The sequence below is a fragment of the Streptomyces sp. NPDC058619 genome (genome assembly GCF_042717785.1).
GTDB lineage: Bacteria > Actinomycetota > Actinomycetes > Streptomycetales > Streptomycetaceae > Streptomyces.
In genome coordinates, this window is the sequence record NZ_JBHXQN010000015.1 from 1 (window position 1) to 57,426 (window position 57,426).

Sequence of the window (57,426 nt, forward strand, 5' to 3'; positions counted from 1 at the left end):
AAGGAACGGACGCTTCCTTTGTACTCACCCTCTCGGGCTTTCCTCCGGGCTTTCGTTCTGTTCTTGCTGTTCTTACGTTTCCGACTCTATCAGACCCTTTCGGGCCTGACTCCCAGTCAACGGGCTTTGCCTTCCGGGCTGTTGGGCCCTTCCGACTCCTGAACTCTAGTGGATTTCCCCGGCGATTCATAATCGGCCTTCGGAAATGAATTCGGACATGCCGAATACGTTCCCCGTGGGAGATCTTGCTGAGTTGAGGTGCCGCAACGAGGCGGCGGGATTCGTTGACGTCAGAACCTGTTGGCTCTGGGACAACTCGAAGAACCTTACGGACCTGTGTCGGGCGTGTCAAACCTGGAGGTCAGCTCGGGGACTGGAGGTCTTCCACGCGGTCCAGGAGGCGGGTGAGCATGTCGCCCAGCACCCCTCGCTCCGCCGTGGAGAGGTCCTGGAGGAGGTCCTCCTCGAAGACCGTGGCCGCGCGCATCGCGTCCAGCCACTTGCTGCGGCCCTCGTCCGTCAGCTCCACGATCACGCGGACCCGGTTGGACTCGTCCCGTTCGCGGGTGACCAGGCCTTCCGAGGTCATGCGGTCGATCCGGTGCGTCATCGCCGCCGGCGTCAGGCCCAGCTGCTTCGCGAGCTCGCTCGGGCCCATCCGGTACGGGGAGCCGGAGATGACGAGGGCCTTCAGGACCTCCCACTCCGCGTTGCTGATGCCCAGCGCGGCCGTCTGGCGGCCGTACGCGACGTTCATCCGCCGGTTCAGGCGGCTCAGGGCCGAGACGACCTTCTCGACCTGGGGGTCGAGGTCCTGGAATTCGCGCTGGTAGACGGCGATCTGCTCATCGAGGCTCGGCTCGTGGACGGGCGTAGTGCCGTCGGGGGTGTCACCCATAGGTCGAAGTATGGCACGGGCTCGTTGGCATCTAACTCCTTCGGTGTGTAGAGTTAAGGCTTGAAATTTAGGTATCAAGTCTTCAGTCTTCAGCTCTCAAAGGCAGGTGAGAAGTGACCAAGGTGATGGGCGCTGCGATGCGGCGGATCCAGGCCGGGAACGCGCTGACCGCGTTCGGCATCGGCTTCACGGTTCCGTTCCTCTACATCTATGTGGCGCAGGTGCGAGGTCTGGGTTCCATGGCCGCCACGAGCGCGTTCGTGGCGTTCGCGCTGGGGGCTCTCGTCGCGCTGCCCCTCACCGGGCGGGTCATCGACCGCCGCGGCCCGGTTCCCGTGGTCATCGGGGCGGCCGTCGTCGCCTCGGCGGGTGCGCTGGCGCTCGGGCTCTCCACGGCGGTCGTCCCGATCCTGCTGTCCGCCCTGGCGCTCGGCGCCGGGCAGGCCGTCATGCAGCCGGCGCTCGCCACGATGATCGTGTGGTGCTCGACGCCGTCCACCCGTACGCGGGCCTTCGCGCTGCAGTTCTTCATGCAGAACCTCGGCCTGGGCATCGGAGGGCTCATCGGCGGTCAGATCGTCGACGAGAGCCGGCCCGGCAGCTTCACACTGCTGTTCAGCATCGAAGCCGTGATGTTCCTGGTGCTGGCGGGGGTCATCCTCACCGTGCGCATGCCGCAGGTGCCGAGCATCAAGGACGCCGTGCCGAGGGACCCGTCCCAGGCGGGCGGGGGTGCGTGGAAGCGGCTGCTCGGGCACAAGGCCATGGTCAAGCTGCTGGTGCTGGGCTTCGTGATCTTCTTCGCCTGCTACGGGCAGTTCGAGTCGGGCCTCGCCGCGTTCGGCACCGAGGCCGCCGGGATCTCCCCCTCGACGCTCGGCTTCGCGCTCGCGGCCAACACCGGCGCCATCGTCGTCGCGCAGTTCGTCGTGCTCCGGCTCGTCGAGAAGCGCCGCCGGTCCCGGGTCATCGCGCTGGTCGGGCTGATCTGGACCGTGGCGTGGGTCATCGCCGGGTTCTCCGGGCTGGGTCACGGGAGCGCCGTGATGGCCGCCGCCGCGTTCATCACCACGTACGCGCTCTTCGGCATCGGCGAGGCCATGCTGTCGCCGACCCTGGCGCCGTTGGTGGCCGACCTGGCGCCGGAGGGTTCCGTGGGCCAGTACAACTCCGCCTTCGCTCTGGTCAAGCAGATGGCGCTGGCGCTCGGGCCGCTGGGGGTGCCGCTGGGCGCCGGGATCCCGATGCTCTACATCGGGATCTTCGTGGCCGTCTCGCTGGGGATCGCCTGGCTGGCGCTGCGGCTCGGCAAGCAGCTGAGCCCGGTACAGGACAACCCGTCACTGACGAGCAGGATCGTGGCGCAGGGGAACACCGCGCCCGCCGCGGCGCAGGCCGCCGAGCCGGCGCACGCGTAGCCGTACGGAGAGAAGTGGGAAGGCCCCGGTCCGCTGGACCGGGGCCTTCGTCGTGTCTACGGCTGCTTGTCCGGCAGGGCGAACTCGCACCAGACGGCCTTGCCGCCGCCCGGGGTGCGGCGGCAGCCCCACGACGAGGCGATCGTCGCCACGATGGAGATGCCGCGGCCGGTCTCGTCGGCCGGTTCGGCGCGGCGGCGGCGCGGGAGGTGGTCGTCGCCGTCGGTGACCTCGATGATCAGGCGGCGGTCGGTGCGGCGCAGCCTCAGGCGCATCGGCGGGGTGCCGTGCTGGAGGGAGTTCGCGACGAGCTCGCTCGCGGCGAGGACGCCGAGGTCGCACAGCTCGACCGGGAAGCGCCAGGAGGCGAGGACGCCCTGGGCGAAGGCGCGGGCGCGCGGGGCCGCTTCGATGCCGCCGAGGAGTTCCAGGGCGGCGTTGCGGAAGAGCTCGGCGTCGGCTCCGGTGCGGGCGGGCTGCTGGAGGACCATGACGGCGACGTCGTCGTCATGGTCGGCGTCGACCCCCAGGGCGCGCATCAGGCGGTCGCAGATGACGGCCGGGCTGCCCTGGGCGCCGGACAGGGCGCGTTCCAGGGCGGCGACGCCCTCGTCGATGTCCTCGCCGCGGCGCTCGACGAGTCCGTCGGTGTAGAGGACGGCGGTGGAGCCGGGGCCCAGGGCGATGGTGCCGGAGGTGTGGAGCCAGCCGCCGGTGCCCAGCGGCGGGCCGGTGGGGTCGGCGGCGCGGCGGACGGTGCCGTCCTCGTCGCGGACCAGGATCGGCAGGTGGCCGGCGGAGGCGTACGCGAGCAGGCCCTCGCTCGGGTCGTGGACGGCGTAGACGCAGGTGGCGATCTGGCTGGCGTCGATCTCGGCGGCGAGGCCGTCGAGGAGCTGCAGCACCTCGTGCGGGGGCAGGTCGAGGCGGGCGTAGGCGCGGACGGCGGTACGGAGCTGGCCCATGACGGCGGCGGCGCGGACCCCGCGGCCCATGACGTCGCCGATGACGAGGGCGGTGCGGCCGGCGCCGAGGGTGATGACGTCGTACCAGTCGCCGCCGACGGCCGCCTCGGTGCCGCCGGGCTGGTAGGTGGCGGCGACGCGGAGGTCGTCGGGCTGTTCCAGCTCCTGGGGGAGGAGGGAGCGCTGGAGGGTGACGGCGGCCTCGCGCTGGCGGCGTTCGCTGGCGCGGAGGCGTTCGACGGCTTCGGCGTGGTCGGTGACGTCGGCGAGGTGGACGAGGACGCCGGCGTGGGGGGCGTCCTGGTCGTCGGCGGGGCCGGCCTGGGGAAACTCGACGGGGGTGCAGGTGACGGTGTACGAGCTGGTGCCGCCGGGGGCGGTGCGGTTCTTGGCGGTACGGGGCCTGCCGCTGCGCTGGACCTGGTCGAGGAGCGGGAGGAGGCCGAGCGCGCCCAGTTCGGGGAGGGCCTCGTGCGCGGGGGCGCCGGTGGGGCGGGCGCCGAAGCCGGCGGTGTAGGCGTCGTTGACGTAGGCGACGCGGTGCTCGGGGCCGTGGACGAGGGCGATCAGGGCCGGGAGGCGGCCGAGGACCTCGCGTACGGACAGCTCGTCGAGGGAGGGCACGGCGACGGGGGCGCCCGTACGGGAGGCGGTGGCCGGGGCGGTGGCCGTACCCGTACCTCCCGCACTCGGACCTCCAGTGCCCGCACCCGTACCCGTGCCGGAGGCGGTGGGGTCCGCGGCGCAGCCGTCGGCGGCGGGCGCGGGCCGCCCGGTTCCGGGGTCGGCGCGGCCGCCGCGGGCTGCCGGGACGGCGCCTTCACCCCGCTTGGCCTGGGCTGCGGCGTGTTCGGTCCGGGCGGCGGCGCGGCGCTGCGTTCCGGGAAACCGGGCGCTCCAGCGCGTGAAGTTCACTGCGTTCAAGCCTCGTGGTGTCGCAAGTGGTCGCTGTGTCGCTCGTGGTCGGTCGCTGACTGGACGATGTCACTCTGTGCAGGTGTGAGCCCACCTATGGTCACACGTCCAGTGTGGGCGACCGCACTGACAACGTCAGCCCTGGCTGTCCTGTGGGGGGTTGGGGGCGGGGTCGGGGGGCGGGGCCTTGGGGCCGCCTCCCGCGGCGAGTTCGAACTCTGCCCTGGGGTGTTCGAGGGAGCCGAGGGAGACGATCTCACGCTTGAAGAGGCCGGAGAGAGTCCATTCGGCGAGTACGCGCATTTTGCGGTTGAAGGTGGGGACCCGGCTGAGGTGGTAGGCGCGGTGCATGAACCAGGCGGGGTAGCCCTTGATCTTGCGGCCGTAGATGTGCGCGACGCCCTTGTGCAGGCCGAGGGACGCGACGGAACCGGCGTACTTGTGGGCGTACTCGGTGAGGACCTCGCCGTGCAGCGCGGCGACGAGGTTGTCGGCCAGAGCCTTGGCCTGGCGGACGGCGTGCTGCGCGTTGGGGGCGCACTCGCGGCCCTTCTCCGCGGCGGTGATGTCGGGGACGGCGGCGGCGTCGCCGGCGGCCCAGGCGTGCTCGACCCCCTCGACGGTGAGGAAGGCGGTGCAGGCGAGGCGGCCGCGCTCGTTCCTGGGCAGGTCGGACGCGGCGAGGACCGGGTGCGGTTTGACGCCGGCGGTCCACACGACGGTGCGGGTGGGGAAGCGGGCGCCGTCGCTGAGGACGGCGACGCGGTTCTCGCAGGATTCGAGCCGGGTCTCCAGGCGCAGGTCGACGTTGCGGCGGCGCAGTTCGCGGACGGTGTAGACGCCCATCTCGGGGCCCACCTCGGGGAGGATCCGGTCGCTGGCCTCGACCAGGACCCACTTCATGTCCCCGGCCTTGATGTTGTGGTAGTACCGCGTCGCGTAGCGGGCCATGTCCTCCAGTTCGCCGAGGGCTTCGACGCCGGCGTAGCCGCCGCCGACGAAGACGAAGGTGAGGGCGGCGTCGCGGAGGGCGGGATCGCGGGTGGAGGAGGCGATGTCCATCTGTTCGATGACGTGGTTGCGCAGGCCGATGGCCTCTTCGACGGTCTTGAACCCGATGCCGTACTCGGCGAGTCCCGGGACGGGCAGGGTGCGGGAGACGGAGCCGGGGGCGAGGACGAGTTCGTCGTACTCGATCTCGACGGCGCCGGTCCCCTCCTCGTCGGTCGCCAGGGTGGTGACGGTCGCGGTGCGCTTGGCGTGGTCGATGCTCCGGGCCTCGCCGATGACGATGCGGCACTTGCCGAGGACGCGGCGCAGGGGGACCACGACGTGGCGGGGGGAGATGGAGCCCGCGGCCGCTTCGGGGAGGAAGGGCTGGTAGGTCATGTACGGCTCGGGGGTGACCACCGTGATCTCGGCTTCGCCCGCTCTCAGCCTTCGCTGGAGCCGGAGCGCCGTGTACATGCCGACGTAGCCGCCGCCGACGATCAGGATGCGCGTACGGGGCGGAGTACCGGGGGCCGTGCCCCGTGAGTTAGCAGCCTTCACCACCCCATGACGCATCGTGGCCGGGAGTTTGTCCACAGCCCCGACAGATTGTGTGACCGGAGTGAGTACCGGGACGGGGTGGTCGAGGGCGGCAGGTGGGGGTACAGGTGCGCAGGTCAGAGGGTGCGGAATGGCCGATTCCGGGGGTACAGAACGGAAAAGTGGGGGTGAATGCTCCGATCGGGCGGTGGTCCGTCCGGGGCTGCCCCTTCTGAATTGACTCTGGCTCAACTATGTTCGTATCTCGTCGAGGAGTACGACCGGGCCCAGCTGACCGTGGCCCCCTCGACGCGAAGGCGGGGAGTGTCTCCGGGGGGAGACAAATGATTACCGGGGGATACATATGAACATTTCCGATTTCCATGGCTCTGCGACCGCGCTCTCGGTCGAGAGCAGCGGTCGTGCTGTCGCGAACGGCGCCACCACGCACGGCGTGGGCCGCTCCACGCCGCTGCGCGTCGATGCGCAGCGCAACCTGGAGCACGTCCTGCGCGCGGCCCGCGAGGTGTTCGGCGAGCTGGGTTACGGCGCTCCGATGGAGGACGTGGCGCGGCGCGCGCGGGTCGGTGTCGGCACGGTGTACCGGCGCTTCCCGAGCAAGGACGTCCTGGTCCGCCGGATAGCCGAGGAGGAGACCGCCCGGCTGACCGAGCAGGCCAGGACCGCGCTGGGCCAGGAGGAGGAGCCGTGGCAGGCGCTGTCGCGCTTCCTGCGCACCTCCGTGGCCTCGGGCGCCGGGCGGCTGCTGCCGCCGCAGGTGCTGCGGGTCGGCTCGGCGAGCGAGGACGGCGTCGAGGAGGCGGAGACCGCGCGGGTTCCGCACCAGCGACAGGCCGGGGCGACTGCGGCCGCGCCGGACCTGCGCGTCGTGGGTGCGCGCACGGCCGCCGAGGACGAGCCGTCGGACGACGCGGGCGCGGGCGCGCTGCTGGAGGTCGTCGGCCGGCTGGTGGACCGGGCCAGGGCGGCCGGTGAGCTGCGGGGAGACGTCACGGTGGCCGACGTGCTGCTGGTGATAGCGACGGCGGCGCCCGCGCTGCCCGACCCGGCGCAGCAGGCGGCGGCGTCCACGCGACTGCTCGACATCCTGCTCGAAGGACTGCGGTCCCGGACGGTGTGAGTGCCAGGCGGTGTGAGTGCCAGGCGGTCCGCGTGGCTGGCGGTCCGCGTGGCTGGCGGTCCGCGTGGCTGGCGGTGCGAACACCGGGTGGTGTGCGTGGCCGGGCGGGTGACTGCCGGGCTGCGCGGGTGTCTCGTCCGGGTGAGTGGTGTCCGCTCGGTCGTCCGGAGGGTTTGATCTCTCGGCCCTCGGCCCTCGGCCCTCGGGCGGCCGTGCGGGAGGCCGGTCGCTCGAACGGGCCGGGAACGGTACGGCGGTTCGCCGAAGTGTGCCCGGACGAGTGGATGGTACGGAGAGCGCCTCGGCGTGCGTCCGCCGTGTGCCACGCTGGATCGGTGTACCGGTTGAGTGTGTCGTGCGGGGGCTTCCTCGATGGGCGTTGACGGGCGGGAAGAGCCACTCGGTGGCGCCGGCGGAGCCGGTGGCGAGGCCGAGGCGGGCAGCCTGCCCGAGCGGCAGGTCCCGGCCCAGCGCGAACCGGGCGCGCGGCACGCCGCCTCCCCCGGCTCCGGCGCAGCCGGTGCTGCCGGGGGCGCCGGGGCGCCCGTCGGTGACCTGCCCCCGTCCGACGCCGACCTGATCGCCCGGATGCGCGGGGGCGACGACGGCGCCTACGAGGAACTCTTCCGCCGTCACGCCGACTCCGTACGGCGCTACGCGCGCAGCTGCTGCCGGGACGCGCACACCGCCGACGACCTCACGGCCGAGGTGTTCGCGCGGACCCTCCAGGCGGTACGGGGCGGGGCCGGGCCGGACCAGTCGGTGCGGGCGTACCTGCTGACCACCGTCCGCAGGGTCGCGGCGGCCTGGGCGAAGACCGCCAGGCGCGAGCATCTCGTCGAGGACTTCGCCGTCTTCGCGGAGCAGGCGGCCGCGGGGTCGGAGGGCGGCGGCGCTCTCGCCGGGCTGGCCGGGGACGACACGCTCGAACTGGGCGCGGACGTACGGGCGATGCGCGAGGCCGAGCAGTCGCTGGCCATACAGGCGTTCCGGAGCCTGCCCGAGCGGTGGCAGGCCGTGCTGTGGCACACCACCGTGGAGGAGGCGTCGCCGAGCGCGGTCGCGCCGTTGTTCGGGCTGAGCGCCAACGCGACCGCGGTGCTGGCCAGTCGGGCCCGCGAGGGGCTCAAGCAGGCGTACCTCCAGGCCCACGTGAGTGCGGCGTTGAGCGAGGGCGGCGACTGCGCGCGGTACGCGGACCGGCTGGGCGCCTACGCGCGCGGCGGGCTGCGGATGCGGGCGGAGCGGGGGCTGCGCAAGCACCTGGAGGAGTGCGCGAAGTGCCGGGTGGCGGCCGGGGAGCTCCAGGACGTCAACGCGGGCATTCCGGCGCTGCTTCCGGTCGCGGTCATCGGCTGGTTCGCCGCCGGGTACGCGGCCAAGGCCGCCGGGGTCGTGGCCGGGGGCGCCGTCGCCGCCGGCGGGGCCGGGGCCGCAGCGGCCGCTGCCGGTGGCGCAGGTGCCGTCGGGTCGGGCGCCGTCGGCGGGTCGGCCGCGGGGGCGGGAGCCGCGGGCGGCACAGCCGGCGGGGCCGCGGGGGCGGGTGGTGCTGCCGGGGGTGCGGGGGCGGCCGGGGGCGCCGGGTCGGGGGCCGGGGCCGGGGGTGCCGCGGTGTCCGAAGGGCTCGGGCTGCCCGCCAAGGCCGCCATCGCCGCCGGGATCGCGGTCGCGGCGGCCGCCGGGGTGGTGTTCGCGCTGACCGGGGACGATGCCGAGCCCCGGGCCCGGGCGCAGCCCTCGCCCGGCGCCGCGGCGCCGGTCGTGCCGGACTCCCCCGCGCCCGCCCCGTCGGAGCCGGAGCCTGAGCCGCCCGTGGCGCAGCCGACGGCCGCGCGGGTCTCCGTACTGGCGGCGCGGAAGTCGCCGCCGCCGTCGAAGCCGGCCGCACCCGTATCCCCGGCGCCGTCGCCCGCGGTGTCGCGGCCCGCGCCTGCTCCGGCTCCGGCTCCGTTGCCGTCGCCGTCACCGAGCCGGGTGCGGCCCTCGCCGTCCCCGGCCAGGCCGTCGCCGCCCGCGCCGAAGCCCGCGCAGGGCTTCCGGCTGGCCGCGCTGGGGCAGTCCGCGTACGGGGACCACAGCGGTCCGGAGGTGCAGACCTGGCGCAGCAGCTGGGTGTGGCAGCGCTGGGGGCTGGAGGTGGGCGACCGGCGGTTCGGGCAGGGCATCACCGTGAACTCCCGCTCGTCGGTGGAGATCACCCTGAACCGGCAGTGCAGCGCGTTCTCGGCGCGGGCCGGGGTGGACGGCCTGTCGGTGTCCACCGACGGCACGGTGCGGTTCTCCGTGTACGCGGACGGGCAACGGCTGTGGCAGTCCGGCGCCCTGGGGTACCGGGACCCGGCCGTGGCGGTGCAGGTCCCGCTGACCGGCCGCGCGTCCCTGCGGCTGGTGGTGGAACGGGCCGGCGGGGGCAGCCTGCCGGCCCTGACGAGCTGGGCCGACGCCGTGATCAGCTGCCGCTGAGCGCCGCGGCGAGGGCGGTGGTCATCGCGTACGGGGGTCCGGAACGGCGGAGGGTCGGGAGGACGTCCACCTAGCCCGCCTCCAGGTCGCGTTCGGCCGCGAAGGCCTTGAGCTGCCGCTCGGCGATCCGGCTGATCCGGCTGATCCGGTTGATCCGGTTGATCCGGTTGATCCGGTTGATCCGCTGGATGCGGGCCAGGGCCTCGACCGGTCAGATGTCGTCCTTCAGGTCGGGCCGCTCCGCCGCCCACTGGCCGACGATCGCGTCCACCGCGTCGCCCATCCCCCCCGCCCCTTCCGTACCCGCGCCCCGTGCCGGTGCTCCCCGCCCTCTGTGACCGTCCGGCGTGCAGCCCCTCAGGACAGGGCCGGGCGGTGTACGGCCACCCCCTCCGGTACCGCGCGGCGCCGGGCCGCCGTGGTGCCCGTCCAGCAGGTGCCGCGGCGGGCGAGGAGGCGGCCGAGCCACAGTTCCATCGAGACGAGTTCCGCGAGACCGTCGAGCGGGACCGGCCGGCCGTCCGCCGCGTCGAGCAGGGCCTGCTGGACGACCCGGGCGTCGATCAGCCCGGCGTCGGCGAGCAGCGGCGCGGCGAACAGGGCCAGCAGTTCCTCCAGGGCGGCCCGCAGCCCCAGCCGGGTCGCCGTCTCGTTCGGGGTGTGCGCGGTGGCGCCCCAGCCCGGCGGGAGTTCGCGGACGCCGGTGGAGGACAGGACGGTGCGCAGGATCGCGGCCCGGGCCCCGGGCTGGACCCGCAGGGATTCCGGGAGGGCGCGGGAGGCCCGTACGACCTGGTTGTCGAGGAACGGGGCGTGCAGGCGCTGGCTGCGGACCTCCACGGCCTGCTCGAACACCCGGTGGTCGGCGGCGTGCCGGGCGAGCACCGAGCGGGCGCGGGCCTCCCCGGGGCGCAGGGACAGGGGCGGGCGCCCGGCCGCGGCGGTGAGACGGATCGATACCTCCGCGAGCGCCTCCCCCGTCAGCCAGCCCGCCGCCGGACCGGGCCGGGACCAGGTCAGGGCGGCCAGCGAGGCGTCCACCGGGCCGGAGGGGCGTACGGCGACCCCGCCCTCGCGGAGCCGGGCGGCCGCGGCCTCCATGCCCGCGCGGTAGGTCGTACGGGCGAGGCGGCGGGCGGCGGAGTACACGGTGAGCGGGACCAGCAGGGACTCGCCCGACGCGGAGGCCGAGCGGGCCAGGGCGGCCACCGGGCGCAGCAGGTGCCGGCGCCGGCGGTCCATCAGGAGGTCGGCGAGGCGGGCCGGGTGCGCGTCGAGGACCTGGCGGGCGCCGTGGCCGGTGAAGTGGTCGGCGGAGCCGGCGGCCAGCCGGCGCCGCTCGCGGGCGGCGAACACCAGCGAGGGGCCGGGTTCGTCGGTCAGCGGCCCGTCGAGGTCGGCGTACGGGAGGGCCTCCTCGGCGGCGGCCACCACGACGTGGTGCAGGCGCGGGTCCGCGGCGATCGCGTGGGCCCGCTCCATCTCGGCCTCGCGGCCCTGCGGGGTGGCCAGGTCGTTGAAGGTGACCGCGAGCAGGCGCGCCCCGGCGGGGCTCAGCAGAGTGCCCGGGGCTCCGGGCAGGCCGGCCGCGAGCAGGGCGAGGGTGGCGGAGGCGCTGCCGCCGGAGAGGTCGGCGCCGACGCCGGGGGCCGGGGCGCCGCGGGCCGCGCGCCGGTCGGCGGGGCCCATTCCGGGTACGGGGCCGGGATCGTACGGCGGCATCGCGTCGGGGGCATGGCGCGGCGCCGTGAGCCGGGCGCGCACGGCGTCCACCAGAGCTTCCCGTACGCCCTCCACGGCGCGCTCGGGGTCGGCCTCGGGCGCGGCCACCGCGAGGGAGGCGACCGGCTCGTAGCCGGTGATCTCGCGGGAGCCCTCGCGGAGGATCAGCGCGTGCCCGGGCGGGATGCGCCGGACTCCGGCGTACGGTGTGCCGTCGCCCAGTGCCTCGGGGCTTTCGGGGCAGGCCAGCAGGGCGGCGAGGTGGCCGATGTCGAGCTGCGCCTCGATGAGGTCGGCGAGGGGGAGGGCGGCGGTGGCGTACGCCGTTCCGCTCGCCCAGGGCGTGTAGAACACGGGCCGGGCGCCCGCGAGGTCGCCGACGACGGTGATCCGGCGGCCGGCCTGCACGACGGCGGTGTAGCTGCCGGACCACTGGGTGAGGTGGCGCAGGGCGCCGCCGCGGGCGGCGTACAGGGCGCGGCGCAGTTCGGCGTCGGTGGCGCCGCAGACGCCGAGGACGGCGAGGCGGGTGAAGGGGTCGGCCGGGTCGGCGGTGAGCATGCGGATCTCGTCCGCGCGCCAGTCGCCGACGGCCCACAGGGGGTCGGGGTCGCCCCACAGGAGCTGGGCGCCGACGGGGTGGACGGTCCGCTCGGCGTCCGCGCCGGGGTCGTCGGGGTGCGCGGCGTCCGCGATGCCGCCGCGGAGGGGGGCGCCGTCGGGGTGGCCGGCGTCGGAGTAGCCGTGGGAGCCGTAGCCGTTGGAGTCGTATCCGTCCTGGCCGGAGCCGTTCCGGGACCCGTGGCCGGGGGCTCGGGCGGACCCGTGCCCAAAGACGCGGCCGGCCGTGCCGAAGCTCGCGGCGATACTGCTCCAACCCACCAACCAGCGCACCGCCGCCTCCCCAGCCCGTGGGCACATGACCGGGGCACAGGCAGCACGGACGGCGCTGAGGGCGCGGCCGACGGGGCCCCGGGTGGCTCGGGTCCATGCTGCCACGGGACAGGCGTGCGAGAGTGGTTAAAGGGGGCGCACATGCAAACGAACACGCCCCGACCATGCGGTATTTGGCGTTCCGTTCCCACCGCCCCATAGGTCGCTTTCGGCCATTCTTCGGCCGTCCTGAGAGCCGAGGTGTGGCCTCGGCAGCCGCCGTGCGGGCGCGGTGCGGGAGGCGGAAACCGCCCCCCGGACCGTTCCGCCACCCGCGGGGATTGAGGTGACGGCATCCCCCGGCCCGCCCGATCCGCGCAATGGGCCGACCCACGCACCGCACATCGAATCGCCGCTCCCCGGGACCGGCCAGAGCGCACGGGCGGGCGCACGGCCACACGACCGGAGCACGCCGGGACGCGTGCGCCCCGGGTGCGGCTCGGGGCCCGACTGTGCAAACGGACAACAATCCCGCCATACGGACGGAGGGGCCTTAACGCTTGGGAGGCGGGGAACTACGCTGGGTTTACGAAATGCCGGGCGCCTATGCCCCGGCGGCGTCTGCGTTCCGCGTGTGACGAGGGGTGGCGCATGTCCAGGGAGCTCCGCGAGCCCAATGAGAAGCTCGGCGCCGTCCTCGCCCTCGCGGGCATCAGCAACGCGGGACTGGCCCGGCGGGTCAACGACCTCGGCGCACAGCGCGGCCTGACGCTTCGGTACGACAAGACGTCGGTGGCCCGGTGGGTGTCGAAGGGGATGGTGCCGCAGGGCGCCGCCCCGCACCTGATCGCCGCCGCGATCGGCGCGAAGCTGGGGCGGCCGGTGCCGCTGCACGAGATCGGTCTGGCGGACGCGGACCCCGCGCCCGAGGTCGGCCTGGCCTTCCCGCGCGACGTGGACGCGGCGGTGCGCTCGGCCACCGACCTGTACCGGCTCGACCTCGCCGGGCGGCGCGGCGGTGGCGGGATCTGGCAGTCGCTCGCGGGCTCCTTCTCGGTCGCGGCGTACGCGACGCCCGCCTCGCGATGGCTGATATCCCCCGCGGACGGCTCGGTCGCCCGGGAGTCGGCGGCCCGGGGCGGCGGCAGTTCCCCGACGACCCAGGCGACCCAGGCGACTCAGGCCGGCGCGGCTCCGAGCGCGGGCGCCGCTACGGCCCCGCCGGCCTCCTCGGTGCCCGTACAGCCGTCGGGCGGGCAGCTCCCCGCAGGCACACCGGGCCCCGCACCGCAGCCGCCCGCGCAGCAACAGCAGCAGGTACAGGCGCAGGCACAGGCGCAGCAGTCACAGCAGCAGGCACAGGGGCAATCGCCGTCGGCCGACCCGGCCCCGCAGCGCGTCGGCCACAGCGACGTGGCGAAGCTGCGCGAGGCCGCCGAGGACGCGCGCCGCTGGGACTCCAAGTACGGCGGCGGCGACTGGCGTTCGTCGATGGTCCCCGAGTGCCTGCGGGTCGACGCGGCGCCGCTGCTGCTCGGCTCGTACACCGACGAGGTGGGGCGCGCCCTGTTCGGCGCCACCGCCGAACTGACCCGGCTGGCCGGGTGGATGGCCTTCGACACCGGCCAGCAGGAGGCGGCCCAGCGCTACTACATCCAGGCGCTGCGGCTCGCCCGCGCCGCCGGGGACGTCCCGCTCGGCGGATACGTCCTGGCCTCGATGTCCCTGCAGGCGACGTACCGGGACTTCCCGGACGAGGGCGTGGACCTCGCGCAGGCCGCGGTCGAGCGCAACCGCGGCCTCGCCACCGCCCGCACCATGAGCTTCTTCCGCCTCGTCGAGGCCCGCGCACACGCCAAGGCGGGCGACTCGGCCGCCGCCGGAGCGGCGCTGCGGGCGGCCGAGGGCTGGCTGGAGCGCGCCCGCGCCGGCGACCCGGACCCGACCTGGCTCGGTTTCTACTCCTATGACCGGTTCGCGGCTGATGCGGCGGAATGCTACCGGGACCTCAAACTCCCCCGCCAGGTCAGGCGCTTCACCGAGCAGGCGCTGTCCCGGCCCACCGAGGAGTACGTGCGCTCGCACGGGCTGCGGCTGGTCGTGAGCGCGGTTGCCGAGCTGGAATCGGGGAATCTGGACGCAGCGTGCGCTGCGGGCACCCGGGCGGTCGAAGTGGCGGGCCGGATCTCGTCCGCGCGGACGACCGAATACGTACGGGACCTGCTCCACCGACTGGAACCGTACGGGGACGAGCCGCGCGTGGCGGAGCTGCGCGAGCGGGCCCGCCCGCTGCTGGTGGCCCCCGCGTAGTCGTGTTGTCGGTGCCGGGGTGCAGTATGCAGGGGTGGGAGGTGTCAGCGTGGGCGGCGGCGTGGACTGCGATGTGCTGGTGATCGGCGGCGGAATCGTCGGCCTGTCGACGGCGCACGCCTTGGCGCGCCTGGCTCCGGGGACCCGCGTGGTCGTCCTGGAGAAGGAGGCCGGGCCGGCCCGGCACCAGACGGGCCGCAACAGCGGGGTGATCCACAGCGGGATCTACTACCGCCCGGGGTCGCTGAAGGCGCGCTTCGCCGTGCGCGGCGCCGCCGAGATGGTCAAGTTCTGCGCGGAGCACGGCATCGCGCACGAGGTGACCGGCAAGCTGATCGTCGCCACCGAGCGCGAGGAACTGCCGCGGCTGCACGCCCTCGTCCAGCGCGGCAGGGAGAACGGCATCCCGGTGCGCGAGCTCGGCCCGGCACAGATCTCGGACTACGAGCCCGAGGTCCGGGGCCTGGCCGCGATCCACGTCGGCAGCACCGGCATCGTGGACTACGGCCGGGTCGCGGCGCAGCTGGCGGAGTCCTCGGGCGCGGAGATCGTCTACGGCGGCGCGGTGGACCTGATCTCCCGCCGCCCCTCGGCGGTGGCGGTGCGCACCACGTCCGGGCTGGTGGTCCGGGCCCGGGTGCTGGTGAACTGCGCGGGCCTGCAGTGCGACCGGATCGCCCGGCTGGCCGGGGACGACCCGGGCATGCGGATCATCCCCTTCCGCGGCGAGTACTACGACCTCGACCGGCCCGACCTGGTCCGCGGCCTGGTCTACCCGGTGCCGGACCCGGCGTTCCCCTTCCTCGGCGTCCACCTCACCCGGGGCATCGGTGGCGGTGTCCACGTCGGCCCGAACGCCGTACCGGCCCTGGCCCGCGAGGGCTACGACTGGGGTACGGTCCGTCCGCTGGACGTGGCTTCGGAACTGGCCTGGCCGGGCTCCTGGCGGATGGCCGCGCGGCACTGGCGGTACGGGGCCGGCGAGGTCCACCGCTCGCTGTCGAAGCGGGCCTTCACCCAGGCCGTACGCCGTCTGCTGCCGGCCGTCGGCCCCGAGGACCTGCGCCCCGCCGGCTCCGGGGTCCGCGCGCAGGCGGTGCTGCGCGACGGCACCCTGGTGGACGACTTCCTGATCCGGGAGGCGCCGCGCACGGTGCACGTGCTGAACGCGCCGTCGCCGGCCGCGACGGCCTCGCTCCCGATCGGCCGCGAGATCGCTACCCGCGCCCTTCGAACCCTCGGCTCGGCCTGACCGTACCCCCGGGGCCCGGGGCCCCCGACGGTCCGCCTGAGCGGCCGGGTCGGGGTCCCGTCGTAGAATCAGCGCATTGTGCCTGAGTCCCTGAACCCCCAGTCGCCCCGCCTCCCGGACACCGCGCCGGAGGCGGGTTCGTACGTGCCGCCCAAGTGGCGCACCGAGCCCCGCTTCCCCGACGGCCCCTCGCCGGACCCGGCCGGCTCGCACCACGAGCGGCGCATCCGGAGCTTCCAGCCCCGCCGCAGCCGGGTCACCACCGGCCAGGGCGAAGCCCTCAAGCGCCTGTGGGGCACCTGGGGCTTCGACATCGACGGCCACGACGTCCTGGACCTGAAGGCCCTCTTCGACGGCCTCCCCGTCGTCCTGGAGATCGGCTTCGGCATGGGCGAGGCCACCGCGCAGATGGCCGCCGCCGACCCCGGCACCGGCATCCTCGCCGCCGACGTCCACACTCCCGGCCAGGGCAACCTGCTGGCCCTCGCCGAGCGCGGCGGGATGACCAACGTCCGCGTGGCCAACGGCGACGCCATCATCCTGCTCCGCGAGATGCTGCCGCCCGACTCCCTGGCCGGCATCCGCGTGTACTTCCCCGATCCGTGGCCCAAGGCCCGCCACCACAAGCGCCGGCTGATCCAGCCCGAGTTCCTCACCCTGGCCGCGACCCGGCTGGCCCCCGGAGCCCTGCTGCACTGCGCGACCGACTGGGAGCCGTACGCCGAGCAGATGCTCGAAGTCCTCACCGCGCACCCGGACTTCGAGAACACCCGGGAGGACGGCGGCTACGCGCCCCGCCCCGACTTCCGCCCGCTCACCCGGTTCGAGGGGCAGGGCCTGGACAAGGGCCACCTCGTACACGACTTGTTGTTCCGTCGCACGGAGAACTGACAACGTCACCGCCCGTGTCCGACCCGCTCGGTAGGGTCATGAGGTGTTCCGAGCGCTCCCCCGTGTGCTCGCACGTCCGTCGGGCGCGGTCCGCACGAGCGTGCTCGTCGTCCTGCTCGCCGCCACCGGGGTCTCGATCCTCGAACTCGTGCGGGAGCAGACCGGTACGCCCGGGTTCCTCGTCGGCCTCGGTCTGGCCCTGGTCCCGGTGCCGCTGCTCGTGGCGGCCTTCCGGTGGCTGGGCCGGGCCGCGCCCGCGCCCTGGCCCCAGCTGCTGTTCTGCTTCGGCTGGGGCGCCTGCACCGCGGCGCTGATCGCCATACTGGCCAACAGCTTCGCCACCCAGTGGATAGCCGCGGCCACCGCCGACCCCTCCGACGCCGACCAGCTCGGCTCGGTCGCGATCGCCCCGGTGGTGGAGGAGAGCGCCAAGGCGGCCGCCCTGCTGCTGGTGTTCGTGTTCCGCAGACGGCACTTCGCCGGTCCCGCCGACGGCTTCGTGGCGGCCGGGTTCACGGCCACCGGCTTCGCCTTCACCGAGAACATCCTCTACCTCGGCAACGCCTTCGACGAGGACCTCGCCCACGGCACCCCCCTGCTCGACTCGGTGACCGCGGCGACCTTCTTCGTCCGCATGGTGCTGTCGCCGTTCGCGCACCCGCTGTTCACCGTGCTGACCGGCCTCGGTTTCGGCGCCGCCGCCCTCGCCTCCCGGCGCGCGTCCCGGGTGGGCCTGCCGCTGCTCGGGCTGGCGGCCGCCATGGGCCTGCACGCGCTGTGGAACGGCTCCTCGCAGTTCGGGGAGTACGGCTTCTACGTGGTCTACGGGTGCGTGATGGCCCCGTCGTTCGCGCTGCTGGTGTGGCTGGCCGTACGGATACGGCGGCGCCGGCTGCGCGCCGTCGCCGGGGAGCTCGCCGTGTACGCGGCCGCGGGCTGGCTCGCTCCCGCCGAGGTCCCGGCCCTGGCCTCCATGCCCGCCCGGGCGCTGGCCCGCTCCCTGGCCCGGCGCAGCGGGGGCCGGGCCGCCGGGCGCGCGGTCGCCCGGTACGGGGCGGACGCGGCCGCCCTGGCGCTGCTGCGGAACCGGGCCCGGAGGGGCGGGCCGCCGGGGGAGGCCGACTTCGCCGGACGGGAGCGCGAGCTGCTGCACCGGCTCTGGGAGCAGCGGGCGACGGCGGGGCCCGCGCTGGCCCGGGCGGCGGTCATGGAGGAGCTGCTGCCGCCCTCGTACGACGCCTCGGACCGGGCGGACAGGGCGGACCGGACGGTCGCCGCGGGCGCGCCCGCGGGGGTGGGCGTACCGGGTCCCCGGCCGCCCGCCGCGCAGGGACACGCGAGCGCCGTACCGGAGGGGTCGGGGGCCGGGCCAGACCGGTCCCGTTCGCTCTAGACCTTCAGGCCCTTGGAGTTGAGCCACGCCATCGGGTCCACCGTCGAGCCGCCCGTCCGCACTTCGAGGTGGAGGTGGGGCCCGGTGACGTTGCCGGTGGCGCCGACGCGGCCGATGGTCTCGCCGGCGCCGACGGAACCCGAGGTCACCGACATCGAGGACAGGTGGCAGTACCAGACCTCCGTGCCGTCCTCCAGCTCCAGCACGATCCGGTAGCCGTACGCGCCCGACCAGCCGGCCGAGACGATCTTCCCGGCGGCCACGGCCTTGGCCGGGGTGCCGGTCGGGGCGGCGAAGTCGAGGCCGGTGTGGTGCCCGGAGGACCACATCGAGCCGGCGGCGCCGTAGCGCGAGGTGAGGGTGTACGCGGACGTCGGCAGGGAGTAGCCGCCGGACGGTGCGGCGACGCGCTCCTGCTCGGCCTTGGCCTCCGCGGCCGCGCGGGCCTCCGCCGCCTCCCGGGCGGTCTTCGCCTCGGCCTCCGCGGCCGCCTTCTCCGCCGCCGCGCTCTCCGCGGCCTTGCGGGCCTCCTCGCCCTTGTCCTTCGCCTCCTGGCCGGCGGCCTCCCGGGCGATCCGCTCGGCCTCGGCCCGGGCCTGCGCCTCGGCGGCGTCCTGCTGGGACTCGGCCTGCTGGAGGATGCGGTTGCGCAGCACCTCTCCGGCGTCGGCGCCCCGGTCCGCCCGGCGCGGGATGATCCCGCTCCGGGCGGCGGCCGCGGCCCTCTCCGCGGAACCGGCGTCCGTCCGGCGGGCGTCGTCGCCGGAGGATCCCGTGTCCATCACGTCGGGCAGCGAGGGGAGGGAGGGCAGGGATATCGCGACCTGGGGCCGGTCCTGCGCCGTGGCGATGCCGCCCGCGCCGACCGCCGCGATGACGCCGACGCCGAGCACGGTGGAGCTGCGGGCGAGTCCGCCGCGCTGCCTGGCCACCCGGTGCTTGCCGCGTACCGGACGGACCGAGTCCTCCGTGGGGTTCCACTCGCCCCAGGCACCCGCGGTGGGCTGCTCCTGGATCTCGGTGCCTTCGGGAGCGGGCAGGTTGGAGGCCACCGGGGCACACTCCTCATGGCGAACACACGCACGGCGCCGTCTCTTGCGACGGCCGGGACGACCGCGCTGCGTTATCGAAAGGTAATAGACGCAGGGGAGTGATTCCAAGCTGTTGCGATTGATCGTTCTCACCAATCAGCCACGCACCGAACAGCTTTGGCCAGCATCTTTCACCACAGAATCGGATCAAAGACCGCAAAGTCCCGCCGATTCCACCACCTCTCCAGCCACAGGCGCGACATGACGGGTCATCACACCGTTTGCGGAGAGCGCCTCTTCGGCCACGTACCGCTACGACCCTTCGTCCCGCGGCACCACCGGGACGGTCCGTCGCCGCTCCGGCTGCCCCTGCGCCGGCCGCCCCACCGCGAGCAGCGCCATGTCGTCCGTCGCGCCGCCGCCCGTGTGCCGCCGCACATCACTGCCGAGGGCGCCGAGGAGCGCGTCCGGCCCGGGGAAGACCCGTCCCCGCAGTCGCTCCGCCGGGTCGTAGAAGACCCCGGCGCCGTCCCTGGCCTCCGTCAGCCCGTCCGTGAACAGCAGCAGCGTGGTTCCCGCCGGGAAGGCCCACTCGTCGGCCCGGTCCGGCCACCCCCCGAGCTCGCCCAGACCGAGCGGCAGGGCCGGATCCGCCGGGGCGAGGACGGCCAGCCTCCCGTCCGCGTGCAGCAGCAGCGGCTCGGGGTGACCCCGGTTCACCAGCCGCAGCACCTCCGCCCCCGGGGGGATCTCGCCGAGCACGCACGTGGTGAACCCCTCCACCGCGTCCAGGCTGTCCCGCCGGGTGCCCTCCCGGGCCAGCGCGCGCTCCAGGCGCCGCGCCACGCCCTCCAGCGTCGGCTCGCTCTCCGCCGCCTCCCGGAAGGCCCCCAACACCACGGCGACGGCCTCCACCGCGCCCAGCCCCTTGCCTCGCACGTCCCCCACCGCCAGGCGCACTCCGTGCGGGGTGTCCTGGACGGCGTACAGGTCCCCTCCGATGAAGGCGTCGGCCTGCGCGGCCTCGTACGAGGCCGCGACGTGCAGGCCTCCGATCCGCTCGGCCGGCGTAGGCAGCACCGCCCGCTGCGCGGCCTCGGCGATCCCGCGCGCCGAGGCGAGCCGCTCCCCGCTGCGCCGCACCACCTGGTTGATCAGGAGCGCCAGCCCGGACACGGTCACCACGGTGGCCAGCTCGGTCATCGCCTCGACCTTCCACGTGGTGCCGTTGTGGAGGTGCAGCAGGACCACCGCGAGCGAGGCCAGCGCCCCGGTCAGCGCCGTGGCCCGGAAGCTGAACAGCGGAGCCGCGATCAGCGGAGCCGCGGTGAAGAAGGGGGACCCGGTGAAGCTGGGCGGGGTCATCACGTCGAAGAAGAACCCGAGGGCGATCAACACGGCCGGCAGCAGCCGGACCACCCGGCGGGCCGTACCGGTCCCGGCACCGCCCGCGCGCTCACCGCTGTCCCGCTGGCCCAGCCCCGCCACGCCGCTCTCCTGCCGCCCGGTCCTCGCACGGGTGCGGGCCGCCGCCGCCTCCCCCTCAAGGCTGTCGCCCCGGACACCCCCGGGGCGACCCGGCGGCGGCCGATCGGGTGACGGCAGCCCGACGGTGCCGCCGGGGAGGGAACACGACGAAGGCCCGGCTCCCCAAGGGGAACCGGGCCTTCGTACGGAGTAGCGGGGGCAGGATTTGAACCTACGACCTCTGGGTTATGAGCCCAGCGAGCTACCGAGCTGCTCCACCCCGCGTCGGTAAACACAACTCTACGCCATCAGGGCGCAGGCACCGGCCAATTAACCTCCCGGCAGCACCCAGGAACGCCATCACCGCAGGTCAGAGCCTTGCAACTGGCCCAAAAGGCCGGTTATTCCGGGGAAATGCGCAGACCTTTTCGCCCGCCCGGACCTCCCCCAACAGCGGTGGAAAGCAAGGCTGTCGGGAACTCTTCGGCGGCATCACCGAGTTGCGGACCCGTACACAGAGCTGTGGCCCGTCCGGAGGATCCCGGGCGGGCCACAGAACGAGCACGTCAGAACGTCCCGGCTGACGCCGCGACGAGTAGGCCATGTCGGACTCGAACCGACAACCAACGGATTAAAAGTCCGCTGCTCTGCCAATTGAGCTAATGGCCCTCCACGCGCTCACCCCAGAGCATAGCCGCAGAGCGCCGGTCAGCCGATCGGGTATCCGGTGCCCGGCCTGTCGGCCGCCCGCCGGCCACGGGCCGGGGCGCCGGTGCGGACGCGACAGGGCCCCCAGGACGATGTCGTGGGGGCCCTGTCAGGCGCTCAGTTCAGCCGGTTCGGCCGAGCCGGGCCGGGATCAGCCGTTGCGCTTCCAGCGCGGCTTGTCGTCGCGGCGGCCACCGAAGGAACCCGTGGAGCCGGTCGAACCGGAGCCGGACGGGCGGTTGTCGTCGCGACGGCCGTACGGACGGTCGCCGGCGCCGCCGGAGCGGAAGCCACCGGAGGACGGGCGGTCGTCACGGCGGAAGGTGCCGTTGCCGGTCGGACGGTCGTCGCGGCGGAAGGTGCCGTTGCCGGTCGGACGGTCACCGCCGGAGCGGAAGCCGCCGGACGGACGGTCGCCACCACGGTCATCGCGGTTGAAGCCACCCGAGGGGCGGTCGTCACGGCGGAAACCACCGGACGGACGGTCGCCACCACGGTCGTCACGGTTGAAGCCACCCGAGGGGCGGTCGTCGCGACGGAAACCACCGGACGGACGGTCGCCACCGGAACGGAAGCCACCGGACGGACGGTCACCGCCACGGTCATCGCGGTTGAAGCCACCCGAGGGGCGGTCGTCGCGACGGAAACCACCGGACGGACGGTCGCCACCGGAACGGAAGCCACCGGACGGACGGTCGCCACCGGAGCGGAAGCCGCCGGACGGACGGTCGCCACCGGAGCGGAAGCCGCCGGACGGACGGTCGCCACCACGGTCGTCACGGTTGAAGCCACCGGACGGACGGCCACCGCGGTTGTCACGGTCACCACCGCGGAAACCACCGCGGTCACCACCGCGGAAGCCGCCGCGGTCGCCACCGCGGTTGTCACCGCGGTTGTCACGGCGCTCGAAGTTGCCGCGGTCGTCACGCTGGGCGCGCTGCTCCTCGCGGCGCTCCTGCGCGGCCAGTTCGGCGGCAGCGGCAGCGGCGGCAGCCGCGACCTCGGCCTCGGCGGCCTCGGCCACCTCGGCGACAGCGGCCTCCGGGTCCTCGCCGCGCTCACGGGCGGAGCGGGCGACCAGGCGGTCGGCCTCCTCGCGCAGCTCGCCGGCACGGCGGGTCAGGCGCTCGAGCTGCTTGGTGAGCTCGGCGACCTCGCGCTCGGCCTGCTTGGCGGCGTTGTTCGCCGAGTCGGCCTGGACCTCGGTGAGCGAACGCGCACCGGTGATCTCGGCGACCTCCGGGTCGAAGGCGCCGACGCCCTGGACGATGTGGCGCGTGGCGTCGACGCCCGCGTCCTCCATCAGGCGGAAGATCTGGCGGCGCTGGTGCGGGAGCGCCAGCGACACGACGACACCGGACTTGCCGGCGCGGGCGGTACGGCCCGAGCGGTGCAGGTAGTCCTTGTGGTCGCCGGCCGGGTCCACGTTCAGGACGAGGTCGATGCCGTCGACGTGGATGCCGCGGGCGGCGACGTCGGTGGCGACGAGCGCGTTGACGTAGCCGTCCTTGAAGTCGGCGAGGACGCGGGTACGGGCACCCTGCGTCATGCCGCCGTGCAGCGCGTCGGCCTTCACGCCGGACTCGACGAGCTGCTCTGCGATGCGGTCGGCGCCCAGCTGGGTGCGGACGAAGATGATCGTGCGGCCCTTGCGGGCGGCGATGGCGGCCGTGACCGGCGCCTTGTCCTTCGGCTTCACGACGAGGACGTGGTGCGTCATGGTCGTGACGTTGCCCTGGGCGCTGTCGACCTCGTGCGTGACGGGGTTGGTCAGGTAGCGCTTGACCAGGGTGCCGATCTCGTTCTCCATGGTGGCGGAGAAGAGCATGCGCTGGCCGCCGCCGGGGATCTGGTCGAGCAGCTCGGTGACCTCGGGCAGGAAGCCCAGGTCGGCCATCTGGTCGGCCTCGTCGAGGACCGCGACCTGGACGTTCGCCAGGGAGCAGGCGCCGCGGTTGATGATGTCGCGCAGACGGCCCGGGGTGGCGACGAGGACGTCGACACCGCGCTCCAGGGCGAAGATCTGGTTGCTCATCGACGTACCGCCGCAGACGACCTTCATCTTCAGGCCGAGGACGTCGCCGTAGGGCTGGAGTGCGTCCGCCACCTGCATGGCCAGCTCACGCGTCGGCGTGAGGATGATCGCGCGGGGCTTCTTCTTCTCGGTGTGGCCACCGGCCAGCGAGGCCAGGGTCGGCAGACCGAAGGAGAGGGTCTTGCCGGAGCCGGTGCGGCCGCGGCCGAGGATGTCCTTGCCGGCCAGGGCGTCCGGGATGGTCGCGACCTGGATCGGGAAGGGGGCGGTGACGCCGTTCTGGGCGAGCTTGCGCACGATGCCGTCCGGCAGACCGAGGTCGCTGAAGGTCATCGTGGGCTCGGCGTCGGCGTCGTCGCCGCCGTCGAAGTCGTCGGCGGAGTCCTCGAAGGACTCGTCGTCGGTGTTCAGGTCGGTGCTGTTCACGTCGTCGTTCACGTCGGCCTCAAGGGCCTCGATGATCTCGTCCGCCTCGATGGCCTCAATGGCTTCGGTGACCACGAGGGCCTCGGCGTCGACGATCTCGTTGGAGTCGTTCTCGGGCATGACGGAACGGTCAGAACTGGAAATGGACATGCGAAATGCGAAACCTCTCGGAGTCTCGGCACGCGCCCAAACTCCGTGAATCGCAAATCGACCGCCTCAATGCGGTCAGCCACGGTTGGGGAGAGTACGCGCCACACGGCGCTCTTCGGAGTCGGCGCCGGGCAATGGGATCAAACGATCTATAACCATACGCACCCTCCCCCGGGTCTGGCAAGTCACTCCCTCGAGTGACGCCCTGACCTGCGACGATCCCGTTCCCGGGAGGGCCTGCCGACCCGGCGGCGGAGCATCCGCGCGGGCTACACCTGTGGCTGGGGCTGGGTACTGGGCTGCGGTTCCGGGGTCGGCTGGGCCGGCGGCGACGGAGTGGGTTCCGTCACAGGGGGCGTCGGCTGCGGGGGCTCCGGGGTCGGGCTGGCCGGCGGCTGACCGCCCCCCGAACCCCCGGATCCGCCCGAGCCGCCCGGCGGCGGCTCCTGGGGGCCCTGGCCGCCCGCGCCGCCGCCGGGTCCCGCCGACGGGGAGGGTGCCCCCGGCGCGCCGCTCGGGGCGCCCGGGCTCGGGGTGGCCCCGGTTGCGCCGGAGGCCTTGCCGTCCTCCTTGGCCTTGCCGTCACGGGTCCCCGTACCGTCCTTGACGCCCTGTCCGTTGCCTTGGACACCCGGACCGCGGCCGGTGCCGGAGGAGCCGCCCGACGCGGCGCCGCGGTCGGCCGAGGAGGAGGGCCCGGGCTTGGCGGCGTCCTCGCCGATGCTCATGCAGCCCGCCGAGGCCGCGACCGCGAGCGCGGCGGCGGCCAGGCGGAGGGATGCGGACAACTGGCGCACGGGGCACCTCCGGGACATGGGTGATGAGGTGATGAGCAGTCCGCATGTGCGGGTCAATGTGCCCAACTCCCTTTGACCCGCAAGGGACACGCCCCCGCGCACACCCGCTGCGCGCGGACCCCGGCGGCCTCAGGCGAACAGCTGCCGCGCCACCTGCGACCCGAGGTGGACGGCGCCCAGCCCCACCAGCACCGAAGCGCCCACGTTCGCCGCGGCCAGGAAGGTCCGGCCGCGCTCGGCCAGCCGCAGCGTCTCGTACGAGAACGTCGAGTACGTGCTCAGCGCCCCGCACAGCCCGGTCCCCAGCAGCAGGTCCAGCCGCGAGGAGGAGGCTCCGGCCAGCGCCGCCCCGGCCAGCGCGCCGAGCACCAGGCAGGCGGCCGCGTTGACCGTGAAGGTGCCCCAGGGGAACGGCGTGTCGTGCCGCGCCCGCACCGCCCGGTCGGTCAGGTACCGCAGCGGCGCGCCGACGACCGCGCCCGCCACCACCAGCAGCCAGTTCACCCGGAACCCCCGACGGCCCGCCGGGTCAGCGAGGCGGCCCCCCACACGGCGCCCAGCGCGGCCACGACGGTGAGCCCGGCGTACGCCAGCGCGGTCCCCGCCTCCCCCTCGTCCAGCAGCCGCGAGAAGTCCAGGGCGTAGGCCGAGAAGGTGGTGAAGCCCCCGAGCACGCCGACCCCGGCGAAGGGCCGCACCAGCGGGTGCGCCGTACGGCCGCCCTCGCCGGTCAGCACCATCAGTACGCCGATCAGCGCGCAGCCGGCCGCGTTGATCCAGAAGGTCGCCCACGGGAAGGCCCCGGGCCCGCCCGGCCACAGCAGCGCGACGCCGTACCGTGCCGACGCCCCGACCGCCCCGCCCGCCGCCACGGCCGCCAGGACCCGGCCCTGCGGCTCGGTGCGCCGGCACGGCACGTGCGGGTCGACGCCGGAACCGGCCGGGCCGCCGTCACCGCCGGGGGCCGACCGGGTCACCCGTAGCCCAGCTCGTGCAGGCGGTCGTCGTCGATGCCGAAGTGGTGGGCGATCTCGTGCACCACGGTGACCTCCGTCTCGGCGACCACGCTCTCCCGGTCCTCGCACATCCGCAACGTGGGGTTGCGGTAGATGGTGATCCGGTCGGGCAGCACCCCGGCGTACCACTCGCCGCGGTCCGTCAGCGGGGTCCCCTCGTAGAGCCCCAGCAGCTCGGGGTCGTCGGCGGGAGGTTCGTCCTCGACGAACACCGCCACGTTGTCCATCAGCCGCGTGAGCTCCGGCGGGATGCGGTCCAGGGCCTCTGCGACGAGCTCTTCGAACTCCTCGCGCGTCATCTCCAGCACCGGGCCATTGTCCCTCCGGAGGAAACCGTTTTGGCGATAGCTCCCCGGATCCCATATGCTTCTCACGTCCCCGACGCGCTGAGAAGTGCCCGGCGGGCCTTTAGCCCTCATCGTCTAGTGGCCCAGGACGCCGCCCTTTCAAGGCGGTAGCACGGGTTCGAATCCCGTTGGGGGTACGCAACACCATGTGCGAGACTTGTTCTCGCACAATGCAAGGACCTGTGGAGCAGTTGGTTAGCTCGCCACCCTGTCAAGGTGGAGGTCGCGGGTTCAAGTCCCGTCAGGTTCGCTGAAGCCGGAAACGGTTTCGTGGCTGGGTAGCTCAGTTGGTACGAGCGATCGCCTGAAAAGCGATAGGTCGCCGGTTCGACCCCGGCCCCAGCCACCACAGGAAGGCCCCGTCCCTCGGACGGGGCCTTCCGCCGTTACTCCCCCTCGGCCGCCCCGGCGGGCCCGGCCGCCGGCCGTGTCCGGCGGCGCCACCGGACCAGGCCCGCGGCGGCCGCCCCGACCGCGACCAGCCCGAGCAGCGCCCCGTCGGGGACCCGGCCGGCCAGCGAGCGGACGCGCTGCTCCACCGCGAACGAGTCGTCGACGTCCAGCAGGCCCGGCAGCGCGCTCGCCCCGTCGTAGGCGAGGAACAGCGCGCCCAGGGTGATGAAGAACAGCCCGGACAGCAGCGAGGTCGTGTGCAGGGAGAAGCGGCCCGCCGAGAAGGCCCGCCCGCGCAGCCAGCGCCGCCGGCCGAGGTCGAACCGTTCCCAGAGCAGGGCCGTCACGAACAGCGGTACGGCCATCCCCAGGGCGTAGACCGCCAGCAGCAGGCCGCCGTAGGCGGGGCTGCCGCTGACCGCCGCCACCGTCAGGACGCTGCCGAGGATCGGGCCGGCGCAGAAGCCGGCCAGCCCGTAGACGGCGCCGAGCGCGTACACCGACAGGGCGGTGGTCGGCCGGATCCGCCCGGACAGCTCGGAGACGCGCCGGGAGGCGAAGCCGAGGCCGAGGATCTGGGCGAGGCCGAGGAGGATGATCAGCCAGCCGCCGGCGAGGACCAGCGCGTCGCGGTTGCCGTGGAAGAAGCGGCCCGCGTACGAACCGGCCGCGCCCAGGGGTACGAGGGTGGTGGCCAGGCCCGCGTAGAAGATCCCGGTCCGGGCCAGGAGCCGGGAGGCCGAGTCGATCGAGTACGCGAAGAAGGCGGGCAGCAGCAGCGCGCTGCACGGGCTGAGCAGGGCGAGGAGGCCGCCGAGCAGGGCGGCCAGGTATCCGATGTCGGTCACTTCCGGGCCGCCGCCCCGGCCTTGGCGATCGCGGCGTCGAAGGCGGCCAGCGGCTGGGCGCCGGCGATCGGCTGCCCGTTGACGAGGAAGGACGGGGTGGAGGTGACGCCGATGGAGTAGCCCTCCTCCCGGTCCCCGGCCAGGGCGGCCGCGGCCTGCTCGCCGGCCGCGTCGCGCGCGAAGCGCTCCAGGTCCGGGACGCCGGCCTGGCGGGCCAGCTCCAGGAGGCGGGCCTCGCCGAAGCCCTTCTCCTTGGAGCCGTCGGCGTACGCGGCGGCGTGGAAGGCGGCGAACCGGTCCTGCTGCCCGGCCGCCCAGGCGGCTTTGGCGGCCGCCTCGGACTCGGCGCCGAAGATCGGGAAGTTGCGCCACTCGATGCGCAGGGTGCCGTCGTCGACGTACTTCTTCACCAGGGCGGGCTCGACGTCGCGGGCGAACTTGCCGCAGTAGCCGCACTTGAAGTCGGAGTACTCGATCAGGACGACGGGCGCGTCGGCGCGGCCGACGGCGAGCTTGTCGCCGGAAGCGCGGCGGGCGAGCGCCTTCAGCGCGGCGGCGGGGTCGGCCGGGGGCGCGGAGGCGGAGGCGGCGGCTGCGGGCCCGCCGGAGGGTTTGTCCGCGGGGGCGGTGGCCTGCCAGCTGACGACCCCGAGGGTGAGCGCGGCGAGCGCGACGCCGGCGGCGTACAGCAGGGGCTTGCGGGAGGAAGAGGACGCGGGAGAGGGCATGCGGGTGCTCCAGGACTGCGGGTGGGGTGGTGGGCGGGCCGGGGAGACCGGGCCCCTAGACGCGCAGCACGGAGAGCTCCACCGGGCCGGGCGCCTGCCGGTCGGGCCCGCGTACGGGGACCCGTACGGGCGCCGTGCCGTGCGGCCGGGGCTCCTCGGGCGCCGGCCGGGCCGCCGGGCCCTGGGCGTGGTCGGCCCCGGCGCGCGCCGGGACGGCGGGGACGCCGCCCCGGCCGGGGGCACCCGGGTCGCAGACGGGCCCCCGGTCGCCGGGGGCCGCCGCGAGGGCGACCTGGACCGCGCCGGAAGCCGCAGCCACCGCGAGGACCGCGGTGGAGACCGGAGCCGGAGCCGGGCCGGGGGCCGCCGTCGTCGGCGGACCCGCCAGCACCCCCAGCAGCATCGCGAGTGCGGCCGCCGCGAGGCACCACAAACGGCGACGGCGGGACAAGGTGGGCTGCCTCTCACTCACACAACTGGGGTACTCGTCCCGAAATGGTACGGGGAGGGGCACAAATGCGTTCGCCACCCGACCGCCGCGGGTGAGATCCTCGACCAGGTATGTCTACTTCCTTCGCCGCCCTGCAGACGCTTCTCGGTGAGATCTCCCTCCGTGACGCGCACCGCCTCGGCCGCCGCCTCGAGGGCGCCCGCCGCATCCGCAAGCCCGAGGCCCGGCAGGCCGTACTCGACGAGATCGCCGCGGAGGCCTCGAAGGCCGCCGAGCGGCTCGCCGGGCGCGCCTCGCGGATGCCGGAGGTCACGTATCCCGAGAACCTGCCCGTCAGCCAGAAGAAGGACGAGATCGCCGAGGCGATACGCGACCACCAGGTCGTGATCGTCGCGGGCGAGACCGGCTCCGGCAAGACCACGCAGATCCCCAAGATCTGCATGGAGCTGGGACGCGGCGTCCGGGGCATGATCGGGCACACCCAGCCCCGCCGGATCGCGGCCCGCACGGTCGCGGAGCGCATCGCCGAGGAGCTGAAGTCCGAGATCGGCCAGACGGTCGGCTGGAAGGTCCGGTTCACCGACCAGGTGGACCAGGACGCGACTTTCGTGAAGCTCATGACGGACGGCATCCTGCTCGCCGAGATCCAGACGGACCGCGAGCTGCGCGCCTACGACACGATCATCATCGACGAGGCGCACGAGCGGTCGCTGAACATCGACTTCCTGCTCGGCTACCTCGCCACGCTGCTGCCCAAGCGCCCCGACCTCAAGGTGATCATCACCTCGGCGACCATCGACCCCCAGCGGTTCTCCCGGCACTTCGGAGACGCTCCGGTCGTGGAGGTCAGCGGCCGCACCTATCCCGTGGAGGTCCGCTACCGCCCGCTCCTGGAGGAGGAGGGCGACGACAGCGACCGGGACCAGATCACCGCGATCTGCGAGGCCGTGGACGAGTTGCAGGCCGAGGGGCCGGGCGACGTCCTGGTCTTCCTCTCCGGCGAGCGGGAGATCCGCGACACCGCGGACGCGCTGGAGAAGCGGGGGCTCCGCCTGACCGAGGTCCTCCCCCTCTACGCGCGCCTCTCGCACGCCGAGCAGCACCGGGTCTTCCAGCAGCACACGGGCCGCCGGATCGTTCTGGCCACCAACGTCGCCGAGACCTCGCTGACCGTCCCCGGCATCAAGTACGTGATCGACCCGGGCACCGCCCGGATCTCCCGCTACAGCCACCGCACCAAGGTGCAGCGCCTCCCCATCGAGCGGGTGTCGCAGGCCAGCGCCAACCAGCGCAAGGGCCGCTGCGGCCGTACCTCGGACGGCATCTGCATCCGGCTCTACTCCGAGGACGACTTCCTCTCCCGCCCGGAGTTCACGGACGCCGAGATCCTGCGGACCAACCTGGCCTCCGTCATCCTCCAGATGACCGCGGCAGGCCTCGGCGAGATCGAGAAGTTCCCCTTCATCGACCCGCCGGACCACCGCAACATCCGCGACGGCGTCCAGCTGCTCCAGGAGCTCGGCGCGCTGGAGCAGGGCGAGAAGTCCTCCCCCGAGGGCAGGAAGGGGCAGCGGCTCACGCCGATGGGCCGCCAGCTGTCCCAGCTGCCCGTGGACCCGCGCCTGGCCCGCATGGTGGTGGAGGCCGACAAGAACAACTGCGTCCGCGAGGTCATGGTCATCGCGGCCGCCCTGTCCATCCAGGATCCGCGGGAGCGGCCCTCGGACAAACAGACGCAGGCCGACCAGAACCACGCCCGCTTCAAGGACGAGACCAGCGACTTCCTGGCGTTCCTGAACATGTGGCGTTACGTCCGCGAGCAGCAGAAGGAGCGCGGCTCCTCCTCGTTCCGCCGGATGTGCAAGCAGGAGTACCTGAACTTCCTGCGCATCCGGGAGTGGCAGGACATCTACTCGCAGCTGCGCACGGTCGCCAGGTCCATGGGCATCCACGTCAACGAGGCCGACGCCCCCGAACAGGTCATCCACGTCTCGCTGCTGGCCGGCCTGCTGTCGCACATCGGTCTGAAGGACACCGACAAGAACGAGTACCTGGGCGCCCGGTCCGCCAAGTTCGCGATCTTCCCGGGCTCGTCGCTGTTCAAGAAGCAGCCGAAGTTCCTGATGTCGGCGGAGCTGGTGGAGACCTCGCGGCTGTGGGCCCGGGTCAATGCCAAGGTGGAGCCGGAGTGGGTCGAGCCGCTCGCGCAGCACCTGGTCAAGCGCACGTACAGCGAGCCGCACTGGGAGAAGGACCAGGCGGCCGTCATGGCTTACGAGAAGGTCACGCTGTACGGCGTGCCGATCGTCGCCCAGCGGAAGATCAACTACGGCCGGATCGACCCCGAGGTCTCGCGCGAGCTGTTCATCCGCAACGCGCTGGTCGAGGGCGACTGGAAGACCCACCACAAGTTCTACGCCGACAACCGCCGCCTCCTCACCGAGGTGGAGGAGCTGGAGAACCGGGCCCGGCGCCGCGACATCGTCGTGGACGACGAGACGCTCTTCGACTTCTACGACCAGAAGATCCCCGACCACGTGGTGTCCGGGGCTCACTTCGACTCCTGGTGGAAGCACAAGAAGCGCGAGGAGCCCGAACTCCTCGACTTCGAGCGCGAGATGCTGCTGACGGAGAAGGCGGCCGGGGTCACCAAGGCCGACTACCCGGACTCCTGGCACCAGGGACAGCTGAAGTTCCGGGTGACCTACCAGTTCGAGCCGGGGGCGGACGCGGACGGCGTGACCGTGCACGTCCCGCTCCACGTGCTGAACCAGGTCACCGACGCGGGCTTCGACTGGCAGATCCCCGGGCTGCGCGAGGAGGTCGTCACCGAGCTGATCCGCTCGCTGCCGAAGCCGATCCGCCGCCACTACGTGCCCGCGCCGAACTTCGCGAGCCGCTTCCTGGCCACCGCCGTGCCCTTGCAGGAGCCCCTGCACGTGACGCTGGCGCGCGAGCTCCAGCGGATGGTCGGAGTACCGGTCGCGGCCGAGGACTTCGACCTGACCCGCATCCCGGACCACCTCAAGATCACCTTCCGGATCGTCGACGAGCGCCGCAAGAACCTCGCCGAGGACAAGGACCTGGAGGCCCTGCGGCTGCGCCTGAAGCCCAAGGCCCGCCAGGCGCTCTCCCAGGCCGCCGCGGCGACCGCCGAGCGCGCGGGCGGGGAGTCGGTGGAGCGCTCCGGGCTGACCGACTGGACCATCGGCACGCTGGCCAAGGTCTTCGAGACCCGGCGCGCGGGCCAGCCGGTGAAGGCGTACCCGGCGCTGGTGGACGAGGGCGGATCCGTCTCCGTACGGCTCTTCGACACCGAGGCGGAGCAGCAGCAGGCGATGTGGCTGGGGACCCGGCGGCTGATCCTGCTGAACATTCCGGTGAACCCGGCGAAGTTCGCCTCGGACCACCTGACCAACCAGCAGAAGCTGGCCCTGTCCCGGAACCCGCACGGCTCCATCCAGGCGCTGTTCGACGACTGCGCTACCGCGGCGACCGACCGGCTCATCGCCGACCACGGCGGCCCGGCGTGGGACGAGGCGGCCTTCCGCAAGCTCTACGAGGCCGTCCGGGCCGACCTGGTGGACACGACCGTCCGCACGGTCGGGCAGGTGCAGCAGGTGCTGGCCGCCTGGCAGGCCTGCGAGCGCCGGCTGAAGGCCACGAGCAGCCTGACCCTGGTTGCGAACCTGCAGGACGTGAAGACGCAGCTGGCGGCCCTCGTGCCGGCCGGCTTCGTGACGCTCACGGGCCTGCGCCGCCTGGGAGACCTCATGCGCTACCTGGTGGCGGTGGACCGGCGGCTCCAGCAGATGCCGACGGGCGTCCAGCGCGACACGACGCGGATGCAGAAGGTCCACGAGATGCAGGACGAGTACGCCTGGCTGCTGGAGCAGTTGCCGAAGGGGCGTCCGGTCCCGGCCGCGGTCACCGACATCCGCTGGATGATCGAGGAACTGCGGGTCAGCTACTTCGCCCACGCGCTCGGGACGGCGTACCCGGTCTCCGACAAGCGGATCGTGAAGGCGGTGGATGCCGCGGCCCCCTGATCGGGTTCGACTGCACCCCCTGAGCTGCTGTACAGTCTGTTTCGCAGCCGGGTGACCGGCAGCCAAGCAAGGACCTGTGGAGCAGTTGGTTAGCTCGCCACCCTGTCAAGGTGGAGGTCGCGGGTTCAAGTCCCGTCAGGTTCGCAGTAACGTCAGGGCCCGTATCCCCCAGGGGATACGGGCCCTGACGCGTTGGCGGGGTGCGCCTCGGCAACGGCCTTGGGAGGCCCCCTGGGGCCCTCGGAGGGCCGCGGGCGCCCCAACACGCCCCGTACGCGGTCCGGCGCGCCGTACGCGGCCCGACGCGCCGCGTGCGCGCCCCGGCGGCGCCGGGGGCCGACCGACCCAACCCGGGCCCGTGCTGACCCGACCCGTACTGACCCGACCCGGCCCGGCCCGACCCGGCCCGGCCCGGCCGCAGAATCCCCCGTTCGCATGATGCGCTCCGCGCGGGACCTCCCCTTACGGGGTGCATCGCCGGATGTACAAGAGTGATCATCTGTGACGGGAGTCACCGTACGGGTTTTTGAGACGTGTACTTTTATCGCACCCCTACGCGCTCTCGATTTAATATGTGCAATGGCACCTATCGCTCCAGGCCACCCGCTTCCGCCCGTGACCGCCCTGACCTGGGCATAAAAAAATCGCGCTGGACCCGGCGGAGTCCAGCGCGATCAACGACTGGTGAACCTGTTGGGGCAGGTTCGGTCGCATGAAGCAAAGCGGGTTTCATCGGATTGGGGGACCCGAATACGACCCGTTAAAGCAGGGGTGCTGCGGAACCTCAGGCCTCGCTGCGCTGCTGCGGAATTCCCGCAAGCAGTGCGCGGACCTCAGCCTCGCGGTAACGGCGGTGTCCACCCAGGGTGCGGATGGACGTGAGCTTGCCAGCCTTGGCCCAACGGGTGACCGTCTTCGGGTCCACGCGGAACATCGTGGCAACCTCAGCCGGGGTCAGCAGCGGCTCGGCATCAGGGGTGCGAGCGGTCATGAGCGGCCTCCTCGGGAGAACCGAACCATCTCGGTTCTTTCCTCTAAATTCTGCACCTTGGCCCGCGTTGCCCGAAATGGACATACGCGGGCCGAGTCGGTTATAGGACGAACGGCTTGTCCTCGGCACTACAACTACACCATCCGTCCAGCCCCAAGGGCCAAACCGACGGAATTGCCCTCCGAGGTGTTCATCAGCGGCGGAAGCCGATGGACCGCCCCATAACGGACAGTCACCCCACTGTGACGATCAGTCACAGAGCGATCAGGAGTCGTCAGACCCCCCGTAGAGCGCAATGCCGAGCATTCCGCCCTTAGTTGGACGGAAGGAACCCTCCCCGGACTCCTTGTCCTATTTTGGCACGAGGGTAGGGGAAGGGCGCAAGGGTGTAGATAGTGCGGTCCGTCACGCTTGGGCCAATGGCCCGTATCGGGACGAAGGTCCCGGCACTACGTCCCAAATCGTACGATCAGGGCTCTGATCAGGCACTTATGGCCGATCGACCGATAGACAGCGGTACGTGCACCCGCTCCAGGGGTGAGATCCGGCCGTTGCACCTACTTCCGGCCTAATTCGCGAAAAGCCGCTCCCGCACGGCCCTCCAGCGCTCCGCGAGCTCCTCGTACGCCTCGGCCGCGCCCTCGCCGTCCCCCTTCCGCAGCGCGTCCAGGCCCGACGCCAGGTCCCGGGCCGAGCGGTCGCCCGCCAGCCGGTCCGCCGGCAGCGCGTGCAGCAGCCCGCCGTAGTCCAGCTCGACCATGGAGCCCGGGTGGAACTCCTCCAGCCAGCTCCCGACCTCCACCAGGCCGTCGGCGAGCATCCCGTACCCCTCCGCCTCCCGCAGGACCCGCAGCGCCCGCGCCAGGCGCCGGCGCGCCTGGACCATCGGCGTCCGGTAGCGCAGCCGCTCGCCCGGCACGTACTCCCGCTCCTCGTCCGCCACCAGCACGAACCAGCGCAGCGGAACCTGCCACACCCCCGTACGGATCCACGGGCGGGCGTCCGGGTTCCGCACGCGCCAGCGCTCGTACGCGTCGGTCGCCCGACGGCGCGCGTCCGGCGGGAGCGCCGCGTCCAGCACCGGGAGCGGGAACCACTCCACCAGCTCCTGGAGCGCCAGCCAGCCCCGGAGCCGGGTGCGCCACGGGCAGACCAGCAGCACCCCGCCGACCTCCGCCGTGAAGGCGTCGGCGCTCTCCTGCGCCGGGACCCCCACCACGGGCACCCGTACCAAGTCGGCCAGCGACCGGCGCAGTTCGTCCTGGGCCGTCGGGCTCACCCCGCGCCGGGCGTAGTCGGCCCAGTGCGCGCGCTCCGGCTCGGGGAAGGCGGCCAGGGGCTCGTAGACGCGCAGGTAGGAGGCGTACGGGACGTTCGGCGCCGTGCGGGCGGCGGGCAGCTGGGGCTCGGGGGATTCGCTCACGCCCTCGTACCTCCCCCCATTGGGGGCCCGGTTCACCTCCCGGGCGCCGGCAGCGTGGCGGACGGGTGCTCGGACCGGCGCGCGGGCGGCCGGAAAGCCCCGCGCACGGGCGTCCGTACTCCGGGAGGGTTCCGATCCCCGGACAGGTCGCCTCAGCCCGCCCCGCAGGTCTTACGCTGCTCCCAGCGCGCCCTCCCCCACCCGCAGGGCGGGCGTCATTCCGCCGCATCTCTTCCATGGGAGTCACCACCGTGACCGAAATGACCGACGGCGTCCTGCACACCCTGTTCCGTACGGAACAGGGCGGCCACGAGCAAGTCGTGCTGTGCCAGGACCGAGCCACGGGCCTCAAGGCCGTCATCGCGATCCACTCCACCGCCCTGGGCCCCGCCCTCGGCGGTACGCGCTTCCACGCGTACGCCTCGGACGAGGAAGCCGTCCAGGACGCGCTGAACCTCTCGCGCGGCATGTCGTACAAGAACGCCCTCGCCGGTCTCGACCTCGGCGGCGGCAAGGCCGTGATCATCGGTGACCCCGCCGGCCGGGATCAAGGCGGTATCAAGAGCGAGGAACTGCTGCTGGCCTACGGCCGGTTCGTGGAGTCCCTCGGCGGCCGCTACGTGACCGCCTGCGACGTCGGCACCTACGTGGCCGACATGGACGTCGTGGCCCGCGAGACCCGCTGGGCGACCGGCCGCTCCCCCGAGAACGGCGGAGCGGGCGACTCCTCCGTGCTCACCGCCTTCGGCGTCTTCCAGGGCATGCGCGCCAGCGCGCAGCACCTGTGGGGCGACCCGACCCTGCGCGGCCGCAAGGTCGCCGTGGCGGGCGTGGGCAAGGTCGGCCACTACCTGGTCGAGCACCTGCTGGAGGACGGCGCCGAGGTCGTCATCACGGACGTACGGGAAGAGTCCGTGCACCGGATCCTGGAGAAGCACCCGGGGAAGGTCACGGCGGTCCTGGACACGAACGCGCTGATCCGAGTCCCGGGCCTGGACATCTACGCCCCCTGCGCGCTCGGCGGGGCCCTGAACGACGAGACGGTCCCGGCGCTGACCGCCAAGATCGTCTGCGGTGCGGCGAACAACCAGCTCGCCCACCCCGGCATCGAGAAGGACCTCTCGGACCGCGGCATCCTCTACGCCCCGGACTACGTGGTCAACGCGGGCGGCGTGATCCAGGTCGCCGACGAGCTGCGCGGCTTCGACTTCGACCGCTGCAAGGCCCAGGCGGCGAAGATCTTCGACACCACCCTCGCCATATTCGCACGTGCGAAGGCGGACGGCATTCCGCCGGCCGCCGCGGCGGACCGGATCGCCGAGCAGCGGATGTCCGACGCCCGCGCCGCGCGCGCGGTCTGACCCCTCCGGGGGCCCCTGGGGGGCGTCCGCCGGGGCGCGGCGAGACGGAACTCACTGCGCTTCGGCGGGTCGCCCGCCAGGAAAGGGTTAAAATCGCAGCTGACCAGCGAGGACGGGGTGCCTCGTCGGTTCTGCACCGGGGCGCGTCATGCGGGCGGCGTACCGTATGGCCGCGGAAGCAGGTACCGTTAAACCCCTACGGACGGTCTCTCCACGGAGAGCCCGCTCCGAACCATGAACGCGTGTCAGACTCTGGGGCCGTCGAGCCCCGTCACCGAGGGGGTCGAGCCATGGGGCGCGGCCGGGCCAAGGCCAAGCAGACAAAGGTCGCCCGCCAGCTGAAGTACAACAGCGGCGGGACTGATCTCTCGCGTCTGGCCAACGAGCTGGGCGCATCGCCGACGGAGCCGCTGCCTATCAGCGAGCCGGTCGAGGTCGATGACGATCAGGACGATGACGACGACGACCCGTACGCGCAGTACGCGGCTCGGTACAACGGCGATGACGACGACGAGGACGACGAGTCCGGTCCGTCGGCACACCGCCGTGGCGCTTGACGCCCACGGCGTCGGCACAGCAGGTCAGAAAACCGAAACCCGGTCCAGGGCGTTAGCCCCGGGCCGGGTTTCGGTGCTGTTCAGCTCGCGTAGGCACCCGTCAGGGTGGCGCCCTCGGTACGGTCGCCGCGGTCCAGGATCTCGCCCGCGACCCACGCGTCGACACCCCGGTCGGACAGCGCGGTCAGCGCCACGTCCACCGACTCGGCGGGTACGACGGCCATCATGCCGACGCCCATGTTCAGCGTCTTCTCCAGCTCCAGCTGCTCCACCCGGCCGGCCTTGCCGACCAGGTCGAAGATCGCGCCGGGGGCCCAGGTCGTACGGTCGACCGTGGCGTGCAGGTGGTCCGGGATGACCCGGGCCAGGTTGGCCGCGAGGCCGCCGCCGGTGATGTGCGAGTACGCGTGCACCTCGGCCGTACGGGTGAGGGCCAGGCAGTCCAGGGAGTAGATCTTCGTGGGCTCCAGCAGCTCCTCGCCGAGGGTGCGGCCGAGTTCGGCGATCTCCTGGTCCAGGGACATTCCGGCCCGGTCGAAGAGCACGTGCCGGACCAGCGAGTACCCGTTCGAGTGAAGACCGGACGAGGCCATCGCGATGACGGCGTCCCCCGTACGGATGCGATCGGCTCCCAGGAGGCGGTCGTACTCCACGACGCCGGTGCCGGCGCCCGCGACGTCGAAGTCGTCCGGGCCCAGCAGGCCCGGGTGCTCGGCGGTCTCGCCGCCGACCAGGGCGCAGCCGGCGAGGACGCAGCCCTCGGCGATGCCCTTGACGATGGCCGCGACACGCTCGGGATGCACCTTGCCGACGCAGATGTAGTCGGTCATGAAGAGGGGCTCGGCGCCGCAGACGACGATGTCGTCCATGACCATCGCGACCAGGTCGTGGCCGATGGTGTCGTACACGCCGAGCTGCCGGGCGATGTCGACCTTGGTGCCGACGCCGTCGGTGGCGGAGGCCAGCAGGGGGCGCTCGTAGCGCTTGAGGGCAGAGGCGTCGAAGAGGCCGGCGAAGCCGCCGAGGCCGCCGAGGACCTCGGGGCGCTGCGTCTTCCTCACCCACTCCTTCATCAGCTCGACGGCGCGGTCGCCCGCTTCGATGTCCACGCCTGCGGCTGCGTAGCTGGCACCGGTGGTCTTCTCTGTCATGACAGGAGAGAGCTTTCGTGTCGTTACTGCGGGTGGTGCCGGGCCCTGGGAGAAGCCTCAAAGACAGGGCCCGGCGCAGGTGGAGCGGGCCGGACGGGAATCCGGCCTACGGGCGGCGGAGCGCGTCGGCGGCGTCCGAGCCGCCGGCGAGCTCGGTTTCCAGGAGCTGCTTGCCCAGGAGCTGCGGGTCGGGCAGCTCCATGGGGTACTCGCCGTCGAAGCAGGCACGGCAGAGGTTGGGCTTCTGGATGGTGGTCGCCTCGATCATCGTGTCGAGCGAGATGTACGAGAGGGAGTCCGCGCCCATGGAGGTGGCGATCTCGTCGACCGTCATGCCGTTGGCGATGAGCTCGGCCCGGGTCGCGAAGTCGATGCCGAAGAAGCACGGCCACTTCACGGGCGGCGAGGAGATCCGGATGTGGACCTCCGCCGCGCCGGCCTCGCGGAGCATCTTGACCAGGGCGCGCTGGGTGTTGCCGCGGACGATCGAGTCGTCCACGACCACCAGGCGCTTGCCCCGGATGACTTCCTTGAGGGGGTTGAGCTTCAGCCGGATGCCGAGCTGGCGGATCGTCTGCGAGGGCTGGATGAAGGTCCGGCCCACGTAGGCGTTCTTGACCAGGCCGACGCCGAACGGGATCCCGCTGGCCTCGGCGTATCCGACGGCGGCGGGCGTGCCGGATTCCGGCGTCGCTATCACCAGGTCGGCTTCGACCGGGGCTTCCTGCGCCAGACGGCGGCCCATCTCGACGCGCGAGAGGTAGACGTTCCGGCCGGCGATGTCGGTGTCCGGGCGCGCCAGGTAGACGTACTCGAAGACACAGCCCTTGGGCTTTGCTTCCGCGAAACGCGAGGTGCGCAGGCCGTTCTCGTCGATCGCGATGAGTTCGCCCGGCTCGACCTCGCGGACGAAGCTGGCGCCGCAGATGTCGAGGGCGGCGGTCTCGCTGGCGACCACCCAGCCGCGGTCCAGGCGGCCGAGGACCAGCGGGCGGATGCCCTGCGGGTCACGGGCGGTGTAGAGGGTCCCCTCGTCCATGAAGACGAGTGAGAAGGCGCCCTTGACCTTCGGGAGGACCTTGGTGGCCGACTCCTCGATGGTCAGGGGCTTGCCGTCGTCGTCGGTCTGACCGGCGAGGAGGGCGGTCACGAGGTCGGTGTCATTCGTGGCGGCCACCTGGGTGGCGCGGCCGTCCTGACGGGGGAGGTCGGCGACCATCTCGGCGAGCTCGGCGGTGTTCACCAGGTTGCCGTTGTGACCCAGGGCAATGGAGCCGTGGGCGGTCGCGCGGAAGGTCGGCTGGGCGTTCTCCCAGACGGAGGCCCCGGTGGTCGAGTAGCGGGCGTGACCGACCGCGATATGACCTTGGAGCGAGCCGAGAGAGGTTTCGTCGAAGACCTGGGAAACGAGGCCCATGTCCTTGAAGACGAGGATCTGGGAACCGTTGCTCACAGCGATTCCCGCGGACTCTTGTCCGCGGTGCTGTAGTGCATACAGTCCGAAGTAGGTGAGCTTGGCGACCTCTTCACCCGGAGCCCAGACACCGAAGACGCCGCAAGCGTCCTGGGGGCCTTTCTCTCCGGGGAGCAGGTCGTGGTTGAGTCGTCCATCACCACGAGGCACGGCTCCAAGTGTAGGCGAGATCGACCACTGGTCCGAATTGGGGATGGTCAGGGAAAAGTCACAGTGCGGACAGTCGGGCGGTCCGTGCGGAGGGTGACCGTCTCGAAATCCGGAATGCCCTGGTTGACAGGCGCCTGTCGGTTCGTACAAGCTCCGCCCCGTGCAGCCTCCCGGTGACCGCTCCGTCACCCTCGTCGAGCGCCGGCACGTGGACCTGGTCCGTGTCGCGAGCGCCATCTGTCGTCGCTGCGCGTAGGCATCGCCTTTTTCCTTTCGCATTCCCTTTTCTTTTTCCTGCTCCCCGTCCGAGCCCGCCCCGCCGTGCCGTGCGCCGCTGCGCGCCGCCCCCGGGCAGGCCGGCGGGCCGTGCCCTGGAGTACCTCTGTGAGCTCGAACGAGTCCCCCCTGTCCCGGCGTGCCTTCGGGGGTGCGGTCGGCGTGACGGCGGCCGCCGCCGCGGTGGGTCTGGGCTCCTCGCCGGCGCAGGCCGCCGAGGAGCGCCACGCGGCCTCCGAGGAGCGGGAGTTCCGCGCCGCGCGGGGCCGCCGGTCCCGGCGTCCGAACATCCTGTTCATCCTCGGCGACGACCTGGGCTGGGCGGACCTGTCCTCGTACGGGTCCCCGCACATCAAGACCCCGAACCTGGACCGGCTGGCCCGCCAGGGCGTCCGGTTCACCGACGCCTACTCGGGGTCGTCGACCTGCTCCCCAACCCGGTTCAGCCTGTACACGGGCCGCTACCCGGCCCGTACCCAGGGCGGTCTCGCCGAGCCGATCGCCGACAAGTCGGTGGGCCTGGAGCCCACCCACCCGACGCTGGCCTCGCTGCTGAAGGGGGCGGGGTACTCCACCGCGCTGATCGGGAAGTGGCACGCGGGCCACCTGCCCGACTACAGCCCGACGAAGTCCGGCTGGGACGAGTTCTTCGGCAACTTCGGCGGGGCCCTGAAGTACTACTCCAAGCTCGGCCTGGGCGGCGAGTACGACCTCTACGAGGGCGACACCGAGTACAAGGACCTGCGCTACTACACGCGGATCATCACCGAGCGGGCGAGCGGGTTCGTGGGGCGTGAGCACCACGGCAAGCCGTGGCTGCTGAACCTCAACTACACGACTCCGCACTGGCCGTGGATCGCCGAGGGCGACACGAAGGAGAGCGCCGGGATCGTCCGCCGGATCAAGGCGGGCGACGGGCGGGCGCTGTGGCACCAGGACGGCGGCTCGGTCGAGAAGTACAAGCAGCTGGTCGAGGACCTCGACCGGTCGGTCGGCGAGGTCCTGGAGGCGCTGAAGCGCTCCGGCCAGGAGGACGACACCCTGGTGGTGTTCTCCAGCGACAACGGCGGCGAGCGGTTCTCGTACAACTGGCCGCTGTCGGGGAACAAGGCGTCGCTGCAGGAGGGCGGCATCCGGGTCCCGAACATCGCCCGCTGGCCCGCGCGCCTGGAGGGCGGGCAGGTCAGCCGCGTCCCGGTGTTCAGCCCGGACTGGACGGCGACGCTGCTGGAGGTGGCCGGGACCCGGCCGCACCGGGCGTACCCGCTGGACGGCGTGAGCCTGGCCGGGTACCTGCTGCGCGGCGAGAAGCCGGGCGAGCGGGACCTGTTCTGGCGGGTGCGCGGGGAGCGGGCGCTGCGGCGCGGCGACTGGAAGTACTACCGCGGCAGGGCGGGCCGGGACCAGCTGTTCAAACTGGCCGGGGACGTCCGCGAGCAGGCCGACAGGGCGGCCGTGGAGCCGGCCCGGCTGGCGGAGCTGCGGGCGGCCTGGGAGAAGACCGACGCGGGGCTGCTGCCGTATCCGGTCTGAGCCGGGCGGTGCGCGGGCGCCGGGCGGGCGCCCCCGGCGGGGGGCGCCGTGGCCGCGGCGCGGGCGTCCCCGCCGGGCGGGCCGGGGCGGGGTCACTCCGCGGCGGAGCCCGCCGTGGCGCCCAGGCCCGTGCCGTCGGGGGCGGTCAGGGTCAGCTTGCCGCCCTGGACCTTCCACGTGAGCGGGCCGCTGCCCAGCAGGCCGGTCAGGGTGCGCTCGACCTCGCCCTCGGGGCCCTGGCAGGCCATCCGGGTCGTGGTGAGCGGCCCGAAGACGACGGTGGCTGCGTCGACGGTGGCCTTGGAACTGAACCGGTTGCATCCGAGGTTGCCGCTCGCGGTGCCGTCGGCGGCCAGGGTGAAGCGGGCCCGGCCGGCCGCCGCGGCGGGGACGGAGGACACGCTCGCGCCGCTGACCAGGGAGTCGACGGTCCACTCGGTGGCCGTGAGCGGGGCGTCCGGGACGGGGGGTTCGGAGGTCATGGCGAGGGTGCTCCCGTCGGCGGTCTTCAGGATGAGCCGGTCGGGGCCGCGGTCGACGGTGAGCCTGCCGCGGAACAGCTTGGCGAACTCGATCTCGAACGCCTGGTTCGCGCAGGCCATGGTGGTCGACATGCCCGGGGTGACGGTCAGGGCGGCGCCGCCCTCGGGGACCACCTTCGCCGTGAAGCCGTTGCAGCCGTAGTTGCCCTTGGCCTCGTGCCCGGCGAGGTCGAGGCGGGCCTCTGCGGGCGCGTGGAGCGTCCGGCCGCCGGTCGTCAGGGACTCGACGCGCCAGGAGCCCTGGCCGCCGGGCAGCGGATCGGCCGGCTCCTCCCCCGCTCCGCCGCCGCAGGCGGCGAGGGCGAGGACGAGGGCCAGGCCGGGGGTGAGGTTGCGGAGAGTACGCATGACCCTGTGACGGAGCGGCCGCCGGAGCGGTTCCGCTCAGCTCATCAGCGGGAGCAGCGCGGACAGGTCGGCCCGCTCTCCGCTGGCCCGCACCAGGGCCCCGTCGAGCGCCTCCGACCAGCGCGTACGGCCCGTCGCGAGCCGCATCCAGGTCAGCGGGTCGGTCTCCACCACGTTCGGCGGGGTGCCGCGGGTGTGGCGGGGGCCCTCGATGCACTGGACCACCGCGAACGGGGGGATCCGTACCTCGACCGCTCCGCCCGGCGCCCTGACGGCCAGGGCGTCGGCGAGCAGCCGGGTGCAGGCGGCCAGGGCCTGGCGGTCGACGGGGACGTCCAGTCCGGCGGCCCGGTTCAGGTCGTCGGTGTGGACCACCAGCTCGACGGTCCGGGTGACGAGGAAGTCGGCCAGGGTCATGTCCCCGATCCACAGGTCCAGCACGCGGTGGCCGGGGTGGGCGTCGAGGGCGCCGGCCAGCCGGGCCCCCGCCCGCTCGTACAGCTCGGGCAGCGGGGCGCCGCCCAGGGTCTCCCGGGCGGCCTCCGAGATCTTCCCGGCGAGGGAGGCGGTGGCGAAGGGCCACTCGACGGCCGACAGCTCGGCGACGGCGGCGGGCGGCCGGTCCAGGCCGGCCGCGAGGGAGTCCGCGATCCACGCGACGTGCGCGGCGAGGTCGGCGACGGTCCAGTCCCCGAGCCCGCTGGGCCGCTCCAGCTGCCCGGGGGTCAACTCCCCGACGGCGCGGGCGACGTGGCCGAACTGTGCGGTGACGGCCGTACGGATCCGGGCGGGGTCGTAGGCGCGCTGCTTCTTCCTGGCGGGCGGCATGACCCGACCCTACTCGGCGGCCTTCGTTGCGCCCTCGGCCGCGATCGGGCAGCAGTCTGCCGCCCGGGCCCGGAACGGGTGCGAAGACCACGGAATCCCGCTCGGTGCGGTCACGACGCGGGCGACGCCATCAGCCGGATCCGACCGTCGGGGCGGTCAGGACGGTCAGGACGGCCGGACCGGTGCGCCCGCGTCGAAGGGGGCCCCGGCGGCCGGGACGCCCACGCCCCGCCAGGTGAAGGGCAGTCCGCGGGCCGTGTCCGGGTCCGGGCCGTCCATCAGCTGGAAGTGCAGGTGCGGTTCGGTGGAGTTGCCCGAGTTGCCGCAGTCGGCGAGGCGCCGGCCCGCCGCGACGCGGTCCCCCGGGCGCACCGTGAGGGAGCCGCGGCGCAGGTGGGCGTAGAGGGCGTACCTGCCCTCCCCGAGGTCCAGGACCACGTGGTTGCCGAGGACCGGGCCGACACCCCCGAGGTCACGGAAACCGGCGGCGAGGAGCATCTGGTACAGCGCGGCCGGAACGGAGTTGCGGCTCAGGTGGTCGCGGGCCCGGTCGCTCGTACGGACCACGGTGGCGTCCGCGACGGCGAGGACCGGGGCGCCGAAGGCCGGGAAGTCGGCGGGGCGGCGGACCAGCGGCCGCAGGGCGGCGAAGGCGGGCCGCTCCCGGCCGGAGCCCGGCTCGCCCTCGGCCACGAGGTCGATGGCGCAGGCCTGGCCGTAGCGGTGGGTGCCGTGACTGGGCACCCGGTCGGCCGGGCTGTTGAGGGCGGACCAGCGCCCCGACACGGGCGGTTCGACCTCGATCGGCGGCTCGTCGGTGCGGGCGCCGCGCGCCGCTCCTACCCCGACGGCCGCGTGGAGCAGCGCCCCGGCGCCGGCGCAGAGCAGGAACCAGAGCATGCCGAAGGGCAGGCCGACGGCGAGGTCGACCGCGATCATGGCGAACGCGAGGACCAGCAGGATCCGGTAGAGGACGTGGAAGGGCTTGGGCACAGCGGGTTCACCTCACGGGGTCGCGGCGGACAGCAGGACGAGGAGCGGGACCACCCGCGCGCCGGGCACCTCGTGGCGGCCCCGGCCGGCCGGGTGCAGCCAGCCGGCGGCGGTCAGCTGGCGCAGGTGGTGGTAGACCTGCCCGCTCGTGCCGACCCCGTCGAGGGCGGTCAGCTCGGCGGCGGTGCGGCGGCCGGCCAGGATCTCCCGCAGCAGCCGCAGCCGTACGGGGCTGCCGAGGGCCGCCAGCGACTCGGCGGTGCGCGCGCCGTCGGGCCCGTCGTGCGCACCCTCTCCGGGGGCGTCGTGGGCCCCGCCCCCGAGGAGGGAACCGGTGACCGCGGCCTGCTGCCACTCGTACCGCTCTCCGGTGGGCAGGGTGACGGCGCCCGTGAACAGGACTCCGCCCCCGTCGGCGCCGAGCGCGGCGAGCTGCTCCTTCCAGCCCTCGAGGGCCCAGAAGTCCCCCTCGACGGGCTCCGTCCGGACGGCGGCCGCCCGCTCCGACTCCATTGCGGCCAGGCGGCGTTCCAGCTCCGCGACGCGTTCCTCGAGCTCCATAAGCCCGAAGCTACGTCATTACGTAATCACGTACAAGACCGGCGCAGGCCCTCCGGACACGAACGAGCCCCCGCCCGGAACGCATCCGGACGGGGGCTCGGGACGGAGCGGGATCAGGCGAGCAGTGCCGGGATCGTCGCCTCGTGGGCCTCGCGGAGCTCGGCCAGCGGGAGCGTGAACTCGCCCTGGACCTCGATCTCCTCGCCGTCCACCACGCCGATGCGGGCGGCCGGCAGGCCCCGCGCACCGCACATGTCGGTGAAGCGGAGCTCCTCGCTGCGCGGAACGGACACGATGGCCCGGCCCGCGGACTCGGAGAACAGGAAGGTGAAGGCGTCCAGTCCCTCGGGCACCACGATCCGCGCCCCGTTGCCACCGCGCAGACAGGACTCGGTGAGCGCCTGGATCACGCCGCCGTCGGACAGGTCGTGCGCCGCGTCGACCATGCCGTCGCGCGAGGCGGAGATCAGGATCTCGCCGAGCAGCTTCTCGCGGCCCAAGTCCACCTTCGGCGGCATGCCGCCGAGGTGGTCGTGGACGACCTGGGACCAGGCCGAGCCGCCGAACTCCTCGGACGTGTCGCCCAGCAGGTACAGCAGCTGGCCGGCCTCCGCGAACGCCATCGGCGTACGGCGGTTGACGTCGTCGATCACACCGAGGACCGCCACGACCGGGGTCGGGTGGATCGCGGTGTCGCCCGTCTGGTTGTAGAGCGAGACGTTGCCGCCGGTGACGGGGGTGCCCAGCTCCAGGCAGCCGTCCGCGAGACCGCGGCAGGCCTCGGCGAACTGCCACATGACGCCCGGGTCCTCCGGCGAGCCGAAGTTCAGGCAGTCGGAGATCGCGAGGGGCTTGGCACCGGTCGCGGAGACGTTGCGGTACGCCTCGGCCAGCGCCAGCTGCGCGCCCGTGTACGGGTCGAGCTTGGCGAAGCGGCCGTTGCCGTCGGTGGCCATGGCGACGCCGAGGTTGGTCTCCTCGTCGATGCGGATCATGCCCGCGTCCTCGGGCTGCGCCAGGACGGTGTTGCCCTGTACGAAGCGGTCGTACTGGTCGGTGACCCAGGACTTCGAGGCCTGGTTCGGGGAGGAGACCAGCGCGAGCACCTGCGCGCGCAGCTCGGCCGACGTGGCCGGACGCGGCAGCTTGTTCGCGTCGTCCGCCTGGAGCGCGTCCTGCCACTCGGGGCGGGCGTACGGGCGGTTGTAGACGGGGCCCTCGTGGGCGACGGTGCCCGGGGGCACGTCCACGATCTGCTCGCCGTGCCAGAAGATCTCCAGGCGCTCGCCCTCGGTCACCTCACCGATGACGGTGGCGATGACGTCCCACTTCTCGCAGATCTCCATGAAGCGGTCGACGTGACGGGGCTCGACGATCGCGCACATGCGCTCCTGCGACTCGCTCATGAGGATCTCCTCGGGCGAGAGCGTCGCGTCGCGCAGCGGGACGGTGTCCAGCTCGACCCGCATGCCGCCGGAACCGGCGGAGGCCAGCTCGCTCGTGGCGCAGGAGAGCCCGGCGCCGCCGAGGTCCTGGATGCCCGCGACCAGCTTCTCCTTGAAGATCTCCAGGGTGCACTCGATGAGGAGCTTCTCCTGGAACGGGTCGCCGACCTGGACCGCGGGGCGCTTGGTGGGCTTCGTGTCGTCGAAGGTCTCGGACGCGAGGACCGAGACGCCGCCGATGCCGTCGCCGCCGGTGCGGGCGCCGTAGAGGATGACCTTGTTGCCGGGGCCGGAGGCCTTGGCGAGGTGGATGTCCTCGTGCTTCATCACGCCGATGCAGCCGGCGTTGACCAGCGGGTTGCCCTGGTAGCAGGCGTCGAAGACGACCTCGCCGCCGATGTTCGGCAGGCCCAGGCAGTTGCCGTAGCCGCCGATGCCCGCGACCACGCCCGGCAGGACGCGCTTGGTGTCGGGGTGGTCGGCGGCGCCGAAGCGCAGCGGGTCCACGACGGCGACCGGGCGGGCGCCCATGGCCAGGATGTCGCGGACGATGCCGCCGACGCCGGTGGCCGCGCCCTGGTAGGGCTCGATGTAGGACGGGTGGTTGTGCGACTCGACCTTGAAGGTGACCGCGTAGCCCTGGCCGACGTCGACGACGCCGGCGTTCTCGCCGATCCCGACGAGCATGGCGTCGTTCTGCGGGGCCTTCTCGCCGAACTGCTTCAGGTGGACCTTGCTGCTCTTGTACGAGCAGTGCTCGGACCACATGACCGAGTACATGGCGAGCTCGGCGCCCGTGGGGCGGCGGCCGAGGATCTCCCGGATGCGGGCGTACTCGTCCTCCTTGAGGCCGAGTTCCTTCCAGGGCTGGGCCGCGTCCGGGGTCTCGGCGGCGTTCTTGACCGTGTCCAGGCTCATGCGTTGACCAGCTTCTTCAGGACCGACGTGAAGAACGGGATGCCGTCGGTGCGGCCGGTGCCGACCAGCGGCTCCACCGCGTGCTCGGGGTGCGGCATGAGGCCGACGATGTTGCCCCCGGCGTTGCTGATGCCGGCGATGTCGCGCAGCGACCCGTTGGGGTTGCCGGCTCCGTCGGCGACGTCGCCGTCGACGACGTACCGGAAGGCCACGCGCCCCTCGGCTTCCAGTTCGTCGAGTGTGCGCTCGTCGGCGGTGTAGCGGCCGTCCACGTTCTTGAGCGGGATGGAGATCTCCTGGCCGGCGGTGTAGTCGCCGGTCCACGCGGTCTCCGCGTTCTCCACCCGCAGCTTCTGGTCGCGGCAGATGAAGTGCAGGTGGTTGTTCCGGAGCATCGCCCCCGGCAGCAGGTGGGCCTCGGTGAGGATCTGGAAGCCGTTGCAGATGCCGAGGACGGGCATGCCGCCCCTGGCCTGCTCGATGATGGTCTCCATCACCGGCGAGAACCGGGAGATGGCCCCGGCGCGCAGGTAGTCCCCGTAGGAGAAGCCGCCCGCGAGGACGACCGCGTCGACCTGGTGCAGGTCCTTGTCGCGGTGCCAGAGCGAGACCGGCTCGGCCCCCGCGAGGCGGATGGCGCGCAGCGAGTCACGGTCGTCGAGCGTTCCGGGGAACGTGACGACTCCGATGCGAGTGGTCACCGTCAGGCCTCGACCTTCACGGTGAAGTCTTCGATGACGGTGTTGGCGAGGAACGTTTCGGCCATCTTGTGGATGCGGTCGAGGGCGGCCTGGTCGACCGGTCCCTCCACCTCCAGTTCGAAGCGCTTCCCCTGGCGGACGTCGGCGATCCCCTCGAAGCCCAGACGCGGCAGTGCACGCTGCACCGCCTGGCCCTGGGGGTCGAGGATCTCCGGCTTGAGCATGACGTCGACTACGACGCGTGCCACTGGCACTCCCGTGTGGTGGTTGGTGCGAAGGCGGTTCCCTCAGCGTACCCGGCGAAAATTTCTACGCGGGTAGATATCCTTCACCCTTGATCGCCGGATCGATTCGGCTTCACCAACGCTTCGCAAAATCCGCCGGAAAACCACGCTCTCGGCATTGCGGCGGGACACGCGGAGAGAATTAACTGGGCTTCGCAATGCAATGGGAATCAAGGTACAAAGGAATCACCCGGTGCGAGTGACTTTTGCCGCTTCGCAACGGGGACGGAAAGATGCATTGCTCCGAAACATCCACACAGGCGACATCACCGCACGTCAGTAGGCGGCGTTGTCGCACGAAGGGACCGATATCCGTGGCGCAGCGCGTAGTAGTCACGCTCTCCGACGACATCGACGGCGGAGAAGCGGCGGAAACGGTCGTGTTCGCTCTGGACGGTAAGTCGTACGAGATCGACCTCAATCCCGCCAACGCGAAGAAACTACGGAAGGGCCTCGCCCCCTTCGTGGCGGCCGGCCGGCGCCAGTCCCGCTCCGGGAAGGCCTTCAAGCACACGGCGGTCGCACCGGACCCGGCGGCCGTGCGGGCCTGGGCCCGGTCGAACCACCACGAGGTGCCGCCGCGGGGCCGCATCCCCAAGAGGATCTACGAGGCCTACAACGCGGCCCACTGAGAGCCGATTTGCCATCCACCCCCCTTCGTCGGCTAGTGTGTGGATCACGCCGAGGGGCGAGGCCGCAGGTCAAAGCCCCAGAGGTCGTGCGGGTGTAGTTCAGTAGTAGAACATCCCTCTTCCAGAGGGAAGGCGCAGTGTGCGATTCCTGTCACCCGCTCTGCATCACTTTACCGACCACCACAGTGGATCAGGTAGAGTGATGCACGCATTGCCGAGCGCGTAGTCCAGCGCGGTGCATGCGGACGTAGCTCAGTTGGTAGAGCACCACCTTGCCAAGGTGGATGTCGCGAGTTCGAGTCTCGTCGTCCGCTCAGAGTAAGAAGGCCCCCGTCATTGCGACCGGGGTCTTCTTCGTGTTTCCGGCCTTTCCCGACGAGCCGCCCGTCCGCGGCCGGCGGCGCCCCTGACAAATGTCATCGGCGGCCATGACAGCGCGCACTGCCGGGCCGGTCCGGGCGCCGTGAGGCTGGATCCATGACTGACACCGTGATCGACGTCGAGGACCTGCGCCGCGGCTACTCGGGCGGCTTCGAGGCCGTCCGGGGCGTCTCCTTCTCCGTGCGGCGGGGCGAGATCTTCGCCCTGCTCGGCACCAACGGCGCCGGCAAGACCTCCACCGTGGAACTGCTGGAGGGACTGGCCGCGCCGACCGGCGGGCGGGTACGGGTCTTCGGGCTGGACCCGTACGCGCGGCGGGCCCAGGTGCGCCCCCGGACCGGCGTGATGCTCCAGGAAGGCGGATTCCCCTCCGACCTGTCCGTCGCCGAGACCGTACGGATGTGGGGCGGGGTCACCTCCGGCGCCCGCCCGGCGGCGGAGGCGCTGGAGCTGGTGGGGCTGGGCGCGCGCTCCTCCGTACGGGTCAAGCAGCTGTCCGGCGGCGAACGGCGGCGCCTGGACCTGGCGATGGCCCTGCTCGGGCGGCCCGAGGTGCTGTTCCTCGACGAGCCGACCACCGGCATGGACCCCGAGGGCCGCCGGGACACCTGGGCACTGGTGCGGGAACTGCGGGCGCAGGGCACCACGGTGCTGCTCACCACGCACTACCTGGAGGAGGCCGGGGAGCTCGCGGACCGCCTCGCGATCCTGCACGCGGGGGAGCTCGTCCTGACCGGAACCCCCGCCGAGGTCACCGCGACGCGGCCCTCGCGGATCCGCTTCACCCTGCCGGCGGGGGTGCCCGCGGCCCGGCTGCCGCTGACGCTGCGCGCCGCCGCGCACGGCCGGGACGTGGAGGTCCGTACCGAACGGCTCCAGGCCGACCTGACCGAACTGCTGCGCTGGGCCCACGACCACGGGGTGGAACTCGGCGGGCTCGACGCCCGCTCCGCCTCCCTGGAGGAGGCCTTCCTGGAGATCGCGCAGAACCGCCGGAGCGTCGGCGACCGTACCGAGGACACGATGGCGGGGACCCGATGACCACCATGACCCTGAACCCCGGGCGCCTCGCGGCGCTCGGCCGCTCCGAGCTCACGCTGCTGGTGCGCAACCGGGCCGCGCTGAGCGTGGCGCTGCTGATGCCGCTGGTGATGGTGTTCGTCCTGCGCACCTCGGTGACCGGCCTGGACGGCCGGGCCGCCGTCGGGGAGGCCACCTTGACCGGCGGGATCGGCATGGTGCTGATGCTCGTCGTGTACATGAACCTGGTCTCCGCGTACGTCGCCCGGCGCGAGGAGCTCGTCCTCAAGCGGCTGCGGACCGGTGAGGCGGGCGACCTGGAGATCTTGGCCGGGACCGCGCTGCCCTCCGCCGTCCTGGCCCTCGGCCAGATCGCCGTCCTCGTGGTCGCGGGATCCCTCGCGCTCGACGTGCCCCTGCCGCGCGAGCCGCTGCTGATCGCCGCCGCCGTCCCCGCCGGGATCGTGCTGCTGGCCGGGATGTCCGCGCTGACCGGCGCCGTCACCCGGAACGTGGAGAGCGCGGGCATCACCACGCTGCCGCTGTTCCTGCTGACGTCGCTCGGCTCCGGGCTGTTCGTGCCGGCGGACGTACTGCCGCACGCGCTGGCCACGGTCTGCGAACTGCTGCCGCTCAGCGGCGTGATGGCCCTGGTGCGCGCCGGCTGGTCCGGGGGTGTCGGGGGCGGGGACCTGCTGGGGGCCGCGCTGACCACGTTGGCCTGGACGGCGATCAGCGTGTTTGCTGTCCAGCGGTGGTTCCGCTGGGAACCGCGCCGCTAGCACGCGGGACGAGCCCGGGGGAGGCACCGTGTCGAAGCTGACCGGATGGTGGAGGAACCGCAGCAGTGCGGGGAAGGTCGAGCTGTACACGCGCTGGTCGTTCCACTTCTTCGTGCTCATAGAGATCATGACGATCGGCATCGGCGCGCTGGGGTCCATGACCGCCACCAGCTCGGCGGTGCTGCCCTTCTCGCTCTTCCTGACCGTGTGCGTCCACTCGGTCCTGTGCGGGGTGCTCTCCTCCAGGGCGCTGGACTGGCACGTGGAGCGGCGCGAGCGGCCGACGCGGCTCGCCGTGGCCACGGCCGCCGTGACCGCCGCGGCGTGCCTGGCCGTGCTCCTGCTGCGCCGGGCCGGGCTGACCGGGCCCCCGGAGGTGGCTCCGACGCTGGTCCTGGGCCTGGCCTGCTTCACCTGCGGCTCCGTGGTGCTGTGCATGCGCAAGGTCCGCCACATGCTGCTGACGGCCCCCGCCATGGCGGTGGGCACCTCGCTGGTGATGCTCGCCATGGGCCTGCCGGCCGGGGAGGCCGTGGGGTACGGCGTCGGGATCCTGCTGAGCGGCTTCTTCCTCGTCGCGGCCTGCGGCTTCTCCGCCTGGCTGGTGCGTGCCGTACGGGAGCTGGACCGGTCGCGGGAGCTCCAGGCGCAGCTGGCGGTCGCCGAGGAGCGGCTGCGCTTCGGCCGGGACCTGCACGACGTGATGGGGCGCAACCTCGCGGTGATCGCCCTCAAGAGCGAGCTGGCCGTCCAGCTGGCCCGGCGCGAACGCCCGGAGGCGGTGGACCAGATGATCGAGGTGCAGCAGATCGCCCGCGACTCCCAGCGGGAGGTGCGGGACGTCGTGCGCGGCTACCGCGAGGCCGACCTCACGGTGGAGCTGGAGGGCGCGCGGGGCGTGCTGAGCGCCGCCGGGATCGACTGCCGGGTGGAGTTGCGGGAGCGCCGGCCGCTGCCCCCGGCGGTGCAGTCGGCGCTGGGCTGGGTGGTGCGCGAGGCCACCACGAACGTGCTCCGGCACGGGGAGCCGCGGCACTGCGTGATCCGGCTCGCGGCCGTGGACGCCGGGGAGGACCTGGTCCTGGTCGTGGAGAACGACGGGGTCCCCGCGGTGGCCCCGCCCGGCGACGGCAAGCCCGGTTCGGGGCTGGCCGGGCTGCGGGAGCGGCTGGCCGCGCTGGAGGGAACCCTGGAGGCCGGTCCCGCGCCCGGCGGCCGCTTCCGGGTCCGTGCCGAGATCCCCGCGCGGCGGCTGCGCGGGGACGCGAAGGAAGAGGAAGAGGAGGTCCGGGCGTGAACCCCGTACGCGTACTGCTCGCCGACGACGAGCACCTGATCCGCGGGGCGCTGGCCGCCCTCCTCGCGCTGGAGGACGACCTGCTGGTGGTCGCCGAGGCGGCCTCGGGCCCCGAGGCCCTGGCGATGGCCCGGGCCCACCGGCCGGACGTGGCGGTGCTGGACCTCCAGATGCCGGGGGCGGACGGTGTGAGCGTGGCCACATCGCTGCGGACCGAACTCCCCGGCTGCAAGACCATGATCGTGACGAGCCACGGCCGTCCCGGACACCTGAAGCGGGCCCTGGCGGCCGGGGTGCGGGCCTTCGCCCCCAAGACCGTCTCGGCGCAGCGGCTGGCGGAGCTGATCCGGACCGTGCATGCCGGAGGGCGGTACGTGGACCCGGAGTTGGCGGCCGACGCGATCAGTGCGGGGGACTCGCCGCTGACCGCCCGGGAGGCGGAGGTGCTCGAACTCGCGGCGGACGGGGCGCCGGTCGCGGAGATCGCGGAGCGGGCCTCGCTGACGCAGGGGACCGTACGGAACTACCTGTCCTCGGCGGCGACGAAGCTGGGGGCCGAGAACCGGCACACGGCAGTGCGTCTCGCACGGGAGCGGGGTTGGGTATAGTGGGTACCGCGCTACGGCGCATGCGGACATAGCTCAGTTGGTAGAGCACCACCTTGCCAAGGTGGATGTCGCGCGTTCGAGTCGCGTTGTCCGCTCAGCGCAAGGAGCCCCCGGCCATCGGCCGGGGGCTTCTTCGTGTCTCAGGTCCCGGTGGCCGCGGTCCAGGACAGGCCGGTGAGCCGCTCGTACGCCTCGACGTACTTGGCGCGGGTCTGCTCGACGACCTCCTGCGGCAGTGCGGGCGGCGGGAGTTCGCCCTTCGGGTCCCAGCCCGAGGCGGGGGAGGCCAGCCAGTCGCGGACGTACTGCTTGTCGAAGGACGGCTGGCTGCGGCCCGGCTCCCACTGTTCGGCGGGCCAGAAGCGCGAGGAGTCCGGGGTCAGCACCTCGTCGGCGGCGACCAGGGTGCCGTCGGCGAAGCCGAACTCGAACTTGGTGTCGGCCAGGATGATCCCGCGCTCGCGCGCGATGTCCCGGGCGCGGCCGTAGACGGCGAGGGTCGCCTGGCGCAGCAGGGCGGCGGTCTCGGCTCCGGCGGTGCGCGCGACCTCCTCGTACGAGACGTTCTCGTCGTGCTCGCCGACGGCGGCCTTGGCGGCCGGGGTGAAGATCGGGGCGGGCAGCTCGGAGCCGTCCACGAGCCCCTCGGGGAGGGCGAGTCCGCAGACCGTACGGGTCTTCTCGTACTCGGCGAGGCCGGAGCCGGTGAGGTAGCCGCGGGCCACGCACTCGACCGGGACCATGTCGAGGTTCCGGCAGATCAGCGTGCGGCCGGCCCAGTCGGCCGGGGCGCCGGCGGGCAGTTCGGTGGAGACGACGTGGTTCGGGACCAGCTCGGCCAGCTGGTCGAACCACCAGAGGGACAGCCGGGTGAGGACGCGGCCCTTGTCCGGGATCTCGGTGGGGAGCACCCAGTCGAAGGCGGAAATCCGGTCGCTGGCGACCATGACGAGGTGGCCGTCCCCGTCGCGGTAGAGGTCGCGCACCTTGCCGGTGTGGAGGTGGACGAGGCCCGGCACCTGGACCGGCTCGGGCTTTTCGACGAATCCGGACACGGGGTCTCCCTGTGGGTCTGTACGAGCGCACCCCCATTCTCCCGCACGCAGACCCCCGCACCGCCCCGGGGTGTCAGTCGCGCTTGCAGATGCGGTCGAGGAGATTGGCCGTGGCCCGCTGGACCCGCTCGTCGACGTGGCCCGGCCGGTCGAGCGCCGGGGACCAGGCGAAGGTGCCGGAGGCGAAGACGAGCGCGCCGCTGGGGGCCCGGTAGAGCGAGGTCTCCTGGTGGCGCCGGTGACCCTCGCCGTCGAGGTACGGGGAGTGCGCCAGCAGGATGCGGTCCTGGTGCTCGGGGAGCTGCGTGCGCGGGAAGTACCGGTCGGCCTCGCCCGCGACCAGGCCGGGCAGTTCGTCGTTCTCGCCGGCGCCGGTGGAGTCCCAGATCCAGTGCGTCGCGTTGCGCACGATGAGGGGCTCGGGCTCGGGGACCCGTCCCGCGTACTGGATGCCGAGGAGCTGCTGTTCGGGGCGGTCGACCTCGCGCCAGAGGCTGGAGCGCCCGGGGCCGCGGCGTTTTCGGCAGGTGAGGAGGCGGTCGTCGACCCCGGAGGGGGACGGGCCCAGCTCCACCTGCCAGTACATGGTGTTGGCGGAGAGGAAGACGAGCGAGGTGCCGTGCTCACGGGCGCGCTCGGCGGTGCGGCGCATGGGGGCCGACCAGTACTCGTCGTGGCCGGGGAAGACCAGGCCCCGGTAGCGGGTGGGGTCGACGCGGCCGGCGTGCAGGTCGCGGGTGTCGGCGTACGCGAGGTCGTAGCCGTAGCGCTCGGCCCAGCGGATGAAGTCGTAGGCGTGGCCGACGTGCAGGGGGAGGCCGGCGCCCGCGTAGGGGCGGTCGAAGGAGACCGTGATGGCGGCGTCCCGCTCGCCGAGCAGCCGGCCGTCCTCGTCCCAGGCGTGGTAGAGGCTGGCGCCGGTGCGGCCGTCCTCCGGGTAGAGGTTGTAGGCCTGCCAGGTGATGTCGGGGAGCAGGAGCAGCAGGTCGGCGGGGTGGTCGTCGCGGACCGTGAAGGGGACGTGGGAGCGGTAGCCGTCGACGGTGGTCAGGACGGCCACGTACGCGCCGACGCTCCAGTAGCTCGGGACCTGGAGGCGCCAGGACATCCACCAGTGGTGGCACGAGACGGTGCGGTCGGCGGTGAGGGGCGCCGGCTGGACGATGCCGGAGAGGCGGGGGCTGGTGGTGATCTTGGAGGCCCCGTCGCCTCCGTAGTGGCCGATCCGGTAGACGTCGACGGAGAACTGCTGGGGCGGGTCGACGGTGATGTGGAAGTCGATGGCCTCGCCGGGGGTGACGGCTCCGGTGGAGGCGAACCCCTTGATCTGGCGGTGCACGTCGTCGGCGGTGCGGGGGCCGCCGTTGCCCCGGGCGCGGGGGATCCGGCCGGTGTCGGCGGCCGCGGCGGCCGGGTCCACGTACCAGGGCACGACCTGGCCGGTGTCGTCGAAGTAGAGCTCGCTGCCCCGGAACCAGGGCAGGGGCCCCTGCCCGAAGGGGTCGGTCACCGCGTGCGCGAGCGCACCTGACTCCCAACGCCGGATCTGGTCCGCACCCATGACCGCTCCCCTCCCTCGCTCCCCCGAACGGGCGTTCCCCGAGCCGTTGCGCGGCACTGTTTCCGGTCACCGTTTCCGGTCACCGTGCCGCGACCGGTCCCAGCACATCACATAACGCACGCACTCCGTCACCGTTCGTCGCGAATTGACGTGAGCGGAACATTCGCGTCCGTTTGCCCGTACGAGCTGTGGCAGGCGGTGTGGGCTGCCCGGACGGGGGGTCAGACCAGCCGGACCGGCTTTTCCGGGCGGACGCCCAGATCCGCCAGCCAGTCCCGTAGCGGCCCCGGGTCGCCGTCCTCGACCAGGGACAGCACGCGCGTCGCCAGGTCGGAGCGGCGGGCGCCGCCGACCAGCAGGACCGGCCCGTCGAGCCAGTCCAGCCCGGGTGCGGCGCCCGCCGAGTCCACCGCCGCGCAGCACACCATCGCGGTCACGTGGTCGGCCAGCAGGTCCCGGCCGCTGCGGGGCGGCTGCAGCGGGAACAGCGGTACGGCGTCCGCGCCGCGCGCCTTCGCGGCGCCCACGGCCGGGCCGCAGGTGCGCTCCTCGCGGGCCAGGTCCCCGCTGAGGCGGCCGGCCAGCGCCTCGCCGGCCGCGCCGTCACCGGCGGGGTCCGTGAGGTAGCCGAGCACCCGCTCCAGCGTGGGCCCGGTGAAGGCCCCCGAGGGGCCCGGACCGGTGGGGCCCGCGGCGGGGCCCGCGACCGCCGGCGCAGCGGAGGAGGCGGCCGGGGAGGAGGCGGCCGGGGTCGCCGCGACCGACGCCACGGGGGCCGCCGGGGCGGCCGCCGCCTTCGCCGAGGCGGCCGACAGGGCGGGGGCGGCCGTCGCCGGGACAGCCGGGACCGCCGAGGGGGCCGGGGCGGCCGGTCCGTCCGTGCGCGCCGGCGCCGCGGTCCGGCCGGCGGAGCCCGCCGGACCGGCCGCGCCGGACGGGACGGCCAGCGCGTCCAGGGCCGTGTGCAGGCGGGCCGCCTCGGTGCGCCACTTGCGGTCCACGACCTCCTCCGGGTACGCCGTCCAGTCCACGGGGGACCAGTCGGGCCCCGCCTCGGCGGGACCGCCGTGGAAGAGGCGCGCGGCCAGCAGGGACGTCGCCTCGTCGATCACCCCGGGCTGGTCCAGCAGATCGCAGGCGGGCCGCTCGCCGAGGCGCGAGGTGAACCCCTCGGCCAGCCGGTCCCGCCGGGACAGCTCGGTCAGCGCGGAGACCACTCCGGCGTCGAGGTGCGCCGGCCAGCGGCCCATCCGCCAGGCGGGCAGCGCGACCCGGGTCAGCAGCCGGTCCCAGCCCGCGTAGGCGAGGCCGACCTGCTCCTGGGCGACGATGCGCAGCCCGTAGTCCACACCCTGTGCACGCTCCGAGGCGGCCGCGGCAACGCCGCGCTCCATCTCGGCCGCGTCGACCCGGCACAGCCGCAGCAGCAGCCGCGCGGGCCCGGCGATCCAGCCGAGACCGGGCCGGCCGCCCACGTCCACGGCGGCGTCCAGCCCGCGTACGAAGCCGCGGGCGTCCGCTATGTCGGGATGGGCGGACGGGCCCGTCCCGGCGACGACCGGGGCGAGGACCGCCCGGAGCTCCGCGACGCGCATCCACCACAGGAACGGGGAGCCGATCACCAGCACCGGGGCCGCGCCGGGCGCCGATTCCGGGCCGGCGGACGTGCCGGCGCGGCGGTGGGCGGCGTGGGTGCGGTCCTCCAGCCAGCTGTCGCAGTCGGGGGTCAGGGCTATCGCCGAGGGCGCCGGCACGTCCATCCGGTCGGCCAGGTCGCGCACCAGCCGGTAGAGGTCGGGCGCGGCGGCCTCCGACAGCGGGACCGTCGGGGTCACGGCGGGGCTCGCCCGCAGCACCACCGCGCCGAAGACCCCGCCGACGAGCAGGACCAGTACGGCGGCGGCGCAGACGGCCAGGGTCACCGCGGGCCAGGGGTCACCGGCCAGCCGGCCCGTCATCCGGGCGGTGACCAGCACCACCGCGAGGGCGGCGGGCAGCAGCCCGACGGCCAGGGCCCTGCTGCGTACCCGCAGCACGGCCAAGGCGCGGGAACGCGCGGACGGCACGCCCACTTCCATGATCGAACCGGTTCCGGACACGGCCGGACCTCACCCCCTCTGCCCTGCGGCGGCTTTGCTCACTCCCCCACTGTGACACCCGCCCCTGACATCGCAATGCCGGTGGGCCAAGTGCCGGAATGCTTGCGCCGCACCCTAGTTGGGGCACGCCCGGACGTCAGGCAGTCGGGGTGACGATCACCCGATGGAATGGCTTTGGGTAAAGCTGGGTGCGTTCGAACGCGGCCGGATGCAATCGCCCGGGAGCATGCCCGCGGGC

45 protein-coding genes and 9 tRNA genes are annotated in these 57,426 nt (G+C 73.0%); 24 read left to right on the forward strand and 30 right to left on the reverse strand.

Annotated features, from left to right (window positions below):
• Positions 1–361: 361 nt before the first annotated feature.
• Positions 362–898: a MarR family winged helix-turn-helix transcriptional regulator gene (locus tag ACFWTC_RS16950; protein WP_383923947.1), complete on the reverse strand. Its 537-nt coding sequence runs from the start codon at positions 896–898 to the stop codon at positions 362–364.
• 125 nt (positions 899–1,023) lie between these two features.
• Between ACFWTC_RS16950 and ACFWTC_RS16955 the strand changes: the two genes are divergently transcribed.
• Positions 1,024–2,316, forward strand: a complete 1,293-nt coding sequence (locus ACFWTC_RS16955) for an MFS transporter (protein ID WP_383923959.1) — start codon at positions 1,024–1,026, stop codon at positions 2,314–2,316.
• A 56-nt stretch (positions 2,317–2,372) separates the two neighbouring features.
• Here the strand turns inward: ACFWTC_RS16955 and ACFWTC_RS16960 are convergent, their stop codons facing one another.
• Positions 2,373–4,196 (reverse strand): SpoIIE family protein phosphatase, encoded by a 1,824-nt coding sequence (locus ACFWTC_RS16960; RefSeq protein WP_383923956.1) that lies wholly within the window; start codon positions 4,194–4,196, stop codon positions 2,373–2,375.
• Between the two features lie 135 nt (positions 4,197–4,331).
• Complete coding sequence (locus ACFWTC_RS16965; protein ID WP_384074231.1) at positions 4,332–5,762, reverse strand: NAD(P)/FAD-dependent oxidoreductase; 1,431 nt, start codon at positions 5,760–5,762, stop codon at positions 4,332–4,334.
• Between the two features lie 328 nt (positions 5,763–6,090).
• Here ACFWTC_RS16965 and ACFWTC_RS16970 point away from each other — a divergent pair, with 328 nt between their 5' ends.
• Positions 6,091–6,867 carry a TetR/AcrR family transcriptional regulator gene (locus ACFWTC_RS16970; RefSeq protein WP_383923940.1) on the forward strand — a complete coding sequence of 259 codons (777 nt, stop codon included), beginning with the start codon at positions 6,091–6,093 and terminating at the stop codon, positions 6,865–6,867.
• 372 nt (positions 6,868–7,239) lie between these two features.
• Positions 7,240–9,330 carry a sigma-70 family RNA polymerase sigma factor gene (locus ACFWTC_RS16975; protein WP_383923938.1) on the forward strand — a complete coding sequence of 697 codons (2,091 nt, stop codon included), beginning with the start codon at positions 7,240–7,242 and terminating at the stop codon, positions 9,328–9,330.
• 357 nt (positions 9,331–9,687) lie between these two features.
• On the opposite strand, the gene ACFWTC_RS16980 is transcribed toward ACFWTC_RS16975, so the two are convergent.
• The gene (locus tag ACFWTC_RS16980) at positions 9,688–11,946 is read right to left on the reverse strand and encodes an asparagine synthase-related protein (protein WP_384027677.1); all 2,259 of its coding nucleotides are present in this window, start codon (positions 11,944–11,946) and stop codon (positions 9,688–9,690) included.
• A 630-nt stretch (positions 11,947–12,576) separates the two neighbouring features.
• Here ACFWTC_RS16980 and ACFWTC_RS16985 point away from each other — a divergent pair.
• From ACFWTC_RS16985 to ACFWTC_RS17000, 4 genes are all read left to right on the forward strand, one after another.
• Positions 12,577–14,235 carry a sporulation protein gene (locus ACFWTC_RS16985; RefSeq protein ID WP_384027679.1) on the forward strand — a complete coding sequence of 553 codons (1,659 nt, stop codon included), beginning with the start codon at positions 12,577–12,579 and terminating at the stop codon, positions 14,233–14,235.
• 19 nt (positions 14,236–14,254) lie between these two features.
• Positions 14,255–15,487 (forward strand): L-2-hydroxyglutarate oxidase, encoded by a 1,233-nt coding sequence (gene lhgO, locus ACFWTC_RS16990; RefSeq protein ID WP_383923929.1) that lies wholly within the window; start codon positions 14,255–14,257, stop codon positions 15,485–15,487.
• A 78-nt stretch (positions 15,488–15,565) separates the two neighbouring features.
• Positions 15,566–16,378 (forward strand): tRNA (guanosine(46)-N7)-methyltransferase TrmB, encoded by an 813-nt coding sequence (gene trmB / locus ACFWTC_RS16995; protein WP_383923926.1) that lies wholly within the window; start codon positions 15,566–15,568, stop codon positions 16,376–16,378.
• Between the two features lie 64 nt (positions 16,379–16,442).
• Entirely contained in the window at positions 16,443–17,771 is a 1,329-nt protein-coding gene (locus ACFWTC_RS17000; protein WP_383923923.1) for a PrsW family intramembrane metalloprotease, read from the forward strand.
• Here the strand turns inward: ACFWTC_RS17000 and ACFWTC_RS17005 are convergent.
• The 9 genes from ACFWTC_RS17005 to ACFWTC_RS17045 form a co-directional block, all read right to left on the reverse strand.
• Complete coding sequence (locus ACFWTC_RS17005; protein ID WP_383923920.1) at positions 17,768–18,823, reverse strand: M23 family metallopeptidase; 1,056 nt, start codon at positions 18,821–18,823, stop codon at positions 17,768–17,770. The genes ACFWTC_RS17000 and ACFWTC_RS17005 overlap by 4 nt on opposite strands.
• A 291-nt stretch (positions 18,824–19,114) precedes the next feature.
• Positions 19,115–20,290, reverse strand: a complete 1,176-nt coding sequence (locus ACFWTC_RS17010) for a PP2C family protein-serine/threonine phosphatase (RefSeq protein WP_383923917.1) — start codon at positions 20,288–20,290, stop codon at positions 19,115–19,117.
• Positions 20,291–20,480: 190 nt separating this feature from the next.
• A tRNA-Met gene (locus ACFWTC_RS17015) sits at positions 20,481–20,554 on the reverse strand.
• Between the two features lie 311 nt (positions 20,555–20,865).
• Positions 20,866–20,938: transfer RNA gene (locus ACFWTC_RS17020), tRNA-Lys, on the reverse strand.
• A gap of 190 nt (positions 20,939–21,128) precedes the next feature.
• Positions 21,129–23,588: a DEAD/DEAH box helicase gene (locus tag ACFWTC_RS17025; protein WP_384074234.1), complete on the reverse strand. Its 2,460-nt coding sequence runs from the start codon at positions 23,586–23,588 to the stop codon at positions 21,129–21,131.
• Positions 23,589–23,857: 269 nt separating this feature from the next.
• Positions 23,858–24,376: a hypothetical protein gene (locus ACFWTC_RS17030; RefSeq protein ID WP_383923911.1), complete on the reverse strand. Its 519-nt coding sequence runs from the start codon at positions 24,374–24,376 to the stop codon at positions 23,858–23,860.
• A gap of 138 nt (positions 24,377–24,514) precedes the next feature.
• Positions 24,515–24,889 carry a fluoride efflux transporter CrcB gene (gene crcB / locus ACFWTC_RS17035; protein WP_383923908.1) on the reverse strand — a complete coding sequence of 125 codons (375 nt, stop codon included), beginning with the start codon at positions 24,887–24,889 and terminating at the stop codon, positions 24,515–24,517.
• Complete coding sequence (locus tag ACFWTC_RS17040) at positions 24,886–25,362, reverse strand: fluoride efflux transporter FluC (RefSeq protein ID WP_383923905.1); 477 nt, start codon at positions 25,360–25,362, stop codon at positions 24,886–24,888. Before ACFWTC_RS17040 ends, crcB begins: the two co-directional genes overlap by 4 nt.
• Positions 25,359–25,709 carry a metallopeptidase family protein gene (locus ACFWTC_RS17045; RefSeq protein ID WP_266935388.1) on the reverse strand — a complete coding sequence of 117 codons (351 nt, stop codon included), beginning with the start codon at positions 25,707–25,709 and terminating at the stop codon, positions 25,359–25,361. The genes ACFWTC_RS17040 and ACFWTC_RS17045 overlap by 4 nt, the downstream gene beginning before the upstream one ends.
• Positions 25,710–25,812: 103 nt before the next feature.
• On the opposite strand from ACFWTC_RS17045, the gene ACFWTC_RS17050 reads away from it, so the two are divergent.
• From ACFWTC_RS17050 to ACFWTC_RS17060, 3 genes are all read left to right on the forward strand, one after another.
• Positions 25,813–25,885, forward strand: a tRNA-Glu gene (locus ACFWTC_RS17050).
• Between the two features lie 39 nt (positions 25,886–25,924).
• A tRNA-Asp gene (locus ACFWTC_RS17055) sits at positions 25,925–25,998 on the forward strand.
• 22 nt (positions 25,999–26,020) lie between these two features.
• Positions 26,021–26,097 (forward strand) — tRNA-Phe (locus ACFWTC_RS17060).
• 37 nt (positions 26,098–26,134) lie between these two features.
• Here ACFWTC_RS17060 and ACFWTC_RS17065 read toward each other — a convergent pair.
• Genes ACFWTC_RS17065 through ACFWTC_RS17075 form a run of 3 tightly spaced genes read right to left on the reverse strand, consistent with a single transcriptional unit; the run spans position 26,135 to position 28,189 of the window.
• A complete protein-coding gene (locus tag ACFWTC_RS17065) occupies positions 26,135–26,989 on the reverse strand; it encodes a cytochrome c biogenesis CcdA family protein (protein ID WP_383923902.1) in 855 nt (284 codons plus the stop codon).
• Positions 26,986–27,717, reverse strand: coding sequence for a DsbA family protein (locus ACFWTC_RS17070; RefSeq protein ID WP_383923899.1), 732 nt, complete (start codon positions 27,715–27,717; stop codon positions 26,986–26,988). The genes ACFWTC_RS17065 and ACFWTC_RS17070 overlap by 4 nt, the downstream gene beginning before the upstream one ends.
• 55 nt (positions 27,718–27,772) lie before the next feature.
• Positions 27,773–28,189: a hypothetical protein gene (locus ACFWTC_RS17075; protein WP_384027683.1), complete on the reverse strand. Its 417-nt coding sequence runs from the start codon at positions 28,187–28,189 to the stop codon at positions 27,773–27,775.
• An 89-nt stretch (positions 28,190–28,278) separates the two neighbouring features.
• Here ACFWTC_RS17075 and hrpA point away from each other — a divergent pair, with 89 nt between their 5' ends.
• Together hrpA and ACFWTC_RS17085 are read left to right on the forward strand one after the other, a co-directional pair.
• Positions 28,279–32,217 carry an ATP-dependent RNA helicase HrpA gene (hrpA, locus tag ACFWTC_RS17080; protein WP_384027685.1) on the forward strand — a complete coding sequence of 1,313 codons (3,939 nt, stop codon included), beginning with the start codon at positions 28,279–28,281 and terminating at the stop codon, positions 32,215–32,217.
• A gap of 70 nt (positions 32,218–32,287) precedes the next feature.
• Positions 32,288–32,361, forward strand: a tRNA-Asp gene (locus ACFWTC_RS17085).
• A gap of 640 nt (positions 32,362–33,001) precedes the next feature.
• On the opposite strand, the gene bldC is transcribed toward ACFWTC_RS17085, so the two are convergent.
• Both bldC and ACFWTC_RS17095 read right to left on the reverse strand, forming a co-directional pair.
• The gene (gene bldC / locus ACFWTC_RS17090; protein ID WP_003949541.1) at positions 33,002–33,208 is read right to left on the reverse strand and encodes a developmental transcriptional regulator BldC; all 207 of its coding nucleotides are present in this window, start codon (positions 33,206–33,208) and stop codon (positions 33,002–33,004) included.
• Between the two features lie 568 nt (positions 33,209–33,776).
• Positions 33,777–34,631 carry a hypothetical protein gene (locus tag ACFWTC_RS17095; protein WP_383923890.1) on the reverse strand — a complete coding sequence of 285 codons (855 nt, stop codon included), beginning with the start codon at positions 34,629–34,631 and terminating at the stop codon, positions 33,777–33,779.
• A 251-nt stretch (positions 34,632–34,882) separates the two neighbouring features.
• Here ACFWTC_RS17095 and ACFWTC_RS17100 point away from each other — a divergent pair, with 251 nt between their 5' ends.
• Together ACFWTC_RS17100 and ACFWTC_RS17105 are read left to right on the forward strand one after the other, a co-directional pair.
• Positions 34,883–35,992 (forward strand): Leu/Phe/Val dehydrogenase, encoded by a 1,110-nt coding sequence (locus ACFWTC_RS17100; RefSeq protein ID WP_383923887.1) that lies wholly within the window; start codon positions 34,883–34,885, stop codon positions 35,990–35,992.
• 290 nt (positions 35,993–36,282) lie between these two features.
• On the forward strand, positions 36,283–36,549 hold the full coding sequence (locus ACFWTC_RS17105; protein WP_383923884.1) for a DUF3073 domain-containing protein: 267 nt from the start codon (positions 36,283–36,285) through the stop codon (positions 36,547–36,549).
• An 80-nt stretch (positions 36,550–36,629) separates the two neighbouring features.
• On the opposite strand, the gene purM is transcribed toward ACFWTC_RS17105, so the two are convergent.
• A complete protein-coding gene (gene purM, locus ACFWTC_RS17110; RefSeq protein WP_383923881.1) occupies positions 36,630–37,700 on the reverse strand; it encodes a phosphoribosylformylglycinamidine cyclo-ligase in 1,071 nt (356 codons plus the stop codon).
• A gap of 106 nt (positions 37,701–37,806) precedes the next feature.
• The gene (gene purF / locus ACFWTC_RS17115; RefSeq protein WP_383923878.1) at positions 37,807–39,324 is read right to left on the reverse strand and encodes an amidophosphoribosyltransferase; all 1,518 of its coding nucleotides are present in this window, start codon (positions 39,322–39,324) and stop codon (positions 37,807–37,809) included.
• Between the two features lie 160 nt (positions 39,325–39,484).
• Between purF and ACFWTC_RS17120 the strand changes: the two genes are divergently transcribed.
• Complete coding sequence (locus ACFWTC_RS17120) at positions 39,485–39,580, forward strand: putative leader peptide (RefSeq protein WP_383923875.1); 96 nt, start codon at positions 39,485–39,487, stop codon at positions 39,578–39,580.
• A gap of 128 nt (positions 39,581–39,708) precedes the next feature.
• On the forward strand, positions 39,709–41,133 hold the full coding sequence (locus tag ACFWTC_RS17125) for a sulfatase-like hydrolase/transferase (protein WP_383923872.1): 1,425 nt from the start codon (positions 39,709–39,711) through the stop codon (positions 41,131–41,133).
• A 92-nt stretch (positions 41,134–41,225) separates the two neighbouring features.
• Here the strand turns inward: ACFWTC_RS17125 and ACFWTC_RS17130 are convergent, their stop codons facing one another.
• The 7 genes from ACFWTC_RS17130 to purS form a co-directional block, all read right to left on the reverse strand.
• Complete coding sequence (locus ACFWTC_RS17130; RefSeq protein WP_383923869.1) at positions 41,226–42,023, reverse strand: META domain-containing protein; 798 nt, start codon at positions 42,021–42,023, stop codon at positions 41,226–41,228.
• A gap of 36 nt (positions 42,024–42,059) precedes the next feature.
• Positions 42,060–42,851 (reverse strand): sterol carrier family protein, encoded by a 792-nt coding sequence (locus ACFWTC_RS17135; RefSeq protein WP_384027687.1) that lies wholly within the window; start codon positions 42,849–42,851, stop codon positions 42,060–42,062.
• Positions 42,852–43,016: 165 nt separating this feature from the next.
• On the reverse strand, positions 43,017–43,790 hold the full coding sequence (locus ACFWTC_RS17140) for a M23 family metallopeptidase (RefSeq protein WP_383923953.1): 774 nt from the start codon (positions 43,788–43,790) through the stop codon (positions 43,017–43,019).
• 66 nt (positions 43,791–43,856) lie between these two features.
• Entirely contained in the window at positions 43,857–44,405 is a 549-nt protein-coding gene (locus tag ACFWTC_RS17145; protein WP_383923863.1) for an ArsR/SmtB family transcription factor, read from the reverse strand.
• A gap of 113 nt (positions 44,406–44,518) precedes the next feature.
• The gene (purL, locus tag ACFWTC_RS17150) at positions 44,519–46,768 is read right to left on the reverse strand and encodes a phosphoribosylformylglycinamidine synthase subunit PurL (RefSeq protein WP_383923860.1); all 2,250 of its coding nucleotides are present in this window, start codon (positions 46,766–46,768) and stop codon (positions 44,519–44,521) included.
• Entirely contained in the window at positions 46,765–47,469 is a 705-nt protein-coding gene (purQ, locus tag ACFWTC_RS17155) for a phosphoribosylformylglycinamidine synthase subunit PurQ (protein ID WP_384027689.1), read from the reverse strand. Before purQ ends, purL begins: the two co-directional genes overlap by 4 nt.
• 2 nt (positions 47,470–47,471) lie before the next feature.
• A complete protein-coding gene (purS, locus tag ACFWTC_RS17160) occupies positions 47,472–47,723 on the reverse strand; it encodes a phosphoribosylformylglycinamidine synthase subunit PurS (protein WP_008740952.1) in 252 nt (83 codons plus the stop codon).
• 344 nt (positions 47,724–48,067) lie between these two features.
• On the opposite strand from purS, the gene ACFWTC_RS17165 reads away from it, so the two are divergent.
• The 8 genes from ACFWTC_RS17165 (at position 48,068) to ACFWTC_RS17200 (ending at position 52,568) form a co-directional block, all read left to right on the forward strand.
• The gene (locus ACFWTC_RS17165; RefSeq protein ID WP_383923852.1) at positions 48,068–48,385 is read left to right on the forward strand and encodes an Lsr2 family protein; all 318 of its coding nucleotides are present in this window, start codon (positions 48,068–48,070) and stop codon (positions 48,383–48,385) included.
• Between the two features lie 88 nt (positions 48,386–48,473).
• Positions 48,474–48,545: transfer RNA gene (locus ACFWTC_RS17170), tRNA-Gly, on the forward strand.
• 81 nt (positions 48,546–48,626) lie between these two features.
• Positions 48,627–48,699: transfer RNA gene (locus tag ACFWTC_RS17175), tRNA-Gly, on the forward strand.
• A gap of 163 nt (positions 48,700–48,862) precedes the next feature.
• Positions 48,863–49,807 (forward strand): ABC transporter ATP-binding protein, encoded by a 945-nt coding sequence (locus ACFWTC_RS17180; RefSeq protein ID WP_383923849.1) that lies wholly within the window; start codon positions 48,863–48,865, stop codon positions 49,805–49,807.
• A complete protein-coding gene (locus ACFWTC_RS17185) occupies positions 49,804–50,568 on the forward strand; it encodes an ABC transporter permease (RefSeq protein WP_383923846.1) in 765 nt (254 codons plus the stop codon). The genes ACFWTC_RS17180 and ACFWTC_RS17185 overlap by 4 nt, the downstream gene beginning before the upstream one ends.
• 28 nt (positions 50,569–50,596) lie before the next feature.
• Positions 50,597–51,865: a sensor histidine kinase gene (locus tag ACFWTC_RS17190; RefSeq protein ID WP_383923843.1), complete on the forward strand. Its 1,269-nt coding sequence runs from the start codon at positions 50,597–50,599 to the stop codon at positions 51,863–51,865.
• A complete protein-coding gene (locus ACFWTC_RS17195; RefSeq protein ID WP_383923840.1) occupies positions 51,862–52,473 on the forward strand; it encodes a response regulator in 612 nt (203 codons plus the stop codon). The genes ACFWTC_RS17190 and ACFWTC_RS17195 overlap by 4 nt, the downstream gene beginning before the upstream one ends.
• A 22-nt stretch (positions 52,474–52,495) precedes the next feature.
• Positions 52,496–52,568: transfer RNA gene (locus ACFWTC_RS17200), tRNA-Gly, on the forward strand.
• A gap of 45 nt (positions 52,569–52,613) precedes the next feature.
• On the opposite strand, the gene ACFWTC_RS17205 is transcribed toward ACFWTC_RS17200, so the two are convergent.
• The 3 genes from ACFWTC_RS17205 to ACFWTC_RS17215 all read right to left on the reverse strand — a co-directional run bounded on the left by ACFWTC_RS17205 (position 52,614) and on the right by ACFWTC_RS17215 (position 57,167).
• Complete coding sequence (locus tag ACFWTC_RS17205) at positions 52,614–53,528, reverse strand: phosphoribosylaminoimidazolesuccinocarboxamide synthase (RefSeq protein WP_383923837.1); 915 nt, start codon at positions 53,526–53,528, stop codon at positions 52,614–52,616.
• A gap of 73 nt (positions 53,529–53,601) precedes the next feature.
• Positions 53,602–55,089 carry a N,N-dimethylformamidase beta subunit family domain-containing protein gene (locus tag ACFWTC_RS17210; protein WP_383923834.1) on the reverse strand — a complete coding sequence of 496 codons (1,488 nt, stop codon included), beginning with the start codon at positions 55,087–55,089 and terminating at the stop codon, positions 53,602–53,604.
• A gap of 221 nt (positions 55,090–55,310) precedes the next feature.
• Entirely contained in the window at positions 55,311–57,167 is a 1,857-nt protein-coding gene (locus ACFWTC_RS17215) for a hypothetical protein (protein ID WP_384027762.1), read from the reverse strand.
• Positions 57,168–57,426 lie beyond the last annotated feature (259 nt).

What these genes read in the sequence shown, in the direction of transcription:
- ACFWTC_RS17105 (WP_383923884.1), top strand. Translation starts at nt 36,283, where the DNA reads ATGGGGCGCGGCCGGGCCAAGGCCAAGCAGACAAAGGTCGCCCGCCAG.
- ACFWTC_RS17070 (WP_383923899.1), bottom strand. Translation starts at nt 27,717, where the DNA reads ATGCCCTCTCCCGCGTCCTCTTCCTCCCGCAAGCCCCTGCTGTACGCC.
- ACFWTC_RS16950 (WP_383923947.1), bottom strand. Translation starts at nt 898, where the DNA reads ATGGGTGACACCCCCGACGGCACTACGCCCGTCCACGAGCCGAGCCTC.
- ACFWTC_RS17025 (WP_384074234.1), bottom strand. Translation starts at nt 23,588, where the DNA reads ATGTCCATTTCCAGTTCTGACCGTTCCGTCATGCCCGAGAACGACTCC.
- ACFWTC_RS16985 (WP_384027679.1), top strand. Translation starts at nt 12,577, where the DNA reads ATGTCCAGGGAGCTCCGCGAGCCCAATGAGAAGCTCGGCGCCGTCCTC.
- ACFWTC_RS17210 (WP_383923834.1), bottom strand. Translation starts at nt 55,089, where the DNA reads ATGGGTGCGGACCAGATCCGGCGTTGGGAGTCAGGTGCGCTCGCGCAC.
- ACFWTC_RS16965 (WP_384074231.1), bottom strand. Translation starts at nt 5,762, where the DNA reads ATGCGTCATGGGGTGGTGAAGGCTGCTAACTCACGGGGCACGGCCCCC.
- ACFWTC_RS17185 (WP_383923846.1), top strand. Translation starts at nt 49,804, where the DNA reads ATGACCACCATGACCCTGAACCCCGGGCGCCTCGCGGCGCTCGGCCGC.
- purL (WP_383923860.1), bottom strand. Translation starts at nt 46,768, where the DNA reads ATGAGCCTGGACACGGTCAAGAACGCCGCCGAGACCCCGGACGCGGCC.
- purM (WP_383923881.1), bottom strand. Translation starts at nt 37,700, where the DNA reads ATGACAGAGAAGACCACCGGTGCCAGCTACGCAGCCGCAGGCGTGGAC.
- ACFWTC_RS17215 (WP_384027762.1), bottom strand. Translation starts at nt 57,167, where the DNA reads ATGGAAGTGGGCGTGCCGTCCGCGCGTTCCCGCGCCTTGGCCGTGCTG.
- ACFWTC_RS16970 (WP_383923940.1), top strand. Translation starts at nt 6,091, where the DNA reads ATGAACATTTCCGATTTCCATGGCTCTGCGACCGCGCTCTCGGTCGAG.
- ACFWTC_RS16955 (WP_383923959.1), top strand. Translation starts at nt 1,024, where the DNA reads ATGGGCGCTGCGATGCGGCGGATCCAGGCCGGGAACGCGCTGACCGCG.
- ACFWTC_RS17135 (WP_384027687.1), bottom strand. Translation starts at nt 42,851, where the DNA reads ATGCCGCCCGCCAGGAAGAAGCAGCGCGCCTACGACCCCGCCCGGATC.
- ACFWTC_RS17140 (WP_383923953.1), bottom strand. Translation starts at nt 43,790, where the DNA reads ATGATCGCGGTCGACCTCGCCGTCGGCCTGCCCTTCGGCATGCTCTGG.
- ACFWTC_RS17180 (WP_383923849.1), top strand. Translation starts at nt 48,863, where the DNA reads ATGACTGACACCGTGATCGACGTCGAGGACCTGCGCCGCGGCTACTCG.
- bldC (WP_003949541.1), bottom strand. Translation starts at nt 33,208, where the DNA reads ATGACCGCTCGCACCCCTGATGCCGAGCCGCTGCTGACCCCGGCTGAG.
- ACFWTC_RS17145 (WP_383923863.1), bottom strand. Translation starts at nt 44,405, where the DNA reads ATGGAGCTCGAGGAACGCGTCGCGGAGCTGGAACGCCGCCTGGCCGCA.
- ACFWTC_RS17130 (WP_383923869.1), bottom strand. Translation starts at nt 42,023, where the DNA reads ATGCGTACTCTCCGCAACCTCACCCCCGGCCTGGCCCTCGTCCTCGCC.
- hrpA (WP_384027685.1), top strand. Translation starts at nt 28,279, where the DNA reads ATGTCTACTTCCTTCGCCGCCCTGCAGACGCTTCTCGGTGAGATCTCC.
- ACFWTC_RS16975 (WP_383923938.1), top strand. Translation starts at nt 7,240, where the DNA reads ATGGGCGTTGACGGGCGGGAAGAGCCACTCGGTGGCGCCGGCGGAGCC.